The following is a 57,671-nucleotide window of genomic DNA, read 5'->3' on the forward strand; positions in this document are numbered from 1 at the left end:
GTCATCGTCAAGATTAAATTCCGAAACCCCTGATTGCTTATGCAGTCAGGGGTTTTGTTTTGGGCGGTCGGAAAACGGGGAGAGAGCTGTTGGCCGTAAAAAGATCCAGCCTGGTTAAAAGCCTTGCTCCCTGATCAACTCAATCAGTGCCCTTAACCCGGCCGGCACATGGCGCCTACCTGGGTAATAGAGGCGCAAGCAGTCAAAAGACGGCGTCCATTCCTCCAGCACGCGCACTAACGTCCCGTTCGCTAAATCGGCAGCGGCATTCCATTCCGTAAGATAGGTCAAGCCTAGTCCCGCCCTGGCAGCCTCAAGCATCAGAGTCGGATTATCCAGGGTCAAAATCCCTTGCACCTCTACAGCAAGCGCTTCGCCATGTCGCTCAAACTCCCAATGATAGATCGCCCCGCTGGGCATCCGGCTGCGAATACACTGATGGGCCCGCAGATCCATGGGACTGACGGGAACTGGGTTGAGAGCAAAATAGTCCGGGCTGCCCAATACCGAAAAACGCTGGGCCGGACTGATATCGACTGCGATCATGTCTTGAGGAACCGTATCCCCGAGCCGAATCCCCGCATCAAACCCCTGCGCGACGATATCCACCAGCCGCCCCTCAGTGACGATATCCAATTTCATCCGTGGATAACGCCGCAGGTACTCCAGCAGCAACGGCATCACCTGCTTTGCCGCCCCCGCCGAAGTATTCAGGCGCAAGGTACCGCTGGGTTCCGCGCTGCGATTTCCTGCCTGTTCCAAGGCCGTGCGAATGCTCAACAGTGCAGGGGTAATGGTTTCAACAAACTCCGCGCCCACTTCAGATAACGACACGCTGCGCGTGGTGCGATTGAACAGCCTCACCCCCATCCGCGCTTCAAGCCCTGCGATGGAGTGGCTCAACGCCGATGTCGACACATTCAACTCGGTTGCCGCTGCACGAAAACTGCGATGCCGAGCCACTGCCAGCACCGCTTCCAACTCATTCAGCCCGGATGTATTCATTGTCCTGAATCGCTCATCAACTCATGCCGATTTGTACGGCTTATCAGCTTAATCATAGTGACTTACCGTAGGACGCACTAGCTCAGCGTCCCGGAGGACCTATGCAATACATCAACCAGATTTACATCAACGGCGCCTTTGTGACGCCCCATGGCGAAGAGCTTTTTGACCTGTTCAACCCTGCAACAGGCCAGCGTATCGGCCAGGTTCGATTGGCAAATGAACAAGACGCCCTGGATGCCATCGCTGCCGCCAAGGGAGCTTTTACCGAGTTCTCCCACAGCTCTAAAGATGTGCGCATCGACTATCTCAAACGCCTTCACGCCGCAGTTGAATCCATTGAAGACGCACTTACCGACGCGATTATCGAGGAGTACGGCGCCCCAATATCCCGTGCGCGGTGGATGGCCAGGCATGCAGCCAGCGTCCTGCAAGATGCCGCTTCAGTACTGGAGAACTACAACTTCTCCCGACGCATTGGCATCGCCGAGGTGGTCATGCAGCCGCTGGGTGTGGCCGGCTTGATCACACCCTGGAACAGCAACGCCGGTTTTATCTGCGGCAAGCTCGCTGCGGCGTTGGCCGCCGGCTGTACCGCCGTGATCAAACCCAGTGAAATGAGCGCAATCCAGACCTCGCTAGTCACCCGCGCGCTTCATGAAGCTGGCTTGCCTCCCGGTGTATTCAACATCGTCACTGGCCGTGGCGAAACCGTAGGCGCCGTGTTGAGCGCCCATCCCGACATCGCAAAAGTGTCCTTCACCGGTTCAACCGCTGTCGGCAAAACAATCCTGCGGACCGGCGCCGAGACCCTGAAGCGCGTGACCCTAGAGCTGGGCGGCAAATCACCGGTGCTGATTCTCGATGATGCGGACCTCAAGACGGCCGTGCCCATGGCCCTTCAGGCCGGTTTCATGAACAGCGGCCAGGCCTGTATCGCCGGCACTCGAATCCTGGTACCCGAAAGTCGTTTGGAAGAAATCGAAGCACTGATGATCGACGAGGTGGGCAACGTGCAAGCCGGCGACCCTCGTGACCCAGCCACTGCGGTCGGCCCCATGGTCAGCCAAAAACAGTGGGAGCGCGTACAGCACTACATTCAGATCGGGATTGAGGGGGGCGCCCACCTATTGGCAGGAGGTCGCGGTTTGCCTGAGGGCATCAAAGCCGGGTGGTTCGTAAAACCAACCGTATTCAGCCGGGTGACCAACCAAATGGCCATCGCCCGCGAGGAGATTTTCGGCCCAGTGCTCTCGATCATTACCTACGCAACCGAGGAAGAGGCCCTGACCATCGCCAACGACACACCCTACGGCCTCCAGGCATACATCCTGTCTTCAAATCCCGAACGCGCCCGCAGGCTGGCCAGCCGTATAGACGCTGGCCGAGTGCTGATCAATACCCTGGCCCATGAACCTCTTGCGCCGTTTGGTGGCTTCAAGCAATCGGGTATCGGCCGCGAGTACGGCACATTCGGCCTCGAAGCCTTCCTGGAGCCCAAGTCGATCCTGAGCTGATCGTCAGCATAAAAACGCATGAATAAGGTCAACGGCTCAAACCAAAGTGCATGAACAGGCTCCATTAGCACACCGTTCAGGGAAATCGATGCAAAGTGTTTCTGCATTTTTGGTATGGTGCAGCACATTTTCACAAGGACTGATTTTTCCTCCGCAGGAAGCGGCGTCGACCTTATTCAACGAGATGCTGTAGAAATGCCTGAACCAATACCGATCAAGGATCACGAAAAAGAAAACCGCCTGGTCAACAAGCGGCTGCTGGCCTGCGCGCTGCTGGTAATCGGCATTACCTGCGCCCTGGTAGGTCGGATGTACTTCCTGCAGGTGGTGCAGTACGACTACCACTCCACCATTTCCGAAAACAATCGCGTCCACGTCCTGCCGATCACACCGACCCGCGGCCTGATCTATGACCGCAACGGCGTAGTACTTGCCGACAACCGTCCCAGCTACAACCTGACCATCACCCGCGAGCGCACCACCGACCTCAAAGGAGAGCTGGACGCTATCGTCAGCCTCCTGCATCTGCCCGCCGAGGATCGCGGCGTATTTGATAAAGCGCTCAAGCAAGCCCGTCATCCCTTCGTGCCCGTCACCCTGTTCTACGAGCTGACCGAAGAGCAGATCGCCGTGCTGGCCGTCAACGAATTCCGCCTGCCGGGCGTGGATGTCGAGCCGCAATTCGTCCGCCATTACCCGCTGGGTGCGCACTTTGCCCACTCCATTGGCTACGTAGGCCGGATCAACGAAAAAGAATCCAAAGCCCTCGACTCAGTGGAGTACCGGGGCACGCAGTCCATTGGTAAAACCGGGATCGAGCGTTTCTACGAGTCCGAGTTGCATGGCCATGTCGGCTATGAAGAAGTTGAAACCAACGCCCAGGGCCGCGTCCTGCGGGTGCTCAAGCACACCGACCCGATCCCCGGCAAAAACATCGTGCTGAGCCTGGACGTCAAACTCCAGGAAGCCGCCGAAGAAGCCCTCGGCGACCGCCGTGGTTCGGTGGTTGCTCTCGACCCGGCAACCGGCGAAGTGCTGGCGATGGTCAGCAAGCCAAGCTTCGACCCGAACCTGTTTGTCACCGGCATCAGCTTCAAGGAATACGCCGCGCTGCACGACTCCCTCGACCGTCCGCTGTTCAACCGCGTGCTGCGCGGGCTCTACGCGCCGGGTTCGACGATCAAGCCGGAAGTCGCCATCGCTGGCCTCGACAGCGGCGTGGTTACCGCCCAGACCCGGGTGTTCGACCCGGGCTATTACCAACTCCCGGATTTCGACCACAAATACCGCAACTGGAACCACAGCGGCGATGGTTGGGTGGACATGGACGCAGCGATCATGCGCTCCAACGACACCTACTTCTACGACCTGGCCCACAAGCTGGGTATCGACCGCCTGCACGACTACCTGGCCGAGTTCGGCCTTGGCCAGAAAGTCTCCCTCGACATGTTCGAAGAGTCAGCCGGCCTGATGCCGTCCCAAGCCTGGAAGCGCGCTACCCGGCGCCAGCCGTGGTTCCCGGGTGAAACCGTGATCCTCGGCATCGGCCAGGGTTACATGCAGGTCACCCCGTTGCAGCTGGCCCAGGCCACTGCGCTGATCGCCAACAAGGGTGTGTGGAACCGACCTCACCTGGCCAAGACCATCAATGGCGTGCCGCCGGTGGATGAAAACCCGATGCCCAACGTGGTGCTCAAAGACCCGCGCGACTGGGAGCAGGTCAACCACGGCATGCAATTGGTAATGCACGATCCACGCGGTATCGCCCGGGCGGCTGCAGCCGGTGCGCAGTACCGGATTGCTGGCAAGTCTGGTACTGCGCAGGTAGTGGCGATCAAGCAGGGCGAGCGTTACAACCGTCTCAAGACCCTGGAGCGCAACCGCGACAACGCCTTGTTCGTCGGCTTTGCCCCGGCGGAGCACCCGCGGATCGTGATTTCGGTGATGATCGAAAACGGTGAGGCCGGTGGCCGAGTGGCGGGGCCGGTGGTGCGCCAGATCATGGACGCCTGGCTGCTCGATCAGGAAGGCCACTTGAAGCCGCAATACGCGACCCCTGCCAAGGCGCCGGGTGATCCCCACGTCTAAAGCCACAAATACACACAGGTGATTGCCCTTACTCCTACATTCGTCTAAATTGCGATTCGTTCTCATTAGCGCTAATCGCCATCATGCCCGAATCGATCCGCCACGCTCACCAGCCTGTTGCCACGCTTTACGGTGCCCATCACCGCTGGCTGGTGGGTTGGTTGCGTGCGCGGCTGGGGTGTTCGCATCAGGCGGCTGACCTGGCACAGGACACCTTCATTCGCCTGCTATTGGCCGACCGGGCCAAACCTCTGGCCGCCGACCTGAAAGAGCCGCGGCACTTCCTGGTGACCATCGCCAGGCGCGTGATGATTGACAGCTACCGTCGCAAGGCCCTTGAGCAGGCTTATCTCCAGGCTTTGGCCGAACAGCCCTTGGCCTACGCCCTGTCACCCGAAGAGCGCCTGTTGATCATCGAAACCCTGCAGCGCCTCGATGCGATGCTCGACGGTCTCGGGCGCAAGGTGAAACGCGCGTTCCTGCTCTCGCAGTTGCAGGGCATGCCTTACAAGGAAATCGCTGAGCAGCTACAGGTCTCGGTCAGCTCGGTGACCAAATACATCGCCAAGGCCACCGAGCATTGCCTGCTTGAAGCGCTGGACCAATGACCCTTGACCCGCAACGCCAGGCGCTGAGTGCCGCGGCCCAATGGGTTGCACGCCTGGCGGAGGTGCCCGGTGATCGCCAGCTTCAGCAGGACTGGAACACGTGGCGCGAAGAATCCCCGTTGAACCAGTGGGCCTGGCAGCGTGTGGAGATGCTCCAGGGCCAACTCCAGTGCCTGCCGGGATCCCTGGCCGTCAATGTGCTGGACAAGGCCACCGATCATTCCCGGCACCTGGGGCGACGCGGCTTGCTCAAGGGCCTGGTGATCGGTGCCGGGGTGAGCGCCATGGGCTGGACCGGCTATCGCCAGGCGCCGATATGGATGGCCGATCAGCGCACAACCACCGGCGAACGTCACACTGTCACCCTCGAGGATGGCACCCGGCTGTCGCTCAATACGGCCAGCGCCGTAGATGTGCGCTACGGCCCGGACCAGCGGCTGCTGATCCTGCGCGCCGGTGAGATCCTGATCGAGACCGCCAAGGATGCACGCCCTTTCATGGTACGCAGCGCCCACGGCGAGATGCGCGCGCTGGGCACGCGTTTCACCGTGCGCCAGTTCGACGGCTACACCGCCATGAGCGTCCTGCAACACGCCGTGGCCGTGCGCCCGGGTGATGAGCTGGCAGAGACGGTGATCACCATCGGCAACGCCGTGACCTTCGATACCAGCCGCCTGCTGACGCTGCGCGCCATTGAGCCCGGCGAGGGCGAATGGGCGGCGGGGCGCCTGGTGGTGGATAACTGGCGGCTGGATCGCCTGCTCGAAGAGTTGCAGCGCTATCGGCCAGGTTACCTGGGGTGTGCTGCCGAGGTCGGCCACCTGCGGGTCTCCGGCGCCTATTCCCTGGATGACCTGGACCTGACCCTCACCGCACTGACCCGTGCGCTACCGGTACGGCGCATCTCCCGCACCGATTACTGGACCCAAATTGTCGCCCGCGGATAAAAACGCAAAATATTTATCCGCCGCCGTTGTCGATTTGCCGCGCCTCGCTCGACTCCTCCTGCAATACCTCTTCATTTCTTTCGGTCACCAGGAGTCAGTAATGCGCGCAGGGCAAACTTCAGTCGCCAACCCACCGCTTCGATCATTTCGCAAAAAGCCCCTGCAGGTGGCGTTGTTCGGCGTGTCGTTGATGGTGCAATACAGCCTTCTGGGCCCGTTGCTGTCCCCAGGCTCCAGCGCTGTGGCGGCCAGCCCGCAAAAGACCTTCAGCATCGCGCCCGGCCCGTTGGGGTCGGTACTGAGCCGCTTTGCCAGTGACGCCGGCGTCGTCTTGTCTTTTGACTCGGGCCTGACTGCGGGCAAGCAGAGCCAGGGCCTCACCGGCACCTACAGTGTCGAGCAGGGTTTCGTGCGTTTGTTGGCGGGCAGCGCCCTGAGCGTGGCGGCCAATGGTGATGGCAGCTACGGCCTGATCCCGCAATCCAGCGGCGCCTTGACCCTGGGCGCCACCAGCATCAATGCCGAAGGGCTGAGCCTGACCACCGAAAACACCGGCTCCTACACCACCGGCGCCACCAGTACCGCGACCAAGCTACCGTTGTCGCTGCGGGAAACGCCGCAATCGGTCAGCGTCGTCACCCGCCAGTTGATGGACGACCAACACCTGTCGACCCTCAACGAAGTGCTGGCCTTCACCCCCGGCATCAGCAGCAACCACCGCGACAGCGAGCGTTACTCGTTCTATTCCCGGGGCTTTGAAATCCAGAATTTCCAGTACGACGGTATTCCGTCGCAGGTGGCCAACGAGTCCCAGCAATACACCGGCGCGATCTCCGACATGGCGATCTACGACCGCGTCGAAGTGGTGCGCGGCGCCACCGGGCTGATGAGCGGCGCCGGCACTCCATCGGCCACCATCAACCTGGTGCGCAAGCGCCCGACCAAGGACTTCCAGGCCTACGTTTCCGGCGAAGCCGGGGCGTGGGACCGTTACCGTTCCGAAGTCGATGTGTCCGGCCCGTTGACCGAAACCGGCAACGTGCGCGGACGTTTCGTCGCGGCTTATCAAAAACAGAATTCGTTCATCGACTGGTATAAGCAGGACAAGCGCGTGATGTATGGCGCCCTGGACATCGACCTGAACGAAAACACCACGCTGCGCACCAGCCTCGACTACCAGAACAACGACGCCAATGGCAGCACCTACGGCCATATCCCGCTGTTCTATAACAATGGCACCCAGACCCACTTCTCCCGCTCCTTCAACCCGGCCTCGCGCTCCAGCTACATGGACAACACCAGCTACACCTTCACGACGATGCTCGATCACAAGCTGGATGACGACTGGAGCCTCAAGACTGCCTACAGCCATCAGTATTCCTACCGCAAAGGACAGGGCGCGTCGGCCAGTGGCGGCTACCCGGACCCCGTGACAGGGCAGGGCGCGGGTGCCTTCATCTATCGCCTGGACAGCTACCAGACCCAGGACACCGTCGATGTGTATGCCACCGGCCCGTTCCAGCTGGGCGGGCGTGAGCATGAACTGGTGATGGGCGCCAGCAGTTCGCGCACGCACCTGAACTTCCCCGACTACAGCAGCGGTTCGGCCGATAACGACTACGGTCAGGTGGACAACATCTTCACCTGGGATGGCCGGCAGTACAGTCGCCGTTCGTACACCGAAATCGGTGGCACCGTCACCACTTTGCAACAGACCGGCGTCTACGCCGCCCTGCGCTTGAAACCGATTGATCCGCTGACGATCATCCTGGGGACGCGGGTCAGTTGGTGGAACCAGGAGAACGCCGACCGGGACTACGCAGCAGGCACGAAAACCATCGATAAAACCAGGAAGACCGGCGTGGTCACGCCCTACGCCGGCGTCATCTATGACCTCAACGATACCTACTCGGTCTACGCCAGCTACACCAACATCTTCCTGCCGCAGACTTTCTACAAGACGTCTTCAAAGGGCTCCCTGGCGCCGCAGCAGGGCGACAACTACGAAATCGGTCTCAAGGGCGAATTCTTCAATGGCGCGCTGAACGCCAGCATTGCCCTGTTCGACATCGAGCAGAAGAACACTCCCGAGCAATCCGGCACCGACTCTTCAGGCGCAGCCGTCTACAAGGCCATCGCCGGCACCAGCACTCGTGGCGTCGAAACCGAAATCTCCGGTGAAGTGGCCGAAGGCTGGAACGTATTCGGCGGCTACACCTACCGCGAATCCCACGACAAGGACGGCGCACGCGTGCAGGCCAACCAGCCGATCAACCTGTTCAAACTCGGCACCTCATACCGCCTGCCCGGCAACCTCGACCGCCTGACCATCGGCGCCAACGTCACCTGGCAAAGCGAGATCTATGCGTCCTCCCAAATCAACTACGAAGGCCCGTACTACAAGGCCAGGCAGGACCCGTACGGTGTGGTCGGCCTGCTCGCCAGCTACCAGGTTGATGAACACCTGTCGGTGGGCCTGAACGTCAACAACCTGTTCGACCAGAAGTACTACGACGGCCTGGGCACGTTCAACTCCGGCTCCTACGGCGAACCGCGCAACGCGATGGTCAACGCCAAGTGGCAATTCTGACTCGCTGAAACCGGGAATGCGCAACCCCAGGGTTGCGCATTGGTCGATGTCGCCTACTGTCAATACAGGAGGTGTCTCATGCACGAATCAAATGAAATCAAACGTAAAGTCCTGCTCAACGCTCCACGCCAACGAGTCTGGGAAGCACTGACCGACGCCGAGCAATTCGGCAGCTGGTTTGGCATCGCCCTCAAGGGCAAACAGTTCGCCCAGGGGCGGGCCATTGAAGCCCCGATCACCTATCCCGGTTACGAGCACGTGGTGTGGAAGGCAAGGATCGAGCGGCTTGAACCACAGACGCGGTTCTCTTTCAGCTGGCATCCCTACGCCGTAGACAAGGATGTGGATTACGACGCGGAAACCCCCACGCTGGTGGAGTTCACCCTTGAGGATCACGCCGAAGGCATCTTGTTGCGGGTGGTGGAGTCAGGTTTTGACGGGATCCCGGACGTTCGCCGCCAGAAGGCCTACAAGAAGAACTCCCGAGGCTGGGATGATCAGATGAACAACATCGAAGACTATCTGGCGAAATCCCATCAGCCGTGAGCTGATGGGGCGCCGCATTCATCAGCCTTCGTGGGCGGTGCTGATTTCCAGGGTATCGGTGTAGGTCACCAACACGCTTTGGCCGACCTTGAGGTCTTTGAGGCCGGCGCGAATTTCCGGTTTCTCCACGGTCAGCACTTTGCTCTGGCCCGCCGGGTTTTCCAGGGTTACCTGGTTTTTCGCCAGGTCAATGTGGGTGATCTTCAACTGCACCTGTACCTGGCGGAAGGCCGCACCGCCCGGGTTCGGGTTATCCGCGGTGGCGCGCAAGACGCCAGTTTTCTCGGTGGCGTCCGGTGCGCTCTTGTCGATGTCGGTGTCCAGCACGGCGGCGACCGAATGGGTCACCAGCACCTTGACCTGATCACCTGCCTTGAGATTGCCCAGGTCCTTGGCCTGGTCGCTGAGCTGCACGTGCACCTTGCGGCCTTCGGCACCTTCGAGCACCACCTGATGGTTGGCGGCATCCACCTCCAGCACCTTGGTGGTCACCTCATCGGCTTCCAGCGACTTGGACAGCGGGATATCGGCAGCATGTGCCGTCAGGGCACCAGCAGACAGCAGGGTTGCCAGGGCAATTGCCTGGCGAAGAGGGCGCAATACATTCATTGAGTGGACTTCCATGTGAGAGGAGCCTTGAGTCTAGTGGCGCGCTCGCGATTCGCAAATTCGCCACTGAGACGGAACGGCTACTTGATCACCACCGGATTCACCGGTGCGCCACTGCCCCCGACAATCTTCAGCGGGGCGGCGGTGTAGAGGAATTTCCACTGGCCGTCGTCCGCACAATCGGCGGCCAGTTCCTCCAGCAACACGATTTCGGTGAAGGCGATCCCCAGGTTGCGCATCAGCGCGCAATGCAGCGGAATCTGCACCCCGGACACCGGGTCGGTGATCACTTCGTTGGCGATGGTGTCGGTCACCAGGTTGGGGATTTCCATTTCGTGAAACCACTCCACCAGCTCCCGGCTGTAGGTCAGCCCCGGCTCCATCAGGTCCTTGAAGAACTCGGTCTTGCCCAGCTCATAAAACGCACCCATGGAACCGGTGCGGATGATCAGGATGTCACGTTTTTCAATGGTCACGCCCTGGGCTTTGGCGGCGTCGAGCAGGTCCAGGTGGTTGAAGGTTTCGCCCCGGCCCAGGCACTTCTTGCCGCGATGGCGGGCCATGTCGATCAGCACCGCACGGCCCACCACGCCGCGTTCGGCAATCGCCAGCACGCTGGCCTTGGCCATGCCGCCAACGGTGGTCTGGGCGTCGTAGCCGTTCCACAGTTGATTGTCGTACCAGGCGTGGCCGAGGGCGTCGTACTGGGTCGAGCCTTGCAGCTGCATGAAGATCACGTCGTCGGAATACGCCGCACCACCGGTCATGTGCGGCTGTTTGCCGAAGTGGTAATGGCTGTGGTCGAGGGTATTGAAGCGCATCGACGGATTGCGCGCCGGCCACATCGGGTCGCCGTCGGGGTGGCCGATCTGCACTTGCAGGGTAAAGGTCTTGCCCTGGCGCACCGAGGCCACGCCCCGCAGTACTTCGGCTTCAGTCAGGTAATTGAGGGCGCCGACTTCGTCGTCCGGGCCCCATTTACCCCAGTTCTTTGGCAGGCCTTCAAGCAATTCGCGGGTGTTCGGCTCGTTCTTATTATGAAGATCACACATAGCAATTCCGGTCCCTGTGAGAGTGAGTTACACGCAGCGCCCGCCATCGACTTCAAGGCAAGTGCCGGTGATGAACGCCGCTTCGTCCGACGCCAGGTACAGGCAGGCGTTGGCCACATCTTGCGGGGTGGAAAAGCGCCCCAGGGGAATGGTCGCCATGAATTTCTGGCGGTTTTCCGGGGTGTCCGGTACGCCCATGAATTCGCTGAGCAACGCCGTGGCACCCACTACCGGGTTCACGCAGTTGACGCGGATATTGTCCGGCCCCAGCTCCGCCGCCATGGTCTTGCTCATGACCACCACTGCGCCCTTGCTGCCGTTATACCAGACCAGTCCCGGACGCGGGCGGATCGCCGCCGTCGAGGCAATATTGACGAACACGCCGCCGCCCTGGCCGCGAAAATGCGGCACAAAATGCTTGGCGCTCAAGAAGATGCTTTTGACGTTGACCGCAAACACCCGGTCGAATTCGGCTTCGTCGACTTCCAGCATCGGCCGGTTGCGGTGGGTGGTACCGGCGTTGTTGATGACGATATCGAGGCCGCCGAACTGCTCCAAAGTGCCACGCAGCAGGGCGCCCATGCTTTCATCGTTGGCCACGTTGACCTCGATGAAATGCGCATGGCCGCCGCTTTCGGCGATTTCATTGACCACCCGCTGACCGCCGACGGCGTTCATGTCGGCGACGATGACCTTGGCGCCCTGGCGCGCGAAAGTCTTGGCGATGCCCTCGCCAAACCCCGAACCGGCGCCGGTGACGATCGCGACTTTATTGGCTAAACGCATGGTGTGTTCTCCGTTCTTGTTGTTGTGAGGAATCAACCGTGTTTGATCGCAATGGTCTTCAAGGTGGTAAAGCCCAGCAGCGCCTCGAAGCCTTTTTCCCGTCCATACCCGCTGGCCTTCACGCCGCCGAATGGCAATTCAACGCCGCCACCGGCGCCATAGTTATTGATGAACACCTGGCCACAACGCAGGGTGCGCGCCAGGCGCATTTGCCGCGCGCCATCGCGGGTCCACACGCCGGCCACCAGGCCGAACTCGGTGCCGTTGGCCAGGCGAATCGCTTCGGCTTCATCGTCGAAGGGCATCACGGCCAGCACCGGGCCGAACACTTCCTGTTGCGCCAGGCGACTGTCAGGCGGCACATCGCGAAACAGCACCGCCTCCTGGAAATACCCGCCGCTGCCAGCCTCGGCCACCACCGTTCCGCGTGCGGCGACGGTGATCCCTTCCTGTTCGGCTTGACGAATAAACTCGCGCACCAGGCGCAGCTGCTTCTGATTGATCAGCGGGCCCATGTCCAGGTCCAGCGCCGAAGGCCCGGCGCGCAATTCGCTGAAACGTTGGCTGAGGCGTGCGAGCAGGGTTTCGTAAATGCTGCGTTCCACCAGCAAACGGCTGCCGGCGGAGCAGGTTTGCCCGCAGTTCTGAATGATGGCGTTGACCAGCACCGGCAACGCTTCATCCAGGTCGGCATCGGCGAACACCAGTTGCGGCGACTTGCCGCCCAACTCCAGGGTGACCGGGCAGTGGCGTTCGGCAGCGGCTTTCGACACGGCAGTACCGGTGGCGGTGGAGCCGGTGAACGAAATGTGATCGATGCCCGGGTGTGCACACAACGCCGCGCCGGCTTCGTAGCCGTAACCGGTGACTACGTTGATCGCGCCGGCTGGAAAACCAACCTCGGCAGCGATTTCCGCCAGGCGCAGCAACGACAGGCTGGCATCTTCCGCCGGCTTGACCACGCACGCATTGCCCGCCGCCAACGAGGCGCCGACGCTGCGCCCGAAAATCTGCATCGGGTAATTCCACGGGATGATATGCCCGGTCACCCCGTGGGGTTCGCGCACCGTCAACACCGTGTAGCCGGCCTGGTACGGCAGGGTTTCGCCGTGCAGTTTGTCGGCGGCACCCGCGTAGTATTCGAAATAGCGGGCAAGGGCGGTGGCATCGGCGCGGGCGACTTTCAGCGCCTTGCCGGTGTCCCGCGCCTCGATCTGCGCCAGCTCTTCATGATGTTCCAGCACCGCCACGCCGAGCTTGGCCAGCAAACGGCTGCGCTCCACGGCAGACAACCGGCCCCACGGGCCGTCGAAGGTTTCGCCGAGTGCCAGGCGCGCCGCGCTGATCGCCGCCTCGATATCGGCGGCCGTGCCACGGGCGATGCTCGAATAGGTTTCGCCGGTGCTGGGGTCGATCACCGGAATGTCTTCCAGCGAGGTCGACGCCAGCCATTGGTTGGCGATGTAATGTGCGTTGGTCATGTTCAGCTCCTGTTCCCTGCGACGCATTCGGCGATGGCGCGACCCACTTCGACAGTGCTGGCGCTGCCGCCCATTTCCCGGGTGCGCGGGCCTTCGGCAAGCACCGTTTCGATGGCGGACACGATGGCTGCCGCCGCTTCCTGATAAAGCGGATCACCGTCGCCCAGGTGCTCGATCATCAGCGCGGCCGACCAGATCTGCCCGATGGGATTGGCGACACCGAGCCCGGCAATATCCGGCGCGGAACCGTGCACCGGCTCGAACAGCGACGGGTAGCGCCGCTCGGGATTGAGGTTGGCCGACGGCGCGATGCCGATGGTGCCGGTGCACGCCGGGCCGAGGTCGGAAAGGATGTCGCCGAACAGGTTGGAGGCCACCACCACATCGAACCAGTCGGGATGCTGCACGAAGTGCGCGCACAGAATGTCGATGTGGAACTTGGCGGTCTTCACGTCCGGGTAGCGCCGGGCAATTTCGTTGACCCGCTCGTCCCAGAACGGCATGGTGATCGAGATACCATTGGATTTGGTCGCCGCCACCAGGTTTTTCCGCGGCCGCTGTTGCGCCAGTTTGAAGGCGTAGTCCACCACGCGGTCCACGCCTTCGCGGGAGAAGATCGACTCCTGCACCGCGATTTCCCGCGCCGTGCCTTCCCACATGCGGCCGCCAACGCTGGAGTATTCGCCTTCGGTATTTTCCCGCACCACGATAAAGTCGATGTCCCCGGGCACGCGGCCGGCCAGCGGGCAGGGCACGCCGGGCATCAGGCGCACCGGGCGGATATTCACGTATTGATCGAACTGGCGGCGGATCTTCAGCAGCGACTCCCACACCGCAGTGTGGTCGGCAATGATGTCGGGCGCACCCACCGCGCCGAAGAAGATCGCGTCGTGGCTGCCGATCTGTTCGGCCCAGTCGTCGGGCATCATCGTGCCGTGGGCCAGGTAGTGTTCGCTGCACCAGGCAAAGTGGTCGAAGTGAAAGTGAATACCGAAGCGCCGGCTGACAGCGTCCAGTACCCGCAGGCCTTCGGGCACCACTTCGCGGCCGATGCCGTCGCCGGGAATCACGGCGATGCGGTGGGTGGGGCGGGTGTGGGATTGGGACACGCCGTGTCTCCTGTCTTGTTTTTATAGGAAGGTCTGGCGGGGGCATTCTTGGCACAGCTGTGACAACAGGGGAATTGCTAATTGTGGAATCGGCCTTCGCAAAATTCGAAGGCCAAAGGTTTACGCAGGGTTGGCACTCAGGTAGTCGAACAGTGCCAGGCTCGTCAGCGACGGCTGTTCCTTGCGCATGCACAGGTACATCTGCCGGTCGGCCCAGCTGTCGTCGATTTCGATAAAGCGCAAGGCCATCTCCTTGCGGAAGATCTGCACTGCACCCTGCGGCAACACGCCCACACCCTGGCCGGCGGCGATCAAGCGGCACACTGCTTCGAAACTGCGCACCTGCACCCGCAGCCGCAACGGCATGCCGATCGCCGCGGCGGCCTCGGTAATCAACGGGGTGATGGCGGCGTTGTCTTCCAGGCCGACGAAGTCGTAGCCGAGCAAATCCTCGAAGCGCGCATGGCGCATTTTCAGTGGGTGGTCATTGGGCACGAGCAGGCACAGGCGGTCCTGGCAGTAGGGCTCGAACCGCAGCTCTTCGCTGGGGCGGGTGGTGACGATACCGACATCCGCCACGCCCTCGCGCACGGCCTGGAGGATCTCCCGGCTGCGCTCCTCGCGAATATCCAGGCGGATGCCCGGGTGCAAGGTGTTCCACTGGGTCAGTTGGCGCGGCAGTTCCTGGCTCATCGCCGAACTGTTGGCGTACAGGCAAACCCGGCCGGTGGCGCCCTTGGCGTAATCGGCGAGATCGGCGTGCATGCCGTCCACGGCCCGCAGGATCGATTGTGCATGCTGGGCCAATACTTCCCCGGCTGCCGTCGGTGAAACGCCGGTGGAGGTGCGGGTCAGCAGGGCGACCTTGAAGTGCTGCTCCAGCAGCGACAGGCGTCGGCTGGCGGCAGAGAGGGAGAGATGGGATTGCTCGGCCGCCCGGGACAGGTTGCCCAGCTTGACCGCCTTGAGGAACAGCTCGATGGAAGTGAGGTCGGGGGACATGCCGGGGTCCTTGTGCGCAGTGGTTGGGAAACTACGCAGTTGGCGTTCGGCTGTCCAATGTCCGGCAAACAACCCGGGTGCAGGCAGATCTGCTTTCTGTAGGAGCTGGCTTGCCTGCGATAGCATCACCGAGGTGCATCTGACACACCGCGGTGCCCGCATCGCAGGCAAGCCAGCGCCCACATTGACAGGGGTTAGAAGTCGATACTGGCCGACAGCTTGGCCACGCGCGGGTCACCTTGGGTCAGGTAGCCGCCGAGTGCCGATTCCCAGTACTTGGTATTGGCGACGTTCTCCACAGTGGCGCCGAGGGTGACGTCACGCTGTTCCACCTTGAAGGTGTAGCGGGCGCCCACGTCGAAGCGGTTCCAGGCGGGCAGGCTGAGGTTGTTGGCCGCGTCGGCATATTGGCCGCCGGTGCGCAGCATTCGTCCGTTGACTGTCACGCCTTGCAGGCCTGGTACATCCCAGTCCACGCCGGCATTCAGTTGGAAGGTCGGTACGCCGATGGCGCGGTTGCCGTCGTTGGCGCCGTTCTGGGTGCCGTGGACTTCGGTGTGGATGATGGTTGCGCCGCCCAGCAGGCGCAGGCCGGCGATCGGTTCACCGAACACGTTGAGCTCAACGCCTTTGTTGACTTGCTCGCCCTGGCGAACATAGGTGGCGCTCAAGCCGTCGGCGCTGAGTTGTGAGTAACCGTCGGTTGGTTGCTCGATGCGATACACACCCAGGGTTGCGCCATAGGTACCCATGTCGAGCTTGACCCCGGCTTCGGTCTGTTTCGAGCGCGCCGGGGCATAGGCCTGGCCGGCATTGGTGATGGGCGCGGTGCCGGCGTTCTGAGGTGCGGTAGGGCCTTGGGCGAGGCCTTCGATATGGTTGGCATAGAACGACACGTGGTCCCACGGCTTGAACACCAGGCCGTACACCGGTGTGGTGATCGACTTGTCGTAATCGGCGTTACGTGGGCCCGACCCGTAGGCATACCCTTGGACCACCAGTTCCTGGCGGCGCAACCCGGCGGTCACCAGCAAGCGATCATCCATAAAGCCCAGGGTGTCCGAGACCGCTGCACTGCGGGCGAAGGTCTTGGCGGTGATGCCCGGATCGTTCAGGTCGCCGCCGACGAAGCTGCCCTTGACCGGTTCGGCAACGTCCACCGGGTTATAGATATTGCTGGCGTGGCCGTTAAGGTCGAAGTCATAGGCGTTGCGCGTCTGGGCCCAGATTCCGGTCAACCCGAAGTTCAGTTTGTGGCTGACAGCGCCGGTCTGGAACTTGCCATTCAAGCCCGCCATCAGGCTGGTGTTGTCTTCCTGGTGGGCGATGCGCGAGCCGCTGACGGTGGCATTGCCCAGGGTGTCATTCAACGTGACCGAGGAGTAACGGCCAATCTCGTTGGTGTGCTTGGCGCCGCCCGCGATGTAGGCGGTCCAGTTGTCATTCAGGTCGTACTCGGCGCGCAACATGCCGAAAGTGTCTTCCAGGCTGCTGGTGCCCCAGCTCGGCGCGTAGTTGGTGTCGGCCGAAGGCGCGTTGGGGATATGGGTCAGGTTCTGGCCGAGCAACACGGTGTTGCGCCCGCCATTGATCTGCTGTTTCGAGTAGACAAAGTCTCCCGACAAACGCAGCGCATCACCGCGATAGTCCAGGCCAACCGCAAACAGCTTCGAACGCTGGCTCTCGTCATCGATCCCGGTGTCGCCTTCGCGCTGGGAAATATTCACCCGTGCGCCAAAACGATTGTCCTCGCCAAAACGTTGCCCGATATCCAGGTGCTCGCCGACCCGGCCATCGCTGCTGATGTCGGTGCTGAAACGCCGCAACGGCACATCATCGGCGCGCTTGGGTTGCAGGTTCACGCCGCCGCCAATCCCGGAACCGCCGGGCGTCACGCCATTGATAAAGGCGTTGGGGCCCTTGAACACTTCAACCCGCTCCAGGGCGTCGGTGGACATGATCTGGCGCGGCAGGATGCCGTACAGACCGTTGAACGAAATGTCATCGCCGTTCAGCGGCAGGCCACGGATCACAAAGGCCTGGGCCTGGTTCGCGTACCCCGACGCCTGGCGCACGGACGAATCGTTGAGCAGCACATCGCCGACGTTCTCGGCCTGCTGGTCACGGATCAATTTTTCGGTATAGGAAGACATGCTGAAGGGCACGTCCATGATGTCCTGGTTGCCCAGCACCCCCAGTTGCCCGCCGCGGGCGACCTGGCCGCCGGCGTACACCGGGGGCAGGGCGTTGGGCGTGGCCGCGTCGGCGCTGATGGTGGTAGCGCCCAGTTCCAGAGCCTTGCCGTCCTGACTGTTGTTCGCATCCTGCGGGGTTTCTGGAGTGGCGGCGTGAGCGGCGAGGCTCAGGGAGCAGCAAAGGGCGAGCAGGGTAGGGCGAAACGGCACAGCCAAACGGGTGGAAGTGGGCATGGTCGATCCTGACGGCGAACCGTCAATGTGAGGAAAAGGGCAACAACGTTGCGCGTCCTCGCTGCGCGGATACGACTCCGGTGCGAATGATAGTAATTGTTATTAACGTTCTGCAACAAGTTTGTGAGATTACTCTCTCCGTATACGTAGGCTATTTCGGTTAAATCGCCGCGCCGTGGCACAGGCCGAGTAGAATCACGCCCTGAAAGTGATTCTTGAGGTGTGGCAAGGTGGATTTACAGCAGGGGTTTGTCCTGACCCGGCATTGGCGCGACACCCCGGCGGGCACGGAGGTCAGCTTTTGGCTGGCTACCGATCAAGGCCCCAGGTTCGTGCGCTTGCCGGTGCAGACCTCCGTGATGTTCATCCCGCAAGCCCATCGCAAGCCGGCCGAGCTGCAGCTCAAGGGCGAGCGCGGTATCGAGTTGCGCGACCTGGCGCTCTGCGACTTCCACCATCGCCCGGTGCTGGGCCTCTACACCCAACAGCATCGCCAATTGATGGACCTGGAAAAGCGCCTGCGTCGAGCCGGCATCGACGTCTACGAAGGCGATGTGCGCCCGCCCGATCGCTACATGATGGAGCGCTTCATCACCGCGCCGGTGTTGTTCGGCGGCAAAGCGGGCGAGGGCGGCATGCTGGTGGAGGCGCAGATGAAACCCGCGCCGGATTACCGCCCGCCCCTCAAGCTGGTGTCGCTGGACATCGAGACCACCGCCCAGGGCGACCTGTATTCCATCGCCCTGGAAGGTTGCGGCGAGCGCCAGGTGTACATGCTCGGCCCACCCAACAAGACCGATGCGGTGGACTTCAAGCTCGACTACTGCGACACCCGCGCCGAACTCCTCGAACGCCTGAATGTGTGGCTCGCCACCCATGACCCCGACGCGATCATCGGCTGGAACCTGGTGCAGTTCGACCTGCGCGTGCTGCACGAACACGCGCAACGCCTGAACGTGCCGCTGCTGCTGGGCCGTGGTGGCGATGCCATGGGCTGGCGCGAACACGGCAGCCGCAATCACTACTTCGCGGCAGCGGCCGGGCGGTTGATCATCGATGGCATCGAAGCCTTGCGCTCGGCCACCTGGAGTTTCGAATCCTTCAGCCTGGAAAACGTCGCCCAGACCTTGCTCGGTGAAGGTAAATCGATCTCCACGCCGTACCAGCGCATGGACGAAATCAACCGCATGTTCGCCGAGGACAAGCCCGCGCTGGCACGCTACAACCTCAAGGACTGCGAGCTGGTCACGCGGATTTTCGAGAAGACCGAGCTGCTGAAATTCCTCCTCGAACGAGCCAGCGTCACCGGCTTGCCGGCAGACCGCAACGGCGGTTCGGTGGCAGCGTTCACGCACCTGTACATGCCGCTGATGCACCGCCAGGGTTTCGTCGCGCCGAACCTGGGAGACAAACCACCCCAGGCCAGCCCCGGCGGGTTTGTCATGGATTCGCGCCCGGGCCTCTACGAGTCGGTGCTGGTGCTTGACTACAAAAGCCTCTACCCGTCGATCATTCGCAGCTTTCTGATCGACCCGGTGGGCCTGATCGAAGGCCTGCGTCACCCCGAAGACAGCGAGTCGGTGGAAGGCTTTCGCGGTGCGCGGTTTTCCCGCACCCGGCATTGCCTGCCGTCGATTGTCGCGCGGGTTTCCGAGGGCCGCGAAGTGGCCAAGCGCGAACACAACGCGCCGCTGTCACAGGCGCTGAAGATCATCATGAACGCCTTCTACGGCGTACTCGGCTCCAGTGGTTGCCGCTTCTTCGACACGCGACTGGCATCGTCCATCACCCTGCGCGGCCACCAGATCATGCGCCAGACCCGCGAGCTGGTCGAAGCCCGGGGTTATGAGGTGATCTACGGCGATACCGACTCGACTTTTGTCTGGCTCGGCAGCCCCCATTCCCAGGAAGACGCGACGCGCATCGGCCTGGACCTGGTGCAGCACGTCAACACCTGGTGGCGCGAGCGCCTGCAGAATGAGTTCGGCCTGCAAAGCGCCCTGGAACTGCAATACGAAACCCACTTCAGCCGCTTCCTGATGCCGACCATTCGTGGTGCGGAAGAGGGCAGCAAAAAGCGCTACGCCGGGCTGGTCACCCGTGCCGACGGCAGCGAAGAAATGGTCTACAAGGGCCTGGAAACCGTACGCAGCGACTGGTCGCCCCTGGCCCGGCAATTCCAGCAGGAACTCTACCAGCGCATCTTCCACCGCCAGCCCCACCAGGATTATGTGCGCGACTACGTACGTCGCACCTTGAGCGGCGAGCTCGACGACCTGCTGATCTACCGCAAGCGCCTGCGCCGGCAACTGGGCGACTACGAGCGCAACGTACCGCCCCACGTGCGCGCCGCGCGGCTGGCCGACGAATACAACGACCGCCAGGGTCGCCCGCGCCAGTACCAGAACGGTGGCTGGATCAGCTACGTGATCAGCGTCAACGGCCCCGAGCCGCTGGAAGTGCGCCAGGCACCGATCGACTACGACCACTACGTCACCCGGCAACTGCAACCGGTGGCGGACGCGATCCTGCCGTTTGTAAACGATGACTTCGGCACCCTGGTGGGCGGCCAGATGGGCTTGTTCTGAAACGGCTTGCCTTGAGGTGGCGAGAGCCTGCAATCTTGGCCACTGACGACCACCATACAGCGCAGCCCTCCCATGACTGAAATCACCCTGACCGGCACCACGGTCGAACTCCGGCCCCTGCAACGCGAACACGCCACCGCCCTGGTACAGGCTGCTGCCGACGGGCAGTTGTGAAACCTCAAGGTGACCAACGTGCCGGGGCCCGACACCGTCGAAAAGTACGTGGACATTGCCCTGGCCGGGCGTGAGGCAGGCACCGTGATGCCGTTTGTCATCGTGCGCCGCGACACCGGTGAAGTGGTGGGCAGCACCCGATTCTGGAAGATCGACCGGGTCAATCGCAAGCTGGAGATCGGCCACACGTTTATCAGCCAGTCGGTGCAGAAATCCGGGATCAACACCGAGGCCAAGCTGTTGCTGCTGACCCACGCGTTTGAAGTGATGGAGTGCGTGCGGGTGCAGTTCACCACCGATGAACTCAACGAAAAATCCCGGGCCGCGATCCTGCGCCTCGGCGCGGTACAGGAAGGGATCGTGCGCCACGAGCGCATCATGCCCGATGGCCGCAAGCGCAACTCGGTGCGCTTCAGCATCATTGATCCGGAATGGCCACAGGTGAAGGCGGGGTTGCAAGCCAGGCTGGCTCGCTAGGGCTTATGGCTCAGCTCTTCCACCAACTCATCCATCCGGTCGGCAATTTTCGGCGTGGTCGACAACACAAAGCCTTTTTGCGTGCCCACATAGGTCTCGACGATGTACAGCGTGTCGCCCACATCCAGCCCCAGTTCCTGCAAGGCTTCGTCTGGCAGGCGGATGGCGCCGTCGCCGTCCCAGTCTTCGATCGTGACGCGTTTGCTGTGCATGATGGCTTCCCGTTGAACGAATGAACGGCCTAGCCTAACACCTCAATCCCCTGCCAGGAGGCTTGGCACTGTGTACACCCTTTACGGAACCCAAGGCACCGGCTCGTGCATCATCGAAATTGCCCTGCAGCGTTGCGGTGTCGAGTGGTGCCAGGTCGACGCCTGCTCCTGGGAAGACCGCGTGGGCAACGAGGCGTTGGCGCGGATCAACCCGCTCAAGCAAATCCCCACTCTGCAACTGCCCAATGGCAGCGTGTTGACGGAAAGCGCGGCGATCCTGATTCACCTGGGCCTGCAGTTTCCCGCCTCAGGGCTGCTGCCCGAGGAGCCCGCCCAAGTCATTCGCGGCCTGGTGTACATCGCCGCCAACTGTTACTCGGCGATTGGCATCATCGACTATCCGGAACGCTGGACCGACAGCCCCGATGCGCAGCAGCATGAACAGTTGATCAGCGGCACCCGTCGCCGCCTGCATAGGGCCTGGGAAGTGTTTGCCGATCAATTTGCCGAGCAACTGTTCACCCCGGCGCAGGTTCCGAATGCACTGGCGATCATGGCTGCGGCGGTGTCGCGTTGGGCAGGCGGGCGGGACGCGCTGCAACAGTCGCGGCCTGAGTTTGCCCGGGTGCTGGCGCAGGTGGATGCCCACCCAAACGTAGCGCCGGTATTTGCCCGGCATTGGCCGTCGTGAGCATCCGCAATCAAAAGAAACAATGAGGCGTAAGGTGGCTAAACGCCTTGCGTCGCGGGCGTCCTGACCTACGCTTTCTGAAGTTGTTGTAGGAATCATCCTTGAATTTGACTGTCGCAGACATGAAACTCAAGAACCCTGCATGGAATTCAAAGGAGGTGTGCATGCTCATCCGGTCGCTGACCCTGGCTACCCTGATGGCTTTTACGGGGCCGCTGTTGGCCGCGGATGATCTCAATCCGCTCAAGCAGGACCTGGGCAAGTCCCGCCCGTTGGTGGTGGTGGAGCTCGACTCCGGCAACCCGACGTTGGCCACCCTCAAGAAACAGCTGGACGAGCCTGCCAACAAGCAGTCCTTTGAAGAGCGCAACATGGTGCTGTACACCGTGTCCTTTGGCAGCATCGGCGCTGAAGGCGAGAAGTTCGCCAAGGACGCGAAGGACAACAAGAAGCTCGCACCGCCGGAAACCAACGCGCTGATCCGCGCACTCAAGCTGGGTGCCGGCAGTGGCACCAAAGTGATTCTGGTGGGCAAGGACGGCGAGAAAAAACTCGAGAAGACCGTGCCACCTGACACCCTCAGCCTGGCGGATTTCTTCAGCGCGATTGATCAGATGCCCCAGGCTGAAAAGGACCTTGCCGCGCCGGCCGAACCTGAGCCCGCTGCCCCTGCAGCAGGCAAGCCTGGAGCCAAGGCGGGCAAAAACACCAAGCATCCAGCGCCACAACCGGCACTGGATGATTGAGCGTTTTTCTGTAGGAGCTGGCTTGCCTGCGATAGCATCACCTCGGTAATTCAGGCACACCGCGGTGATGCCATCGCAGCCTCGCTAAAGCTCGACAGCTCCCACACACGCCTCAAGCTCCAGGCTTTTCACCGGCCACCGCTGGTGCCTTGCGCACCGGGAACGGGAAGTAGAAAAACCGCAGGAAGGCCACCCGCTTGATCACCTCGCCGATCATCAACGGCACCACCACCGCCACCACCAGCCCGATAAACGCCGCCGCCACATCCGGCAGGCCCAGGTGCTGCAGGAGGGCAATGGTCTTGTGCTGGATCTCGCCGTGGAAAATCAACAGGATCAGTGTCGACTGGCCGATGTAGGTCATGGCGCGGGTCAGCACCGCAGACGTCATCATCAACCCGGCCAGCGCCCAGCAGATGTACACACCGATCACCGCCAGTGCACTGGTCCACAGCCAATGGTCATAGCGCCGTTGAGCCAGGTCCATGGTGTCCCAGGTCGGGATGAAAATCGCGAAGTACACCACCAGTGCTACCACCATGCTCAGCAGTGAGCTCTGGTGTTTGCGCAGCACGTCCCGCAGCAGATAACCGAGGATGAAATAGGTACTGCTGATCAACGTGACATCCAGGCTGAAGGGCAGCCCCGGCATCGTCCAGGTCTGGCCGCCGACGGTGATCGGTACCTGCCAGAACCAGTCCAGGGTCCAGACCCCCAGCAGCAACTGCACGCCCACCACCACGCAACTCCACACCAGGGACAGGCCCAGGCGTTGCATCAGCCGCAGCATCACCCAGGCAAACAGTATCGCCGCCCAGAAGTGTGGCAAGAACCACAAGGCCTGCCAGGGCAGGGTATCCACCGAGGCGTACAGCACGCCGCCAATGTCGGGCAGCAGCGGTTGGCCGCGCAGGATGTCGCGCACCAATACGTACACCAGCATCGTGGTGAAGAACGGCTTGAGCAGGGCATCGGCCTTGCGCACCGCCATTTCAACGAACGGCTGCTCGGGCTTGAAGAACACCCCGGAGAGGAAAAAGAACAGCGGCAGGATGAAGACCGCGAGTATCGGGTACAGCAGGTTCGGGGAATGCTCCACGAACCAGCCATGCCCGAACACGATGATCAGGATGCCAATGCCCTTGGCAATATCCATTTGAATCCAGCGTTTTTTCACCTGACTGCTCCCACTCTATAAATCTGCCTTGCGCCACGGCCTGAGCCACAGGCCCATGCCCAGCAACACCACGGCTCCGGCCAGGGTGCTCAACCCCAGCTGAAGCCAGATACCTTGGATCCTGAACAACACCAATGCCGCCAGGCCCATCATCAATGCACTCAACACCCAGTGCCGCTTCCAGGGCAGGGCGCCGAGCAAGTCCTGGCGCTGCATCAACAGCAACGCGGTGCACAACACCCCGGCGAGGGCGGCCAGCGGAATGCCCGCCAGGCCAAACACAAACGGCAGCGCAGCCAGCAGCAGCACGTTCACCACGCTCCCCAGCAACTCGCAACGCAGCGGCTGGCGGGTGTCGCCGGCGGCATAGGCATAACGCGCCAGCAGGGCGTTCCAGGCGCCGAACACCAGCGGCACGGCAAACCAGGCCAGCAGCAGCGGCAACGGCGAATCCACCGACTGCTTCGGCAGCAGCAACGCCACCAGGCTCGGCGCCGCCGCCACCAGGCCGACGCCTGCGGGCAGGGTCAGCAGGCTGGCGGTTTCCAGGCCGCGCTTGAGCAGGGCCAGGCGCTCGTCGCCCTGGCGCCGGCTCATCATGCCCAGCAGCACCTGGTTGAGGCTCATCAGGGCAATCAACGGCAAGTTCATCAGCTTGCGGGCCAGGTTGACCCAGGTCACCGCACCTTCACCCAGCAAGGACGCCACCAGCCGTTCAATCAGCGCCAAACCCTGGCTGGCACCGTTGCTTAAAAGCAGCGGGCCTATGCGAGCGCCCAGCTCGCGCAATTCCAATGTCGAAGCCCGCAGCCGCCACGGCCGCCAGCCCAGGCGCAGCATCGACGGCAACAGCGCCAGGGGCATCAGCAGGCTGCCGGTGAGGCAGGCCAGCGCCAGCGAGTGCGGTTGCGTGGCGGTGCCGGCGAGGGCGAGGTAGGTCACCGGCGGCAGGTTGAACAGCAACGAGCCGAGCCCCGCGACCACAAAGCGCTCGCTGGCCTGCAGCGGAATACTGAACAGCGCATGCAGCATCAGCCCCGGCACACTCCAGGCGAGAATCTGCAAGTTGCTGCTGGCGAGGCTGGTGGCCGTCGCCGCCAGCCCCGGGCCGAGCAGTTGCACCAGCCATGGCGCCAGCAACGTCAGCAGCAGGCTGGTCACCAGGGCGATCAGCAACAGCGCCGGGAACAACACCGCCAGCCAGTCCAGGCGCTCGCCGTCCTTGCGTTGCAGGTACAGCGGCAGGGCGGCGGCACTCAGCACACCGCCGGCCAGGGACATGCGCAACGCTTCGGGCAAGAACAGCGCGATCAGGAACGCATCGCTGCGCTCGCCCGCACCCCACGCCGCCACCAGCAACCACTCACGGGCAAACCCGAGGCACAGCCCCAGCAAGGTTGCCAGGGTCAACCAGAACGCCGATCCGAGCATGCCTAGGGCCCGACGCTATTGAACACAGGCTTGCGATGCGCCACGGTCTTGACCTTTGGCAGACGCGCCGGAAACAGCCGCCGCGCCTCCAGCACGTTGATCCCCACCATCAGCCAGAACAGCGCAATCATCACCAGGGCGAAGCTGAAGTAGTGGTCGAAAAAGCCGCTGACCAGCGCCGACAGAATCCCCGCCGTGCTGCCCAGCCAGATCGCATTGTCCTTGGTCAGGCGGATCGGGCCGATTTCCGGACGGGACTCGCGCCACCAGCGCCAGGTCACGGCGATAAACAGCAGCATGCTGATCACCCCGGTCTTGTAGACGAAATTCAGCCACAGGTTGGAAATCCCCAGCAGGTGCGTACCCGGCACCGGCGGGTCAACCTTGAAGCCAATGCCCAGCGGGTAACTGGCCACGGCCTGGGGGAACATGCGGTATTCGTCAAAGCGCACTTCGGTACTCGCGTTCTGCGCCGAAAAGATTGTCGCCAGACGTTCCTGCAACGGTGGGTACGACAGCACCAGCGCCACGGCCAACGCCACGCCGATCATCAGCAAACGCCCGGTGTACGGCACCCGCCGCGACGCCATCCAGATCAGCACCAGCGCCAGGCTGACCATCGCCCCCCGGCTACTGGCCAACAGCAGGGCCGCCGCACCCAGGCAGGCAACGCCCAGGCCGAGACCGCGTTTCCAGCCGGTGTTGGTGATGCCGTAGCAGAACGCCAATGGCAGCAGCAGCGCCATGATCCCGCCGGTGGCATTCGGGTGCATCCATGGCGAACCCATCCGCGAGGCCATGGCACCCAGGCCCAGGGACAGGGTGTCGAGGCTGCCGTAGTTCATCAGGGTCAGGATCGGCAACATGCCCGAGGCCGAGCGCGAGCGGATAAATACGCCGATGGACATCACCAGCATCGCCAGTGTGCCCAGCAACAAGGCGATCACCAGGGCTTCGCGGTTCTTCTGTTCAACCAGCAGCTTGGCGGCGAGGAACAGCACCGACAGGTTCAGCAGCCAACGCAACCAGTTCGCCACGCCGCTGGCCTCGGCGGTGATGCTGACCTGGCCGACGATAAACGGCACCACTGTGAAGATCATCAGCCACATCAACATGCGGTCGGTAGGGCGCCGCGACAGCGGTGGGGCGGCCGGCAGGCGCGAGAGGAAACCGTGCCAGATCACCGCCGCCCAGGTCAGGGCGATCAGCGCCTCACTGACCGTACTGCGAATCCCCAGGTTGAGGGTGGAGTAGGGCATGAACGTCGCCACCAGGGCGAACAGCAGCAGTCCCCAGAACGGGAACCGCAGAATCGTCACGGCAGCGGCCAGGCCGATCACTGCCAGCACGGCCTTGACCGGGGAAAGAAACAGGATCAACCCACCAAACAGCAGGCCGAAGACGATGGCGACGAGGCTACCCAGTGAGATTCTCAATTCAATTCCTCGATCAGTTCGGCCAGGCGCCGACGGTAGGCCTGGTGGTTGAAGCGTTCGGCCCAGCTGCGTAACTGTTCAGGTGGTTGTTCGACGGGTTGGTCGGCCAGGTGCAGCATCAATTGCACCAGCGCCGCGCCGTCCGTGGGTGAAAACCGCGGTGCCAGCGGCGGGGTGATTTCGTCCAGCGAGGTACCGCTGGCCACCGCGACCGGAGTGCCGACGCTCAGGGCTTCGATCACCGGCAAGCCAAAGCCTTCCGCGTAGGAAGGCTGCCACAGGCGCAAGGCCTTGCGGTAGAGCCCGTGCAATTCGGCGTCGGATACACCGCTCAAGGCGCGTATCCCCGGGTAGTTGCGTTGTGCTTCGGGCAAATGTTCCAGGCTGCCCACCAGCACCAGTTCCGGCACGTTCGGCGACTGGCTGCGCGCTTGCTGCCAGGCGTCCACCAGGAACGGCACGTTCTTGCGCAATTCCCGGGTACCCACCAGCAGCCAGTAGCGCTCGGGCAGTTGCCGGGCCGAGAGGTCCGCCGGCAGTCCGACAAAACCGACCACCTGGTTGGGCAATACGCGAATCTTGCCTGCCGCCTTGGGAAACAGCCGCGCGGTTTCGTCGGCACTGTACTGCGAAGGCGTCCACACCCGGTCTGCCGTGTGCACCGCATAGGTGATCGACAGCCGATCACTGGCCTTGTAGATCAGCGCCTTCAGGCGGTTGGCGTGATAGTTGTCCAGGGTGATCTGAAACAGGTCATGCAGCAGCACCACGGTGCGCAGGCCCTGCGGCTTGGGCGGCAGCGGCAGGCCCATATTGAAGGTGCTGATGTACACATCGATGTGCTCATTGCGCAGCGCCTTGGGCAGATAGCCCGCCTCGAAACGCAGGCGCTGGTGCGGCTGGTGCATGGCGGTCTTGGCGCAGCCCCAGTCCGGGCAATGCACGTTCAGGCGCAGCTCATCCCCCAGCGGCGCGACGCTGAAGCGTTCGAGCTCGATGCCGGGCAGGGTGCGCAGGGCATCTTCCAGGGCGTACACCTGGCGACTGATGCCTGATTGCGGCGAGGTGCCGACGGTGCGGTAATCGAGGCCTATGCGCATGCCGGCTCCTTTTGGCTCTGGGGCGACAGTTGCGCGTACACCTGCTCCAGCTGGCTGGCGGCGACGCTCCAGTCATGGGCACGGCGCACATAGGCGCGACCGGCTTCGCCCATGGGAGCAGCGACTTCAGGCTGTTGCAGCAGGCGCACCACGGCGTCGGCCAGGCTTTCAGCGGTCTGGCCGCCGAGGTAATCCAGGCCTTCCACCAGGTCCAGGCCGGACACGCCCTGGTCGGTACTCGCCAGCGGCAGGCCGGCGGCCAGGGCTTCAAGCACCTTGAGCTTGGAGCCGCCGCCATGGCGCAACGGCGCCAGAAACACCGAGCAACTCGATTGCAGGGCCAGCAGGTTGGGGACAAAACCCTGCCATTCGATGCGTCCGTCCTGCCAGCGATCGCGCCAGCTTTCCGGCATGCCGAAACCGCAGACGCTCATGCGTGCGTCGGGGCAGCGGGCCCACACTTTCGGCAGGATCTCATCCAGTGCCCACTCGATGGCATCGACGTTGGGCGCGTATTCGTAGTTGCCCAGAAACAGCACGCGGCGGGTCGTCGGGTCGGGTCGGGCAGCCGCGAAGTGCGCGCAATCCACCCCGTTGACCACCACCGGTACCGGCTTGCCGGCAATCTGCGCCAGGGTCTGGGCGTCGGCGTCGGTCACGGCGACCACTTGCGCGGCCTGGCGCATCACCCGGTGTTCCCAGCGGCCGTAGCGCCATTGATCGTAGCGTATGAACGGCAATGCCCAGCCGGGCAGGCGGTCGTAAGTCGCGGCGCCGAGGGACGATTCGACATTGTGTTCGGTCAGCACAAACGGCTGGGAGCGACGGGCCAATGCAGCTTCGTAAGGCTGGAAGGTGTAGGTATGTTCGATCTGCACCACGTCCCAATGCTCGGTCAGCAAGCGCTCGAAGGTGTCCTGCAGTTCACCCGACAGGCCATTCACACTGGCCAGCAACGGATACGGCGCAAACAGCCCGGCCAGCAGGGTCTTCAGGCTGCGCAGCGGGCGGCGGGGGAGGATGATCACCTGTTCCAGAAAGGCTTCCAGCACGTGGCGATCCGTCAGCGATACCGCATGTTTGTCATGCAGCAGCAAGGTGATCCGGTGCCCGCGCGCAGCCAGGCTGCGCAGCAAATGAAACTGGCGCGTCTTGCCGCCGCTGGTAGCGGGCCAAGGCGAGTAGGGCAGGATCCAGAGGATGCGCATGGGTGGCTTCAATCCCATAACAGAATTTGCAGGTTCGGCTTGACCGGTACGTCCAGTCCATTGGTGCCACTCAAGGGTGTTTCGGTGCCGCGCAACGGGTCATACAAGGTGGCGGTGGTCATGCCCGGCAAGTGCGCGCTGCCGCCACGGGCCGACCAGAAAAACCACACCTTGCGCCCGTCGGCACGGGACCAGCCGATGCTGAACAGGCCATCGGGCAACTGATCGGCGGTGGGTGGGTCGCCGGGGGTCAATTTCGGCCCGCTCACCTGCAGGAAATTCTGCAGCGCGGTGTACGACGGCTTGGGGTTGGCGTCGATGTCGAGCAAGCCATAACTCTGGTCGCGTACGCTGGCGCGCTGGTCCAGGTCGCTCAGGGTGAACAGGAAGATCTTGTCGAAATCCAGCGCGCTCATCAGCGCGACGCGGCGCACGATGTAGTCGGCCTGGCCCTGGGTGGTGATGAAGTCCTGCACCTCTTTCGGGCCTTTGTAGGTCGACCAGCCCCACTCGGTGCTCCACAGGGTATTCACCCCGGCCGCCCGCAGTTTCTGGTTGAGGGCGCTGGTTTTTTCGACAAAGTCGAGGTTCGACGGCGTGTTGCCTTCGGGCAATTGGGTGTAGGGATGATAGGACATGACGGTGTTCAGGCTCGGCACGCCCAGTTGCAGCAGCCCGTCGAGCATGTTCTGGCCGTTGGGCATTTCGCTGAAGAATGCCATGCCGGCGGCTACCACCGGTTTGTTCGGGTTCACCACCCGCAGCGCGGCGGCGGTGACTTGCAACAGGTTCGCATAGCCGGCCGGGTCGGCGACGGGGCGCCAGAACCCCAGCAGGTTCGGTTCGTTCCACACCTGCCACGCGTCCACGCTGGGGTAACGCTGTTCCAGCAACGCCATGCGGTTGGCGAAGATACTCGGGTCCTTGGGCGGGAACTGGTCCTGGTACGGCGAGGAGGCCGGTGCGGTGGTGGCGAACTTCGCCGAGCCCACCAGGTAGAACACCGACTTGATCTGGTTCTGCTGCAGCTTGTTCACCAGTTCGTCGAGGGTCGCGACGTTGTACTGGTTCTCGGCGGTTTCCAACTGGTCCCAGTGCAGGTCCAGGCGCACCCACTCCAGGCCCAGGGCCTTGAGGCGGTCGATCTGCTTCTGATAACGCTCGGGGCTGAACCACAGGAACTGCGCGTTCACCCCCAGGAAGTCCTTCCACACGACCTCTTTGCTGCCCTTGAGCACATGGCTCTCGGCATCGGCCGGGCGGCCCCAGAGAAAGGCGGTCAGGCCCAGTGCGGCGACGACCACGAGGGTCGCCAGGTAAGTCCGTTTACGTGCCATGGTTGCCTCCTGCAATGGCTTCACTAAACAGTGTCGCGAACTTCTGCGCCGTCAACGGCCACAGCCGTTCACGACCAATCGCGGCGGCGCGTTCGGCCCAGTCCCTGGCCATTTGCGGATTGCGTGCGAGCCGCAGCAGTTGCTCGCTCAAGGCGGGTACATCGCCCTGTGGATAGATGGCGCCATTGCCGCTGGCGACTTCCTCGGCGAATGCCCGGGCATCGGAGGTGATCGCGCCGCGCCCGCAGGCGGCAGCCCAGGACAATGCGCCGCTGGTGCCGCGCTGGCGGCCCAGCAGGCCGAGCTTTTTCGATTCGCGATACGGCAGCACCATCACATGGTGCGCCTGGATCGTCTGCGGGATCTCGCTGGCCGGCAAATTCAGCCGCCAGTCGATGGAGCCTGCCAGGCCGAGTTCGGCAATCTGGCTGTTCAACTGCTCCAGGTAATTGCCGCCTGTGCCAAACGCCATTTCGGCGGCAGTGCCACCGGCCAGGGTCAGGCGCACACGGTCACGCAATTCGGGGGCTTTTTCGAAGGCGGCGGCCAGGGCCAGCAACAGGTCTTCGATGCCTTTGCCACGGTAGATAAAACCGAAATACAACAGGTGCAGCGTGTCCAGCGGCGGCAAGGCCACCGGCGGGATATCCAGGTTGGCGTGGTTGATCACCGCCACCTTGCCGGCGGGCAATTGCATGCGCGCCGTCAGGCAGTCGGCGCCCAGGCGGGTGAGGGTCACCAGCCGGGTCAGGCCCTGGGCGACGTGACGTTCTTCGCGCAGGGTCAAGGGATCGGCCAGCACCACTGCCGCCTGGGGCAATGGGCTGGGCAAGGATTCCAGCAGGTTCAGCGGAAAGGGCAATTGCTCGCGCCGCCAGACCATGCGTTCCGGGTCATGCACCGTGGCGGTCAACGGCAGGGCGGGGTAGGCCTTGCGCAATTCGCGCAGGGCCAGGAACTCCCCCAGCCGCCCACCGCCCAGCTCGGCGTGGACCAGGTCAACACCCTGCCAGTCGAAACCGGCAATGGCTTGCTTGATCGCCGCCGTGCTGCCGACCACGCCCGTCAAGGGCGTAGCCACCTCGACGCCCAGTTGCTCCAGTGCCGTCTTGAAGTGGTTCGCGTAGTCGGCGATCCCGTTCTTTTCCGGCGGCAGGGGAGCGAGCAGGGCGATGCGCATCAGAACGAACCCCGGTACTTGGCGATGGTTTTCAGCACCTTGACCGGTACCTCGAACTTGCGGCGGTTGATGATAATGCCATCGACCTTGCCGAACGCCGTGGTGAGGATCGACAGTGCGTGTTCCACCACCGGTACCGTGCTTTTTTGCGCTTCCACTACCAGCGCAATCAGGTCGGCACGGCGCAGGTTGATGAACGCATCACGATTGTCCAGCAGCGCCGAAGCATCCAGCAGTACCACCTGGCCCGGAATCGCCGGCTCAACCCCGCCGATCCGCACCCGCACGCCGTTCTCTTCCAGCAACTGGCGCAACTGCTCGACGATAAAGCTCACGCCTTCACCGTGCCGTGCCGAGGTCAGCCCCAGGGTCAGGCCCTGTTCGGCAATACGCTCCAGCGGCAGCAACCCATACAGGCGATAGATGCTCGCGTTGAAGGCGTTGGTGCTTTGCGCGGTGCTGGTGTCCAGCTCCGGCAGCGTGGTCCACAGTGGCAGGCCGAATTTGCCTTCCACCAGGCCGCCGTCGTGGATCCGTTGATCCAGCAGGTAGCACAGGTAGATCACCAGCAGGCCGACCACGATGGAGAACGGGATCGCCAGCAACAGCATCAGCAGGGTTTTCGGGAAGACGCGCCCAGGGTTCAGGGTAGCTTCTTCGATCACCGCGATGTTACTGATCTGGCTCTTGTCCAGTTCGCGGTCGATCCGCGATTTTTCCAGGCTGTCGACATACAGCGCGTAGTTTTTCTCGGTGCCGTTCAACTCACGGGCCAGGCGCGCCAGTTCCGGCTCGATGGCCAGGGCGTCCTTGCGCTGGGCTTCCAGTTCAGTCAGTTGCTTCTGCTGTTGCACCAACTGTGTACGCAGCGACTGGTTGCGGCTGGTCTCATCCAGCAGTACCCGTTGCAGGTGGATTTCCAGGGTGTTCGGCGCGCGGTTCTCGGAGCTTTGCACCGTGTCGCTTTCACCGGCGACCTGGGCCTGCATGGCACGGATCGAAGCGTCCAGGGCTTTGACCGGCGGCGCGTTATCCGTGTAGGTACGCATCATGTCGGCTTTTTCCAGGAGCTTCTGGTTCAGCAGGCGACGCAAGTCTTGTTGCTGCGGGTTCAATGCGATCTGGCGAACCGTGGTCACCTCTTTGGGCTGGCCCTTGAGTTGGTCACGGGTGCTCTGCAACGCCACGTCGGAGGAAGCGATCAGCCGAGTGGAGTTGAACACCTCGCCACGCAGCACGTTGATCCGCTCGGACAAGTCTTCCAGGCGATCGGTGATGCTCGAGGCGCCGATGTCGTTCAAGTGCGCGAGGATCTGCTCCTTGTAGCTCTTGATCTGCGCAGCGCTGGAAGACACCTGGCCTTCATAGAACGCATACAGGCTCTTGCGGCCCAACGCCTGGGTGCGCTCGTCGATGTAGGTCTCGACCCAATCCTTGACCACCGCCTGGGCGATTTGCGGGTCATCCCAGCGGAAGCTGATGTCCATCACCGTAGAGCCGATGGCGTGGGTCACTTCGAAGTTTTTCTCCAGGCTTTTCGCCAGGCGTTCCACCGGGGTGGTTTCTTCGACGATGCCAACGGTTTCCAGCACCACTCGCACACCGTCAAACACGGCACTGATGCCTTTCTTGACGTACCACTTGGTGCGCTTCCACACGCCTTCCGGCGGCTGCATCTTGTCCATCACGTCCAGGTAATGCTCGGCCACTGCACGCACGATAGGGCGGCCGGTCAGCAGGCGCTCTTCGTCGACAATCGGGTCGCGCTGGGTGCTCGGCATGACGATTGGCTGACGGTTGTCGACCTCGATCGGCATCGTCGAGTCACGCCCTGGTTTTACCAGCAATCGCGCGGTGGATTCATACTTGGCCGGCAGCAGGAACGCCCCCAGCAAAATGATCACCAGCGCGGCAATCGCCGCCAGTTTGAACTCGTGCTTGAAGATGAAGAACAGACGCAGAAGATCACGAAAAGAACGGATCTCGATCATGGGATGTCGCTCCTTTAGTGGTTCGTGGTGTAGCTGTAGCCCACACCAATGGATTTGGTGAAGGGAATCAGCTGGTTCAGGTAAGTGTCCACGCCCTGGATCCGTTCGCCGACGTTGGACTTGGGTACAAACACCACGTCACCGCGTTGCAGCGCCACGGGCTTGCGGCCCAGTGCGCCGTTCTTCAGGTACTGGCTGAAATCGAGGAAGTAGGCGTGGTAGACGCCTTGGCCATCTTCACGCAGCAGGGCGACCATACTCGCGTTGCCCACCGAGCTCACGCCGCCGGCACCGAGAATCGCCTGCTCCATGGTCGGGGCCGTGGCGATGGAGATAGCCGACGGGTTTAATACCGCGCCGCCGACGATCACCGTGTTGCCCGGCGCCTGGTTGATGTTCACCGTCACCCGAGGCTCGCGATACACCGGTGCGAGTTTCTGGCTCAGCTCGGCGGCGACTTCCGCCGGCGTGCGCCGCGCCACCTGGATCGGCCCCAGGAAGGGATAGTTGATCTTGCCGTCGTTCTGCACGGTGTACAGCGTCAGCTCGTAAATCGTGCTGACGTTGAACGCCGACAGGGTTGGCATTTCCCCGGCATCGCGGACAATCCGCAACTGGTCGCCGATGCGGATCCGCTCCACCGCCGGCGGCAGTTGGGCCATGCGATCGAGGGCCTGCTTGCCCTCGTCCACCGTCTTGCCATCGGGCGCGACGATCCGCGCGGGCGTATTGCAGGCGGCCAATGCCATCATGGCCAGGACGAGCAAGGTTCGTTTCATCAAAGGGGTCTTCCTGTAGGTCATGATGCTCACCTCCAATAACCGGGGAACATGCTGATGCGCCGCTTGAGGGCGAGGGGGAGCTGGCGCTCCAGATGGCCCAGCCGGTAGCCGAGCAATTTGAACGCGCTGCGCACCAGTACTTCGGGTACGCGGTGCAATGCACCGGCTTCGCGTAACGCTCGAAGCTCGGCCAGTACATAGCGTTTACCTTCACCGCCGGCATCGCCAAAAGCCTGGCGGATCCACGGCTCGCGGCCGTAGAAAACGCCAATGTCGAAGTAGCGGTGAAACTCATCCATGAGACGGTAATCGTGGGAGTGATAGACCAGGGCGGTGGCGGCGTAGCGCACCTTGTAGCCTTCCAGCAGCATGCGGGCGGCGACGTAGGCGTCCTCGCTGCCGATCACATCCGCGGGGAAGCCACCGACGGCTTGCAGGGCGCTGCGCCGGTACACCGAAAACGAATCCGAGCTGAAGCAGGTCTTGATCCCCAGCTCCGGCGCATCAGCCAGGCTTTTGCTGCGGCTTTGCGGCGGGTAATTGAAGTGGCGTGACTGGGCGCCCAGCACCCCGGCATCCGGGTGCGGCAACTGGCGGCCGTAAGCGACGCCGTTGAGCGGGTCCAGTTCCAGTTCGGCCACCAGGTTGGCGAACGTCTCGGGTTCGGCGGGGATCGCGTCCTGGGTCATGACGATCAGCGCGTCGCCGTCGACTTGCTCGCTGGCCCAGCGGCGGGTGCCGCCATGGTTGAAGTCCTTGGCATCGATCACTTCGACCCGTACGCCGAACTCGCGAAAACGCGCCACGGTGTCATCGCTGGAAGCGCTGTCGACCACCAGGGTTTCGTCCGGTTGCAGGGTTTGCATGCGCAGCGCCGGCAGCAGCCGGTCGAGGTGGCTGGAAGCGTTGCGGGTCGGGATGATCAGGGCGGTACGCATCACTTCTTCACTTCGGCCGGAGCCCGGCCGTAGATGTCGTCAAAACGCACAATGTCGTCTTCGCCCAGGTACTCGCCGCTCTGCACCTCGATCATCACCAGGTCGATGATGCCAGGGTTGGTCAGGCGGTGCTTGTGCCCGGCCGGAATGTAGGTGGACTCGTTGGCGTTGATCAGGAATTCACGGTCGCCGTTGGTAATCATCGCCGCGCCGCTGACCACCACCCAGTGCTCGCTGCGGTGATGGTGCATTTGCAATGACAGCGAGGCGCGGGGCTTGACCACGATGCGCTTGATCTTGAAGCGGCTGCTTTCTTCCAGCACGGTGTAGGTGCCCCACGGCCGAGTGACGGTGCGGTGCAGGCTGAATGCCGGATGGTCCTGGCGCTTGAGCTCGGCGACGATGTAGCGCACGTCCTGGCTGCGCTTGGCGTCGGCAATCAGGATCGCGTCCGGGGTGTCGACGATGATCAGGTCGCTCACGCCCACTGCGCCCAACACGCGCTTGGGCGAGTCGATGTAGCAGTTATGCACGTCGTGCAGGACTGCTTCGCCATTGACCTGGTTGCCATTGGCGTCGCTCGGGGTGAGTTGGCGCACCGCGTCCCAGGAGCCGATATCACTCCAGCCGATGTCGCAGGGCACCACGGCCACTTGCGCGGATTTTTCCATCAGTGCCACATCGATCGAGATATCGGGCGCAGACCCGAAGCCTTCAGCGTTCAATTCGCGCTGGCGGCAGTTGTTGTTATTCAGGTTGTGGCTGTGGTCGAGGGCGGCTTTAGCGGCGTCCAGTACGGCAGGGGCGTGCAGCGCAAGCTCGTCGAGCAATGTGCTCGCTTTGAAGCAGAACATCCCGGCATTCCACAGGTGCTTGCCGCCGTCCAGATAGCCCTGGGCGGTGACCAGGTCGGGCTTCTCGACGAAGCGCTTGACCCGGAACCCCTGGCCCAGTGCCTCGCCTTGTTCGATATAGCCGAAGCCGGTTTCCGGGCGGTCGGGCTGGATGCCGAAGGTCACCAGGTAGCCGGCTTCCGCCAGGTCACGGGCTTGCGCGACGGCATCGGCGAAGGCGCTTTCATCAAGAATCAGATGGTCGGCGGGCAGGATCAGCAACTGCGCCTCGCTGCCGAAGTTTTCCTGTACATGCAGGGCGGCCACGGCGATGGCGGCGGCGGTGTTGCGCCCGAACGGCTCCAGCAAAAGGTCAAGGGCCAGATGAGCCTTGTTGACCACGCGGTAGTCATCGAGGGTGCGAAACAGCATCTCGCGGTTGGTCACCGTCAGCACACTTTCCACGTCTGGCAGGTGACTGGCTCGCAGGAACGTCTTCTGCAGCAGGCTCTGGTCGTCACGCATGCGCATGAAAGGCTTGGGCATGTTCTGCCGTGACACCGGCCACAGCCGGGTGCCCGAACCACCGGAAATGATGCAGGGAATCAAGCCGTTGAGGGTGTTCATCAATAGACTTCCTTGGTCGAAAGGACGGCCGGGACCGTCATGAAAACGATGTACAAGTCGAACCACACCGACCACTTCGAGATGTACTCCAGGTCGTACTCAACGCGTTTCTGGATCTTGAACAGGGTGTCGGTTTCACCACGATAGCCGTTGATTTGCGCCCAGCCAGTGATGCCCGGTTTCACCCGGTGCCGCGAGCTGTACTCGCTCACGGCAACTTCGTAGGGCACGCCGGCGGCCTTGGTCGCGGTGGCATGCGGGCGCGGGCCGACCATCGACATGTTGCCCAGCAGCACGTTGAACAGCTGCGGCAGCTCATCGATGCTGGTCTTGCGAATGATCCGGCCCACGCGGGTGATGCGCGGGTCGCCGCGGGTGGTCTGGCGGTCGGCGTTGAAGTCGCTCATCTCGGCGTACATCGAACGGAACTTGAACACCCGGATCACGTTGTCGTTGTAGCCAAAACGGTTCTGGCGAAACAGCACCGGGCCCTTGGAGTCGAGCTTGATGGCAATCGCCGTGATCAGCATGATCGGCGACAGTGCCACCAGGCCCAGGGTTGCCAGGATCAGGTCTTCACAGCGCTTGATAAACGGCGACCAGCCTCGCAGCGGCACATGGGAGGTGTTGAACATCAGGATGCCGCCCACATCGGTGATGCGGCTGTGGCCATAGCGCAGGGCCGCCATGTCGGGCACTAGCATGACGTTGACCGACATCTGCCGCAGGCGCTTCACCAGCCCGTTGATCCGCTGTTCGGCGGCCCAGGGCAGGGTGATCATCACCTGGTTGACCTGCTCGGAGCGGATCAGCTTTTCCAGGTCGCGGGTGTTGCCCAGCAGCGGCAGGTTGCTCAGTTCCTTGGGGATGCGCTCGGTGCGGTCGTCGATAAAACCGATCAGTCCGGAACGGATATCGCCGTTGCGCTGCAAGTGGTCGGCCACGTGCACGGCGGTGTCGGTGAAGCCGAGGATCACCGTGCGTTGCAGGTATTTGCCGCTGGCCATCAGGTTGCGGAACAGGCGCAGCATCACGATCCGCTCCAGCCCGAACAACGCAAGGCTGGTGATAAACCAGAACGCCAGGTTGCGCGGGCTCAACTGCGGGAACATCAGCAGAATCTGGTACATGAACAGCAGGATGCAAAAGGCCGCGGACCAGGCCACCAGCATGGTGCGAAACCGCAGGCGGTTGCTGAACAGCTCCTCGGAGTAAACCCCCATGGCCTGGAACAGAATGATCGTCAGGATCGCGAAAAACAGCAGCAAGCCGAGAAAGTGCGCGCGCAGTTCGGGGGCCATCGGGTCTGGATAAAACAGCAGGATCAGTGCTGGAAAAACGGCGGTGAGGCCGTGCATCAATTTTACGAAAACAACAAAGAACTCAATGAAACCGGCCCGGGTCAAAAACAGGCTGTCGACTGACGACTTCTCGCGCATAAAAACATCCCTCATTGCACACCAGGGCTTCCTTGTTCGGCTGCTCATCCATAAAGGCAGGGCTTGCTTTATAAGTGGCGCCAGACGAACGGTTACTTCGCTGGGTAATACGCAATTACCTATCTATCTGCAGGGAATTTGCGGGGTAATGGCTAAATGATGGTTCTCTTTTCTCTGCTCGTCAAGGTTTTGACTTTTTTATAAGGGTATCGATCTAGACACATTATCTAATTATCTACGTGACAAATTGTTGACTGTCCAGGTCGGGTTCTCGGGTTCTTCGAGAACAAAATGCTGGCGTTTTGGAGTGTAGGAACAAATTTGGGAAATTTCCTGCGGCTGAGGAAAACCTTTTTTTGACGGAGGTCGGATGCGGGGTTTTTCGGGGACAAGCGATGAGTGGTGAGGACGTGAGTCCGTCACCACATTGAGGCGGTACTAACCTTAAAAATTGCCTTTCAAACTGACGGTGAAGTTGCGCGGTTCGCCGTAGAAATTACCCCAGTCGGCCGTTCCCACCGTCTGATAGTAATTTTTGTCGAAGAGATTGTTACCATTCAGTGCCACCGTCCATGTGTCATCAACCCGGTACGCCAACCGCGCATTCCATACCGCATAACCGGCTTGTTCCAGTTTGATGCCTTGAATTCGGTAGTTGCTGCTCTGGGCGTTGACGCCGGTGCCGACGCTCCATTTCGACAGTGTGCCGTCCAACTGATAATCGCCCCACAAGCGCAGCATGTGTCGCGGCACGTAGCTGTTTGCAACCGCGCCAATGGCGGCGCTGTTGATGTTGTTGAGGTTCTTGGTCTGGGTGTAGGTGTAGCCGCCCGCCACTTGCAAGCGTTCCAGCAACTCGCCACTCAACTCGGCTTCGACACCTTGTGCGCGAACCTTGCCCGTGTCGGTGTAGCAATAGCCGTCTGCCGAGGTACCGCATTGGGTGGTGTAGTCGGTTTCGGCGGCGTTTTTCTCGATAGCGCGGAACAATGCCAGCGAGCTGTTGAGGCGCCCCTCAAACCATTCTCCCTTGATACCCAGCTCGTAGTTTTCGCCGATTTTGGGCTTGAGGGCGGCGCCGGTCACCGTGGCGTTGGAGCTTTGTGGCTGGAAGATATCGGCGTAGCTGGCGTACACCGAAAGGTTGTCGTCGAGGTCATAGATCACCGCGGCGAATGGCGTGACTTCACCGGTTTCCTTGGTGCGTGCATCCTGCAGGGCCCATTCGCCCCAGGCGAGGTTATTCGACTGGCGGCGGTTTTCGAACCAACTGACGCGACTGCCGAGCACCACCATCAATGGCTCGGCCAGCCTCAGGCGCAAAGTGGCGTAGGTACCGTACTGGGTGGCGGTTTCCTTGACGGTGCCGCCCCGGTACATGTTGGGCCAGAAGGTATCGTTGGCGGGCTGCGGGAAGTGGTGGTTGGGCAGGAAGATACTTTGCCGGTCGGGCAGGCTCCGGATCGCGTAGACATCGTCCTGGGTGCCACGGCTGCCATTGGCGCCGATGATGAGTTCATGCTGCAAACCGAACGCTTCGAACTTACCGTCCAGGTAGGCATCCAGTCCGAAATCCCGGTGGTCGTAGTCAAACAGCGCGGCGTACATCTCGGCGGTTGGCGCCGGATCACCGTACTTCACGGTGCCTTGGCTGGCGGCGTATTTGATGTCTTGCAGGTTGCGGCTGTTCACCGCCGTGACCTTGAGTTGCCAGTCGTCGTTGAAGTGGTGGGTGAGGTCGGCAAACAGCGTAGTGCGTTGGCTCTGCCAGTCGTTCCAGGCCTGGCCCAGGCAGGTGGATCGGCTCAGGCCGATGCTCTTGCCGTCGCTGTAGCGCGGCACACCGCCCCAGCAGGGCGTTGCATCGACATCTTCGTAGCTGGCACCGATGCCCAGGGTGGTGTCAGGCGAGAGGTCAACATCCAGTGCGAGGTAGACAGCTTGGTCCTGGCGCTTGGAGACGTCCATGTACGAGCCACGGTTCTGTTGGCTGACCACGGCGCGGCCGCGTACGGTGCCGCTGTCATTGAGCGGGCCGCCGGTATCGACGTCGGCGCGGTAGTTGTCCCAGGTGCCGGCAGACAGCGACAGGCTGGTGGTGGGTTTGTCTTGTGGCCGCTTGCGCACGAAGTTCACCGCACCACTGGCGGTGCCGGCGCCCTTGAGCATGCCGGCCGCGCCCTTGAGCACTTCCACCCGGTCATAGATCGCCATGTTGGCGGTGAAGCTGTCGGCCTGTACGTAGTCTTTGCCGATGTCCAACGGCACACCGTCGAACTGGTATTGGCCGAGCATCTTGAAACCACGGGAATAGAAATACTTGCCACCCATAGGTGAGTCGTAGGTGGTGATGCCCGGGGTGTGTTCCAGTAATTGATCGATGGTGGTGATGTTCTGGTCGTCGATCAGCTTGCGGGTCATGACGCTGACCGATTGCGGTGTTTCCCGCAGGCTGTGGGCGCCCTTGCCGATGGTCACCGCGCCGGTGGTGTAGGAACCGCTGCCGTCAGTGGTGACGCCGAGGTGTTCGCCGGTCACGGTGGTGGCACCCAGGCTCAGCGCGCCGGTGTCCGCGACTTGCGGCAACAGCAGCCAGGTGTTGTTGCTCTGGCGTTGGGCTTGCAAGCCCTGGCCCTGGATCAATTGGCTCAAGGCCTGTTGGCTGTCCAGCGCGCCGTTGAGGCCGGGGCTGGTCTTGCCGGCGACGCTGGTGGCGTCATAGGACAGGCTGATACTCGCCTGGCGCGCAAACTGGTCGAGCACCGTGGCCAATGGGCCGGGTGCGATGTTCCAGTCACGGGCCTGGGTGTCGCTGGCAGGCGTTTGCGCCATGACCGCCAGGGGCAGGGCGCTGCCGTTCAGGCAGGCACCGAGCAGGGCGGCGTGCACCGCATGCTTGAGGGGAGAACGCTTGGAGGGGAACGCTTGCATGACCGCGGAATGCTCCTGAAGGAAGTGGACAGAATCGGCCTGTTGATCGGCCTTTCCTTACAGGTCGAGCGAAGATGAGAATTCACCTCATTTATTTTCGGAAGGTCATGCACGAGCGGCGACGGTCACCCAATAACGGCTGCGATAGGTGATGTTCACCGACAGTGCCTGTGCCACCAGGGTCAGGACCTGATCGGTATCGTCCAACTGGTAAGTCCCGGACACACGCAGGCCGGCGACCGCTTCGCTGCAGCGCACCAGCCCAGTGCGGTAACGGCTCAGCTCCGCGAGGAAATCGTCCAGACGCATGTTGTGAGCGCTGATCACACCGTCGCTCCAGGCCCAGGGATCCAGGCCCGTGGTGGCGGGTGGACGCAAGCCGTTTCGATCAAACAGCATCTGCTCGCCGGGCTGTATCACGCCACGTGCGCTGGCCTGATGGCTGTCGGCGAATACCGCGACGGTGCCTTTTTGCACGGCGAGCAAGGTGCCGTGGGGCTCCTCGCGCACCATGAACCGGGTGCCCAAGGCGCGCAGATAACCGTCGCGGGTTTGCACCCAGAAGGGCCGTGGCGCGCTACCGTCGGCGCCCATGTCGATCAGGATTTCACCCTGGCGCAACTGCACCAGACGCCTTTCGGTGTTGAAGACTGTGTCGATGGCGCTGGCACTGTTGAGCTGGATACGGCTGCCATCGTCGAGGGCGACCCAACGCCGCTCTCCGGTGGCGGTGCGGTAGTCGGCCAGCAGGCCGGGCAATGGCGTGTAGTCGCGGCCGAACCATGTCAGCCCTGCGGCACCGGCGAACAGCCCGAGCAACTTCAACCCTTCACGGCGGCTGATGCGTTGGCGGGCACCTTGCAAGGCATGGCGGCCGACCTGTGCCGGCAACTGCGCAAACTCGTCACTCATCGACGAGACCCGTTGCCAGGCCTGCTGGTGATCGCCACTGGTTTCAAGCCAGCGTTCGAAGGCAGCGGTGGTGGCGTCATCGGCAATATTGAACCGCAGCTTGATCATCCACTGGATCGCCTGGTCCACCAATGGCGGATTAGCCTTCGGCATAACGCAACCGATAACAGGCATGCAGTGCCTTGGCCAGGTCGCGCTCCACGGTGGCCTTGGACACCCCCAGGCGCAGGGCGATCTGTTGGCAGGTCAGGCCGTCCAGTTGCGCCAGCAAAAACGCTTCGCGCACCCGTGGCTTGAGTTGGTCCAGCAGGCGGTCGATGCGCTCCAGGCTGTCGAGGATCAGCAGGCGGGTTTCTTCCGACGGCACCTCGACTTGCGGGAAATGCGCGAGACTCTCCAGATAGGCACGCTCCAGTTCGCGGCGGCGATACTGGTCGATCATCAGGCTGCGGGCGATGCTGCTCAGGTAGGCCCGGGGTTGCAGCAAGGCTTGCTGCTTGCGCGCATTGAGCAGGCGCACGAAGGTTTCCTGCGCCAGGTCGGCGGCGTGCTCACGGCAGCCCGTACGCCGGCTCAACCAGCCGCGCAGCCAGGAATGATGGGCATGGTAGAGCTGGCCGATGGCGGCATGATCCAGTGGGTGGTCGCTCGACATGGGCATCCTGGCGCGGGCGTCTTAATTGATAACGGTTCGCATTCTATGCGTTGGCCAGAGGATTGGGCAATCGTTGCCGTGTGGATTTGGCCGGATGCACAAACCCACACAGGCTTGACGGGGTTGCGGCTAAGCCTTGCGCAGGTGCAAACACTCAATCGAGCGGTCGACGGTGGTTTTGGCAGTTTCCAGCAAATGCCACACCGCCAACAACTTCGCCCGCTCGGGACTTTGCAGCAGTTCGCCGCAGTCGAGGGCGGTGGCCGAGGCGCTGCTGAGCAGGCTGGCGGTGTAGAGCAGGGAGTCTTCGAAGCTCAGGTCTTCGTTGACGGTATGGAAGCCCTGGGAGGGCAGGTAGTGTTCGAGGGCGCGATTGACCGCGGCGCGGTTTTTGAGCAGGTCGATGGGTGGGTCGGGGACGGGTTTATTCATGGTGTAACTCCTTTTCGGTTAAGGAGCCGACCCCTTCGCGACTAAACGTAGGGTGGCGGCTGTACGCAGGTTAGTCGACCGGCCGAAAAGGAAAAACCGGCGCACCCGAAGGTGCCCTGCGCACAGCCACCATAAAACCTCATGATGGGACATGCGCCTTTTCGGATCCGGGCGACTAAACCCGATCACTGATGAGCAGTGACGGGGCGAAGACTAGCCAGCGGTTCCGGCAGGCACAAGGCCGAAAGATTGTCTCGGAAACGTCCCGCAAGTTAAAGGGATTTACCTTGCTGGCCCTTTATTCCTATCTGAAAAAACTCGCGAATTTTCCCCGACCTTGCAAGGCCCCAAGGGCCACTGCAAAGCGTATCCAGCACAATTTTTTGTGCGCCTCAGGCGGGCTGACTAATCTGCAAGCTTTCCCGGCGGATGGCTTGAGTATGATCGACTTCGCAACCCTGGCTGTTTTCTCTGGCGCAGTTCTGCTGCTGTTGCTATCCCCAGGGCCGAACATGGCCTTTGTCATCAGCCACGGCGTGACCTACGGCTGGCGTGGCGGGGTGGCGTCCGGGTTGGGTATCAGTGTGGCGGACCTGTTGCTCACGGCACTGACCGCGACCGGCGTGACTGCACTGGTCGCCAGTTGGCCGCCGGCCTTCGATCTGATTCGCTACGCCGGGGTGTTGTACCTGCTGTGGCTGGCGTTCAAGACCTTGCAAAAAACACCCGCTTTGGACACGGCCCACGTCGTCCGGGTGCCGCTGGGCCGGGTGTTCGTGCGGGCGATGCTCAACAGTTTGCTCAACCCCAAGGCGTTGCTGTTTTTCATGGTGTTCCTGCCGCAATTCGTCAAACCCGAGGCGGGGGCCATCGCACTGCAACTGGTGCAACTGGGGATCATCCTGACGCTGATCAGTGGTGTGTTTCATGCCGTGCTGGGGATCTTCGGCGGGGCGCTCAGCCGGTTTTTTGCCGGTAAATCCAAGAGTGCAGGCCTACAGAAATGGGGCCTGGCGACGGTGCTGATGGTACTGGCCGTACGGTTGGCGTTGATGTCTCGCCCAACGTGAACCCGTCTTGTGAAAGAACGATTGTTACGTGGTGAGTTCCGCAGTGGAGGCGGTGTAGGGGGGAGGTGTTAGTTACATATTTTATGTATCACTTACTCGTTTGAAGATTAGTGAGGCGTACTTAATGATGCACTTCCATCGTTCAAGGAAGCCGCCATGAAAAAAAATGATTACCACTTGTTTGACTCTTTGGTACTTATTGACAGCGCCCTGCTGTTCCGCCGTTCCAGCTTGAAGAATTGCCAATGAGTTCGCCGATAGTTGATATCGTCGTTGTGGGGGCGGGCCCTGTAGGACTTGCCTGCGCCTATCTTGCGCGGCTGTGTAACCTGCAGGTATTGATTGTCGACAAGTCTGCGGCACCACTTCAGGTTGGACGAGCCGACGCGCTCAATGCCCGAACCTTGCAACTGCTCGAGATCGTTAATCTATTTGACGGTCTTCATTCCAAGGGGAAACCGTGCAACACCAGTTCGGTGTGGGCCGACGGTGAGTTTGTGTCGCGCCAGTCCACGTGGTGGGAGTCTTTGGAAGGCTGTTTTCACAAACACTTCCTCATGCTTGGGCAATCATTCGTCGAACAGTCGCTGGACGAGAAACTCAAGGACATGGAAAGCGCGGTACGACGCAATACTTCCGTCAGTGATATCAATGTCACCGATGATCTATGTACGACGACATTGTCGACCGGCGAGGTTATCACCTCCAGATTCGTGATTGGTGCGGACGGTTCGCGCTCGTTCGTGCGCAATCTTTTCAATGTCCCGTTCGAAGTGACGCATCCACAAATGATCTGGGCGGTCCTGGATGGCGTGATCGAGACTGATTTCGTGAAGGTTCCCGAAATCATCGTCTTTCAGGCCGAAACCTCTGATGTGGCGTGGATCCCGCGAGAGGGAGACCTGGATCGATTCTATGTGCGCATGGACATCAAGGATTTTACTGCCGAGCAGGCAATCGCGAAGATCAACCGTGCCATATTTCCGCACACGTTGCGCTTCAAGGAACTCGTCTGGTTCTCGCAGTTCTCCGTCAAGGAGTCGGTGGCCGAGCACTATTCAATTGCTGACAAGGTCTTTCTGGCGGGGGATGCATGCCATATCCATTCCGTAAATGGCGGCCAGGGTTTAAATACGGGTTTGGCAGACGCCTTCAACCTTATGTGGAAGATGAACATGGTGCTGAACTGCGGCGCACCGAGGGAGCTTCTGCGTACCTACGAGCAAGAGCGGAAGCCAGTTGCCATGGGGGTTATCGAGACCTCCGGTGAACTCGTGCGTACCACCAAATATTCAAATAGCGGGACGCACGCAAAGGACTACATCAAAGTCGTCGAGCGAAGGGCCGGCTACATCACCGGCATGGGCATTCACTACGGTGAACACGAACTTCATGGAACGCGTTTGCTCGACTTCATGATCCATCACAATGCGGGGCAGGTGGACACACGTGTCTATTCGCTTCTCGACTATCGTTTTTTCACGCTTCTGATCTTTGGCGATTGCCAGGTTGAATTGGACTTGCCGCCGTTTGTAAAGGTTATTCGGATTAACGAAGAGGCAAGTCCCTATACAAATCAAATAATTCTGGTACGTCCTGACTCGTACATCGCCATGTCTTCCTCTCTTACGGATGTATCCGCGATTACGGCTTATCTCACTTCACCATTATGCCAACCAACGACCTAAAGCCGAGCGTGGGAGCGCTCAGCTCTCAGGTGTTATCCCAACCGCGCGGCGGCTCTCGCCACGATCTCGCCGCGTGTCTTGCGTGACTGTGCTGTGCGTTTGTTGGCCTCTTCCAGAACGTGCGCAGGCGCTGTATCTGGTCGCCCTGCGTTGAAAGGTGGCGCAGGCGCGTATTCAATTTGCAGTTGCACCAGTTGCGCAGCCGCTTCGCTGTACAGTTCAGCCGCCAGGGTCAGGGCAAAATCAATCCCCGCCGTAATTCCGCCCCCGGTAATTAAATTGCCGTCACGGACCACGCGGGCCTGAACCGCAATCGCGCCCAATGGTGCCAGCATGTCATGGTAGGCCCAGTGAGTCGTGGCTTGACGCCCTTGCAACAAGCCCGCTGCACCCAGTACCAGCGAACCAGTGCACACCGATGTTATGTAGCGTGCGGCTTTGGCCTGCAACTTGAGAAAGTCCAGCGTAGGCGGGTCTTCCATCAACGCACCAACCCCTGCACCCCCAGGTACGCACAACACGTCGAGCGCCGGACAATCGTCATAGGTCATGGTTGGGGTGAACACCAGTCCCGTGCTGGAGGTGATGGGTGCCAGATCTTTCCACACCAAATGCAGCGTTACATCTGGTAGCGACCCCAGTACGTCGTATGGCCCGGTGAGGTCCAGTTGCTGAATGCCCGGAAACAGCAGGAAGCCGATCTGCAATGTCATTGTGAAACCCCTGATAGAGAAGTGGACGGTTTTACTCTAGTGACATAGGATTTGGCCTACACGCCATTAGGCCCACCAATTACGCCAATCATGTCAAAGATCATCCATGTACTGGCTTTTCCGAACGTTCAAGTGCTCGATGTCACAGGGCCTTTACAGGTTTTTGCGTCCGCCAATGACCTGGCGCGCCAGCGAGGGCTTTCTGCGCCTTATTGCGTCAGCGTAATTGCTTCACAGTCGAGCCCGATAATGACGTCTGCCGGTTTGGCGCTGGTCGGTGAGCCGCTTCCTGCGATCGAAAGCCCCTGTGACACCCTGATCATCGCCGGAGGATGGGGCGTATACGGCGCTGCAGAGGATCACGAGCTGGTTGACTGGGTTCGGCAAAAGGCGTTCCTGTCGCGCCGGGTGACTTCGGTATGCACAGGGGCTTTTTTACTGGCCGCCACTGGCTTGCTGGATGGCCGTCGCGTGGCCACCCACTGGACCCGTTGTGAAGAGCTTGCGTTCAAATATCCGAAACTGAAGGTCGAGGCTAACCCCATCTTTATTCAGCAGGGGGATGTCTGGACATCGGCGGGGGTCACTGCCGGGATTGACTTGTGCCTTGCGTTGGTCGAAGAGGATCTTGGGCAAGCCCGCGCACTGGAAGTTGCGCGCCACCTTGTGGTGTTTCTCAAGCGCCCCGGCGGGCAATCACAATTCAGCGTGACGTTATCCCTGCAAGAGGGCGGCAGTCGGTTCGCCGAGCTGCATGCCTGGATGGCCGAACATCTGACCCTTGACCTGAATATCGCGACCCTGGCGATGCAGGCGGGTATGAGCGAGCGAAGTTTTGTACGCCATTACCGTGCTGAAACCGGGCAGACACCAGCGCGAGCGGTGGAGCTGATACGTGTGGAGACTGCCCGTCGACAACTGTCCGACGGTGCAGCCTCAATAAAACGGATTGCCCAGCAGTGTGGCTTTGGTTGTGAGGAAACCATGCGTCGCAGCTTTTTGCGGACCTTGGCGGTGACTCCCCAGGCCTACCGTGAACGGTTTTCCTGAGCGCAATGAGGCTACCAAGGTCTACCCGTCATCACTGCGCCGGGTCTAGAGGGGCGCCGATGGCGCTGCGTTTGCTTCTGGGCGATGCACATGAGGGTTGCTCAGGGGCGGGTCGCTATGGATATGCACACGGCGTAGATGACGACCACTGTGGCTGGTGAAAGCTTCCCGGCCATGCAGCAGCGTGAAATTGTCCGTCAACACAATATCGCCGGTGCGCCACTGGTGAGAGTAATGCACGCGTGGGTCGTAAAGGATGGTTTTGAGACTGTCGAGCAAGGATGCCTCTTCGCCAGCTTCAATACCGCTGAAGGTGTACCGGGATGGATTGATAAAGCTGCCGTCACCTTTCACAGGTTGCTCGCAAAACCTCAGGACCGGAAACTGGCGCCGCGGGTGGACGTCTATGATCGGCGCATGTGCCGTGTTGCTATAGAGTTCTACCGTACGCTGATAGCTACCGTAGGCCTTGCTCCACAACTCACGCACTTGAGGCGATGCGATACGTAGTGCATGGGCGGTGTTGGAGAACGTGGTTCGGCCGCCTTGATCAGCGTCGACGGCGTTCACGCACTGGAAAATTTGAAATTCAGGCACCGTGTCCAGGTACATGCCGTCCCAATGCAGCGGCACATAGCTGTTTGCGAATATGTGATCGTCCGGATCAGGGTGTTCCTCTAATTCCAACACGGCGCCGAAGGGCCACATCATGATCTGCCCAAAGGTTGAGCAGTAGCGTGCGAAACTATCGGTGCTGTCAAAATTGTCGAAGTCACGGAGCACAACCAGTTGATGGCTGTGCACCAGCATCCGCAACCACGAAACGGGCAGCTCGCCGATATGCCGATGAGTATGAGTAGGCGTCACCATTACGCCGAACTCGGGCGTTTGGCCGGATTGGGCGGGTAGGGCACAAAGATCGATCAGGCGCGGCAGGTCGAGGTCTATCATGCGACCTCCTCGGGCAACGGCGCAGTGCCCATATGAGCGGTGTCCAGGATGTAATGGCTGGCAGATTCGTCCTGTATTACCAATTGTGCGCCACACAACTCGGCTTCGCGGCGATTCATCAGCATGTACTTTTCGCCAACTTTGACTGCAACACCGTGCCAAGGTGTCATCCAGTCATCTTGGGTTGGCATCATGTGAATACCGATTTTCAGGCTGTCCGCAGGTTGCGGGTGAATTGAAAGCCGAATCGCGTTGGGAAATTCATCGGCAAGCAGCGCTCCCCAGGCCCAACTGCGCTGGATAACGCCAACGGCAAGGGTTTTGGATTTTTTCTGCAACGAGCTTTTCGATCCGACATAACCGGGTATCAAGCTGTCCTGAAACATGAAACGTGTGATGGCCCGGTACAGGAGTACCCCTGCCTCGGATTTCAAAAGTGTGCGCTTGACCGCTTCGCAGGGCTCGGAATAGCGGTTGGCCATCAACTGACGCAATTCGTCGAAGTCAGTCGATTGGGTATTGAACTGGTTGCAGTCTTCCAGGTTATAAAGCGCCAGGTGCTCAGGGAATGACTGTGTAATGATTTTAAGAATAGAAGCCTGATAGTTGCTGACGTCGTCGTCATCGACGCCAATCAAATCGCTGAATACGCGACCATCAGAACAAATGGTCAGTTTTGCCCCCGGGGAATAAATCCTTTTAATGTTGGCGCACAGTGTGTTGAGCGCCTGCAAAGAGAGTTTTTCCGCCATGTCGGGTAGCCGGCCCAGTACCTTTCCTGGATTAGGCGACTTGGCAGGAAAAGCGGGTAATACCAATTCGACAGGCTTGCCAGCACTCACAAAGTGTTGAATACGTGGTGTCTGGATTTTTTTAATTGTTTCACTCTCCTCGTTTGAAGTTGCGCCTGACGTATATTCCCGGTCTCGGCGATGAATGTTCAATATCTCTTGTAGGATGCGTGACGATACGTCGTGTGTCTGATTGTTCATATAGTACTCTTTGTTGTTATGAGGTCTTTTTGACGCGCGAAAATAAGGTGTGAGCGTTGTTTGTTTGAGCGTCGGTAGTAGATAAGAAGTGAGATACGTTTCAAGCTGTCTCTATACATTAAAAAGTTTTGCATGTTATGCAGTGCGTGGATAGTGCTTGTAATAATTTTTAATGTGTTCAAAGGTTCGATTTGAACATTATTTCAGTGGTCGTGAGGGCGTGTTTAATGGTGGGTTTTAGGTTCGGATTACTATGTTTATATATTTTATAAGTGGGGGAGGTGCGTTGGGTTGAGAGAGGGGGTTTTTTTGTTGAGAGGGATAGACAGGTGTGTATGAGTAGAATCGAAAAAGTCGGAGCCCATGTATAAATGAAGAAGCGGGCTCCTGAACGTGGGTCAAATGTTAAGGAATGTGAGTTTTGAGTTGCGTGCTTACAATTGCTGATGCTCTCGTAGGAAACTTAACTAATAAGTTGACGGTGCATCCTGCTTTTTACCTGTGTATCTCCTGAAGCTACTTCCTCCTGTCATGGTGGAATGACGTGCGGCGACCACAGCACCGCATCGCCGTCTCGAACACCGGGCTGCGGTATTCCGTAGGGGCTCGGCCTCAGGAGGCGGGCCGGTGGGTGAGGCTCAGCAATTCGAAGATCGCGCCAAGGGTGGCTTGTGGCGCTTCCTGGGGAATGTTGTGGCCCACGCCAGCCAGCACTTCGCGCCGATAAAACCCGCTGAAGTTCTCCAGGTCGTCATCTTCCACCGGGGCCGGACCCACGCCGTCGTCGGCACCGCACAACGAGATACTCGGCACCGAAATCGGCGGCGGTTGCATCAGCGCCTGCTCGATGCATTCCAGCGCCGGGTCGCCCGGTGCGTACATGAAGCGGTGACGGTAGGAGTGCACTACCACCTCGACAAAATCCGGGTTGTCGAACGAGTGGGCGGTGTTGCTGTACAGGCCGGGTCCCTCTGCCCACGAGGGTGACCACAGCGACCACAATAGCTCGCAGAACTCACGGCGATTGGCGGTTAAACCGTCGACGCCGCGTTGGGTGTGAAGGTAAAACTGATACCACAGCCGATGCTCTGTTTCCGGCGCCCGGGGCCGGGTCGAGGCGGCAATATCCTGAATGTTGTAGCCATCGCCGGTCACCAGGCCGTGCACTCGTTCAGGCCACAGTGCTGCGACGATACAGGCGGCGCGCCCGCCCCAGTCATAGCCCACCAGCGTGGCTTTTCCGATGGATAACGCATCCATGAAATCCAGCAAATCCTTGGCCAGTGCCGCTTGTTGGCCGGAGCGCATCACCTGGTCGTTGATAAACCGCGTCGGCCCGTAGCCGCGCAGGTAGGGCACCAGCACCCGGTAGCCACGCGCGGCGACCACCGGGGCGATCTCGTCGTAGCCGCGCGGGTCATAGGGAAAGCCGTGCAGCAGGATCACCACCTCACCGCCTTCCGGGCCATGGGCTTCGTAGGCGATATCGAGCATTGGCGTGCGGATGTTCAGCAGCGGGGCGAGGGTGGCCATGGGGGCTCCGAGGGTGGAGGGAACGTATTGGAACGTTAGACCAAAACGGTTACCGGACGTCGTCCGAAAGGCTGCAGTTGTTTGACTTGTCTAGACCGGCCTGGCGCAAGCCGATGCAGTTCCCCCAAGGGTCGCGCACCTGGCACATCCACTCGCCGCCTTGGATTTTCATCGGGCCGCGATACAAAGTGGCGCCTAACGTGACCAGTCGCTGTACCTCGTGATGCAGGTTAACCACCCGCCAATACACCACCGACCCCGCCGCACCGCTGGCGACCTTGTTGTCGGCGTTCACGATTTCGATGGCTACGCCGCCCACGTCCAAATGACCGAAATCATCGGGCTCGTGGTAGATGCGTGTGGCGGCAGAGAAGGCGGTGGCGTACCACTCAGTGGCGGCACGCCAGTCGGGGACGTGAATCAGGATGGAGATAATGGGCATCAACCGAACAACACCTGCTGCCAAAGGGTTTCACTGATGATAGCGATCGGAATACCGCTATTTCTTAACTCGACGGCTTTTTTGATCTTCGTTCCATATGAGCTATGGAGCCATTGTTCATTACCAACGCTCCCGACCACGAGAAAATGAACCTTCTTGCTCACCGAGTTACCGATAAGGCCGCCGCGTTCTACGACAAGTAACTCACATTCCTTGCGAGGCCCGTACGCCATGACACCGGTAAACAAAAAAGTCCGGTCCTGCCACTCCAGTGTCGGAGCCGGATTGTTCAGCGGCAGGCTGCTGACAGCAGAGGGGCGTTGAGGTGACCCCACCGAGATACCGGAAAACTGATGCAGCATTTCCAACAGTTCTGCGGATTCTTCCGCGTCGAGAACACCGTCACTCAACATGCTGGCAAGGCGCTGATAAAGAATGTTTACCACCGGGTCTTCCAACTGGAGCAGATGGGTTTCTATCCAGGTCTTTAGAAACGCTGCTTCCATCTGATTGATGTTTCCGTCGGCGACCAGGCCGGCAGTGACGCCGAGTAATGCGTCGGCAGAGCGCCGATCAATACGCGCCTTGTGGAAGAGGTGACTGCGTTCGAATTCCTGATGAAGATCGGTCATGCGTCCATGCTCCTTAAGTCTGTGCTTTGCCAGGTCTCGGTCCAGCTCAGCATGGGCCGAAGGTTTCGCGTTGATGGTGAAACCGATATACACACATGTTGTGATGTTTGCCAAACAACCTGTGGCGAGGGAGCTTGCTCCCGTTGGGCTGCGCAGCAGCCCCAGGTTTTGTTGACTGTGTTCTTTGAGTTAGATGGCGTTGAGCTTTTTGGGGCCGCTTCGCGCCCCAGCGGGAGCAAGCTCCCTCGCCACAGGTATTGCGGTCATATTCCTTCCTTGAATATTTAGCGGTGCCGTAAACGGTGGGCCCGATCTACACATATCTTTTTTTTTGCCAAATACCCTGTGGCGAGGGAGCTTGCTCCCGTTGGGCTGCGCAGCAGCCCCAGGTTTTGTTGACTGTGTTCTTTGAGTTAGATGGCGTTGAGCTTTTTAGGGCCGCTTCGCGCCCCAGCGGGAGCAAGCTCCCTCGCCACAGTGAGGGGCTGACTTAAATCTCTGCGTGGCTGATGACGTGTTTGAAGTGATGCCGCCACAAATCCGCGCCCAGTTTCCCCGAGCGATCCAGCGATGAACCCACAGTCAAATCGCTGATCAGCGTGGGCTGTAATCCGGCATCAAACAACGCAAACCCGGCCGCCAGCACACAGGTGTCAGTCTGGATGCCACACACCAACACCCGGTCTGGCGCGAGGCTTTTCAGGTGGCTGATGGTCTCGGGCGTGGGCGCGTAGCCGTGTTTGATGAAGATATGGTCGGCGGCGATCAGGCTATCGTCGTCGGGCGCCGGCTGCCAGCCGAGTTGGCGGGCGAACGGGGTGATGCTTTCGTCGTGGCGCTCTACGGTGGCCACTGACGGCATGCGACCCAGCAAGGCGTTGATGCCGATTACCAGCCAGTCGGGCGGGGCGAAGGAGGGTTGTACATCGATGATCAGTAAGACTTGGCGCATTGGCATCCTGGTATAGATCGAAGGACCACCCATTGTGCACCGGGTACACCTCGTCTCCAAGTCTGGCGCGGTCTATGTGGGAGCAGGCAAGCCAGCTCCCACAAGGTTACTCAATTGCCTTCAGATTGTGCTCGGGCTCAAGGCTGCCAAACCGTCTTCACCCCGCTCAACTTGCGGTCCAGAAACGTCGCTGCGCTGATCAGCGCCAAATGGCTCAACGCCTGCGGTGTATTGCCCAAATGCCGTGCCTGGTTATCAAACTCTTCGGCATACAACCCCAGCGGGTTGGCATAACGCAGCAACTGTTCAAACTCCAGATGCGCCTTCTCCACTTGCCCGGCCCGGGCCAGGCATTCCACGTACCAGAACGAGCACGCTGCAAACGCGCCCTCGGTGCCCTGTAGCCCATCAATCTGGCTGTCGTCGTTGCGGTAGCGATAAACCATCCCATCGCGCACCAGACTTTTCTGGATCGCTTCCAGTGTCGACAACCAGCGCGGGTCTGTCGCCGCAACGAAGCGCACCAGTGGCATCAACAGCATCGAACCATCCAGCGCGGTGCTGCCGATATGCTGCACGAAGTGGCCGCGTTCTTCGTTCCAGAAGTTGCTCCAGATATCGGCATAAATCGCCTGGCGGGTCTGGTCCCAACGGGCAAACGGCGCCGGCAGCGAGCGCTTGGACGCCAGGCGGATCGCCCGGTCCAGGGCCACCCAGCACATCAGCCTTGAGTGCAGGAAGTGATGCTGCTCACCGCGCATTTCCCAGATGCCGACGTCTTTGTGGTTCCAGGTTTCGCAGACCTGGTCGGCTACTTCCACCGTGTGTTTCCAGCCCTCGTGGGAGATGGCCTCACCGTATTTGTTGACCAGGTATACCGCGTCCATCAACTCGCCGTAGATATCCAGTTGCACCTGGTCGTACGCCTCGTTGCCGATGCGCACCGGTTGCGCGCCGCCGTGGCCGCTGAGGTGGCTCAGCTCGGTTTCCGGCAGTTCCTGGCGGCCGTCGATGCCGTACAGGATGTTGATTTTCATCGGCTGATCGCAGCAGTCACCCACCCGGCCTTTCAACCAGCGCATGTAGCCGTTGGCTTCCTCGATAAACCCCAGGCGCATGAACGCGTAGACGGTGAACGAGGCGTCGCGGATCCAGGTGTAGCGGTAGTCCCAGTTGCGCTCGCCGCCGGGTGTTTCCGGCAGGCCGAAGGTGGCGGCGGCGAGGATTGCACCGTGTTTGCGCGAGGTCAAAAGCTTCAAGGCCAGGGCCGAACGATTGACCATCTCGCGCCAGCGCCCACGGTAGTTGGATTGGGAAATCCAGCCGCGCCAGAACTTCAGGGTGCGCTCCAGGCACAGGTCGGTGCAGTCGTTTTTGACTCGGAGATCGTCCAGCCCGCCGAGGACAAACTCGGCGCCTTCTTCCTGGCCGAGTTCAAAGGATGCTACGGCAGCGTCGCCATCCAACTGCAGGGTGTGGCTGCTGGTCAGGCGCAGGCCGGGTTGGTCTGCGGCCTCAAACAACACGTCGCCGTCATCTTGAGTGGCCCGGGTCTGGGCGCGGGCGTAGTCATGACGCACGGCGCAGCGCATATGGATGCTCGCTTTGCCGCTGACCACCCGCACCCGGCGAATCAGGATCGGCAGGTCGTCGACTTCTTCACTGACGGTCAAGAAGTCGGTAATTTCCACCACCGCATCATTACTCAACCAGCGGGTTTGCAGCACGTTGGTGTCGGGCAGGTAGATCTGCTCGCGGCGGGCGTCGGGCAGGTCCGGCGTGAGCTGGAAGATGCCGGCGGCGGGGGAGTCCAGCAATGAGCAAAAGATGGAGGGGCTGTCGAACTCCGGCCAGCAGAAAAAATCGATGCTGCCTTTGTCGTTCACCAGCGCTGCACTGCGCATGTCGCCGATGATGCCGTGGGCATCAATGGCACTTTGTGGTTCGTTTTTCAGATCAACCATTGCCACGAAACTCCGGATAAAGGCTCATGCCGCCATCAATGAACAGGGTGCTGCCCACCACGTAGTCGGAGGCATCACTGGCCAGCCACACCACCGCGTTGGCCACGTCTTCGACGTCACCCACGCGGCCATAGGGAATCAACTTGAGCAGTTCCACCTCGGCCGCGCCTTCGGTGGCGGCGCGGTTGATGGCCGTGCGGATCGCTCCCGGCGCAACGCCGTTGATGCGGATGCGCTGCTGGCTGACTTCCTGGGCCAGGGTGCGCATCAGCATTTCCACGCCGCCCTTGGACGCGGCGTAGTTCACGTGCCCGGCCCAGGGAATCACCTGGTGCACCGAACTCATGTGGATAATCTTCCCGGCGGCCCGGGAAACACCTTCGCGGATGCCCTGGCGGTTGAAGATGCGCAACGCGGCGCGGGCGCAGAGGAACTGGCCGGTGAGGTTGACGCCGATCACGGTGTTCCAGTCGTCGAGGGTCATGTCCACGGCAGCCGCGTCTTTCTGCATGCCCGAGTTGGCCACCAGGATGTCCAGGTGCCCGAAGGCATCAAGGGTCTGGGCAAACAGGCGCTCCACATCGGCCTCTTTCGACACGTCGGCGCCAATCGCAATGGCCCGGCCGCCGTTGGCGTTGATCTGCGCCGCCAGTGCTTCAGCCGGCGCCGCCTGGGCGTTGTAGTTCAGTACCACGGCGGCTCCGGCCTCGGCCAGGGCCTTGGCGGCCCCCGCGCCGATTCCGGAACTGGCGCCAGTCACCAGCGCCACTTGTTGCTCCAACGAAATGCGCATTGCCCACCCAACCTTTTTCAGAGTGCCCAACTAGCTGACTGACGGGGCGGCCCACAAGTTCACCGGCTGTCTGGAATGCGACGATGGCTGTCTATATCTATCGTTTTTGCCACAGGACTTTTCGCTAGAATCGACGCTTGATTGATGCGAGACCTCAGCCGATGAACAGCCCACCCCGCCCGTGGCTTGAAGCCTACGCCGACAACTACCGCAACGATGACGTGGTGCATCCCCATTGCCACGCCCAGGCGCAATTGATCCACGGCGTGTCCGGGGTGATGGTGGTCAGCACCGCCCAGGGCAGTTGGCTGGTGCCGTCCGGGCATGCGTTGTGGGTGCCGGCCGGCACCCCGCATGAGATCCGCATGGCCGGCGAGGTGCATATGCGCACGCTGTTTCTGATGCCCGAGGCCGAGCCGGGGCTGGGGCGCACCTGTCAGGTGATTGAAGTGTCGGCGTTGCTGCGTGAGCTGATCGTTGCGGCCACCCGGATTGCCGGGCACCACAGCCCGCGTCTGCAGGCCATGATCGAGTTGATCCGCATGGAACTGCTCGCCGCGCCGGTGGTGGCGATGCACGTGCCGGTGCCCGGCGAAGCACGGCTGGCCAGGCTGTGCACGCATTTCATCCGCAACCCTTCTGACGACAGCAGCCTGGAATCCTGGGCCGACAGCCTGAACATGAGCGCCCGCACCCTGAGCCGGGTGTTCCAGCGGGAGTTGGGCATGAGTTTCGGTGAATGGCGCAAGCGTGCGCGGTTGGCCCTGAGCTTGAAGTTGCTGGCCCAGGGCGTGTCGATCCTGGAGGTGGCGCTGGAGCATGGTTACCAGAGCCCGAGTGCGTTCAGCGCGATGTTTCGCAAGTCGCTGGGTTATCCGCCAAGTCATTTTCGGCCCGGAGTTTAGTGTTGCGTCAGGTAACGCTATTGTCCGTTTAGCGACGATACATGGCCCTGACGCGGGCGAATCGGACAGGCCATCTGCCTAATCTGCAAGGCTCCTTCTTGAGCGAGCCTTGTGATGCACAGCCTTTCTTTTCACCCATGGATGCCCATCGCCCTGTTGAGTGTGCTGGCCGGGTGCACTGGTGTGCCCGGTCAACCGTCGACCGTCACGGCGCAGCCTGCACCGCGGCTCTCCGCCGAGTCGGCCGAGGCGTTGCCCGCCCGTTGGTGGCAGCTGTACCGCGACCCGCAACTGGACGCCCTGGTGGCGCGGGCCCTGCACCAGAACAAAGACCTCGAAGCCGCCGCCGCCCATGTCGATGCGTTGCTGGCGCAGCTGGAACAGGCAGACGGCGAGCGCCTGCCGTCGACTTCCCTGGACTATGGCCTGGCCTACGGTCGCAGCCGCGATGACCAGACGCTGGCCCAGGCGACTAACCGTCATGCCGGTGCCGAATGGAGCCACACCCCTGAGTTTTCCCTGAGCTACACCCTCGATTTGTGGGGCGAGGTGCGTTATCGCATCGCTGCGGCACGGGCGGATGCCCAGGTGGCGCGGGCGCTGGAGGATGAGCTGCGGGTGACGGTGGCCGCGCAGACGGCCCGCGCCTATGCCCAGGCCTGCGTCTATGGTGTGCGCGAACAGGTGCAGGCGCACTCGGTGCAGCTGCTGGAGCAGAGCGTCGCGGTCACGCAGAAGCTGCAAAAGGCCGGCGCGGCCACGCAACTCGACCTGGCGCGCCTGCAAGGGTTGCTGGAAGAAACCCGGGCACCGTTGCCGATGTTCACGGCCCGGCGCAGCAGCGCGCTGTATGAGTTGGCCGTGCTCAGCGGGTTGCCGCCGGAGCAGGTCACGCCACGCAGCTGTACCCAGGCCCCGCA

General features: G+C 61.2%; 48 protein-coding genes and 1 pseudogene (1 of these 49 running past the window's edge). 15 read left to right on the top strand and 34 right to left on the bottom strand.

Annotation, left to right across the window (positions count from 1 at the left end; translation table 11 throughout):
- Window positions 1-114: 114 nt before the first annotated feature.
- Window positions 115-1,005: a LysR family transcriptional regulator gene (locus HX811_RS24270; protein WP_177047694.1), complete on the bottom strand. Its 891-nt coding sequence runs from the start codon at window positions 1,003-1,005 to the stop codon at window positions 115-117.
- A 101-nt stretch (window positions 1,006-1,106) separates the two neighbouring features.
- Here HX811_RS24270 and HX811_RS24275 point away from each other — a divergent pair, with 101 nt between their 5' ends.
- The 6 genes from HX811_RS24275 to HX811_RS24300 all read left to right on the top strand — a co-directional run bounded on the left by HX811_RS24275 (window position 1,107) and on the right by HX811_RS24300 (window position 9,301).
- Window positions 1,107-2,522 carry an aldehyde dehydrogenase family protein gene (locus HX811_RS24275; protein ID WP_177047695.1) on the top strand — a complete coding sequence of 472 codons (1,416 nt, stop codon included), beginning with the start codon at window positions 1,107-1,109 and terminating at the stop codon, window positions 2,520-2,522.
- A gap of 195 nt (window positions 2,523-2,717) precedes the next feature.
- Window positions 2,718-4,610: a penicillin-binding protein 2 gene (gene mrdA / locus HX811_RS24280; RefSeq protein WP_003208249.1), complete on the top strand. Its 1,893-nt coding sequence runs from the start codon at window positions 2,718-2,720 to the stop codon at window positions 4,608-4,610.
- Between the two features lie 83 nt (window positions 4,611-4,693).
- Window positions 4,694-5,218, top strand: a complete 525-nt coding sequence (locus HX811_RS24285; RefSeq protein WP_008434587.1) for a sigma-70 family RNA polymerase sigma factor — start codon at window positions 4,694-4,696, stop codon at window positions 5,216-5,218.
- The gene (locus HX811_RS24290; RefSeq protein WP_177047696.1) at window positions 5,215-6,165 is read left to right on the top strand and encodes a FecR domain-containing protein; all 951 of its coding nucleotides are present in this window, start codon (window positions 5,215-5,217) and stop codon (window positions 6,163-6,165) included. The genes HX811_RS24285 and HX811_RS24290 overlap by 4 nt, the downstream gene beginning before the upstream one ends.
- Before the next feature lie 100 nt (window positions 6,166-6,265).
- Window positions 6,266-8,755, top strand: a complete 2,490-nt coding sequence (locus tag HX811_RS24295) for a TonB-dependent receptor (RefSeq protein ID WP_177047697.1) — start codon at window positions 6,266-6,268, stop codon at window positions 8,753-8,755.
- A 78-nt stretch (window positions 8,756-8,833) separates the two neighbouring features.
- A complete protein-coding gene (locus HX811_RS24300) occupies window positions 8,834-9,301 on the top strand; it encodes an SRPBCC family protein (protein WP_003208248.1) in 468 nt (155 codons plus the stop codon).
- Between the two features lie 21 nt (window positions 9,302-9,322).
- On the opposite strand, the gene HX811_RS24305 is transcribed toward HX811_RS24300, so the two are convergent.
- The 7 genes from HX811_RS24305 to HX811_RS24335 all read right to left on the bottom strand — a co-directional run bounded on the left by HX811_RS24305 (window position 9,323) and on the right by HX811_RS24335 (window position 17,769).
- On the bottom strand, window positions 9,323-9,910 hold the full coding sequence (locus tag HX811_RS24305; protein ID WP_102369595.1) for a hypothetical protein: 588 nt from the start codon (window positions 9,908-9,910) through the stop codon (window positions 9,323-9,325).
- Between the two features lie 80 nt (window positions 9,911-9,990).
- Window positions 9,991-10,962, bottom strand: a complete 972-nt coding sequence (locus HX811_RS24310; RefSeq protein ID WP_087695324.1) for a cyclase family protein — start codon at window positions 10,960-10,962, stop codon at window positions 9,991-9,993.
- Between the two features lie 27 nt (window positions 10,963-10,989).
- Complete coding sequence (locus HX811_RS24315) at window positions 10,990-11,748, bottom strand: SDR family oxidoreductase (RefSeq protein WP_008434578.1); 759 nt, start codon at window positions 11,746-11,748, stop codon at window positions 10,990-10,992.
- Window positions 11,749-11,780: 32 nt separating this feature from the next.
- Window positions 11,781-13,229, bottom strand: coding sequence for an aldehyde dehydrogenase family protein (locus tag HX811_RS24320; protein ID WP_102605360.1), 1,449 nt, complete (start codon window positions 13,227-13,229; stop codon window positions 11,781-11,783).
- A 2-nt stretch (window positions 13,230-13,231) separates the two neighbouring features.
- Window positions 13,232-14,338, bottom strand: a complete 1,107-nt coding sequence (locus tag HX811_RS24325) for a tartrate dehydrogenase (RefSeq protein ID WP_003208239.1) — start codon at window positions 14,336-14,338, stop codon at window positions 13,232-13,234.
- A gap of 120 nt (window positions 14,339-14,458) precedes the next feature.
- A complete protein-coding gene (locus HX811_RS24330) occupies window positions 14,459-15,340 on the bottom strand; it encodes a LysR family transcriptional regulator (RefSeq protein WP_003208237.1) in 882 nt (293 codons plus the stop codon).
- A 194-nt stretch (window positions 15,341-15,534) separates the two neighbouring features.
- Window positions 15,535-17,769, bottom strand: a complete 2,235-nt coding sequence (locus HX811_RS24335; protein WP_177009201.1) for a TonB-dependent siderophore receptor — start codon at window positions 17,767-17,769, stop codon at window positions 15,535-15,537.
- Between the two features lie 230 nt (window positions 17,770-17,999).
- On the opposite strand from HX811_RS24335, the gene HX811_RS24340 reads away from it, so the two are divergent.
- Together HX811_RS24340 and HX811_RS24345 are read left to right on the top strand one after the other, a co-directional pair.
- A complete protein-coding gene (locus HX811_RS24340; protein ID WP_177047698.1) occupies window positions 18,000-20,357 on the top strand; it encodes a DNA polymerase II in 2,358 nt (785 codons plus the stop codon).
- 72 nt (window positions 20,358-20,429) lie between these two features.
- Window positions 20,430-21,008 (top strand): annotated as a pseudogene (locus tag HX811_RS24345) (GNAT family N-acetyltransferase).
- On the opposite strand, the gene HX811_RS24350 reads toward HX811_RS24345, so the two are convergent.
- Window positions 21,005-21,220 carry an AbrB/MazE/SpoVT family DNA-binding domain-containing protein gene (locus HX811_RS24350; RefSeq protein ID WP_003208231.1) on the bottom strand — a complete coding sequence of 72 codons (216 nt, stop codon included), beginning with the start codon at window positions 21,218-21,220 and terminating at the stop codon, window positions 21,005-21,007. The pseudogene HX811_RS24345 and the gene HX811_RS24350 overlap by 4 nt on opposite strands.
- Window positions 21,221-21,290: 70 nt before the next feature.
- Here HX811_RS24350 and HX811_RS24355 point away from each other — a divergent pair, with 70 nt between their 5' ends.
- Both HX811_RS24355 and HX811_RS24360 read left to right on the top strand, forming a co-directional pair.
- The gene (locus tag HX811_RS24355; RefSeq protein WP_177009200.1) at window positions 21,291-21,911 is read left to right on the top strand and encodes a glutathione S-transferase; all 621 of its coding nucleotides are present in this window, start codon (window positions 21,291-21,293) and stop codon (window positions 21,909-21,911) included.
- Window positions 21,912-22,075: 164 nt separating this feature from the next.
- A complete protein-coding gene (locus tag HX811_RS24360) occupies window positions 22,076-22,657 on the top strand; it encodes a DUF4174 domain-containing protein (protein ID WP_003208227.1) in 582 nt (193 codons plus the stop codon).
- Between the two features lie 112 nt (window positions 22,658-22,769).
- On the opposite strand, the gene HX811_RS24365 is transcribed toward HX811_RS24360, so the two are convergent.
- The 16 genes from HX811_RS24365 to HX811_RS24440 form a co-directional block, all read right to left on the bottom strand.
- A complete protein-coding gene (locus HX811_RS24365) occupies window positions 22,770-23,813 on the bottom strand; it encodes an acyltransferase family protein (RefSeq protein WP_102605365.1) in 1,044 nt (347 codons plus the stop codon).
- A 36-nt stretch (window positions 23,814-23,849) separates the two neighbouring features.
- Window positions 23,850-25,265, bottom strand: coding sequence for a lipid II flippase MurJ (locus HX811_RS24370; RefSeq protein ID WP_177047699.1), 1,416 nt, complete (start codon window positions 25,263-25,265; stop codon window positions 23,850-23,852).
- A gap of 2 nt (window positions 25,266-25,267) precedes the next feature.
- Complete coding sequence (locus HX811_RS24375) at window positions 25,268-26,695, bottom strand: O-antigen ligase (RefSeq protein WP_043225192.1); 1,428 nt, start codon at window positions 26,693-26,695, stop codon at window positions 25,268-25,270.
- A gap of 2 nt (window positions 26,696-26,697) precedes the next feature.
- Window positions 26,698-27,801, bottom strand: a complete 1,104-nt coding sequence (locus HX811_RS24380; protein WP_177047702.1) for a glycosyltransferase family 1 protein — start codon at window positions 27,799-27,801, stop codon at window positions 26,698-26,700.
- Window positions 27,792-29,009, bottom strand: coding sequence for a glycosyltransferase family 4 protein (locus HX811_RS24385; RefSeq protein WP_177047704.1), 1,218 nt, complete (start codon window positions 29,007-29,009; stop codon window positions 27,792-27,794). The genes HX811_RS24380 and HX811_RS24385 overlap by 10 nt, the downstream gene beginning before the upstream one ends.
- A gap of 8 nt (window positions 29,010-29,017) precedes the next feature.
- Window positions 29,018-30,346, bottom strand: a complete 1,329-nt coding sequence (locus tag HX811_RS24390; protein ID WP_177047706.1) for a cellulase family glycosylhydrolase — start codon at window positions 30,344-30,346, stop codon at window positions 29,018-29,020.
- Window positions 30,336-31,526 carry a glycosyltransferase gene (locus HX811_RS24395; protein ID WP_177047708.1) on the bottom strand — a complete coding sequence of 397 codons (1,191 nt, stop codon included), beginning with the start codon at window positions 31,524-31,526 and terminating at the stop codon, window positions 30,336-30,338. Before HX811_RS24395 ends, HX811_RS24390 begins: the two co-directional genes overlap by 11 nt.
- On the bottom strand, window positions 31,526-33,517 hold the full coding sequence (locus tag HX811_RS24400) for an exopolysaccharide transport family protein (protein WP_003208213.1): 1,992 nt from the start codon (window positions 33,515-33,517) through the stop codon (window positions 31,526-31,528). The genes HX811_RS24395 and HX811_RS24400 overlap by 1 nt, the downstream gene beginning before the upstream one ends.
- Window positions 33,518-33,531: 14 nt before the next feature.
- The gene (locus HX811_RS24405) at window positions 33,532-34,296 is read right to left on the bottom strand and encodes a polysaccharide biosynthesis/export family protein (protein WP_003208211.1); all 765 of its coding nucleotides are present in this window, start codon (window positions 34,294-34,296) and stop codon (window positions 33,532-33,534) included.
- Between the two features lie 29 nt (window positions 34,297-34,325).
- Window positions 34,326-35,237, bottom strand: coding sequence for a glycosyltransferase family 2 protein (locus tag HX811_RS24410; protein ID WP_177047710.1), 912 nt, complete (start codon window positions 35,235-35,237; stop codon window positions 34,326-34,328).
- The gene (locus HX811_RS24415) at window positions 35,237-36,697 is read right to left on the bottom strand and encodes a mannose-1-phosphate guanylyltransferase/mannose-6-phosphate isomerase (RefSeq protein ID WP_177047712.1); all 1,461 of its coding nucleotides are present in this window, start codon (window positions 36,695-36,697) and stop codon (window positions 35,237-35,239) included. The genes HX811_RS24410 and HX811_RS24415 overlap by 1 nt, the downstream gene beginning before the upstream one ends.
- Window positions 36,697-38,136 (bottom strand): undecaprenyl-phosphate glucose phosphotransferase, encoded by a 1,440-nt coding sequence (locus tag HX811_RS24420; RefSeq protein ID WP_003208206.1) that lies wholly within the window; start codon window positions 38,134-38,136, stop codon window positions 36,697-36,699. Before HX811_RS24420 ends, HX811_RS24415 begins: the two co-directional genes overlap by 1 nt.
- Before the next feature lie 444 nt (window positions 38,137-38,580).
- Window positions 38,581-41,067, bottom strand: coding sequence for a TonB-dependent receptor (locus tag HX811_RS24425; protein ID WP_177047714.1), 2,487 nt, complete (start codon window positions 41,065-41,067; stop codon window positions 38,581-38,583).
- 105 nt (window positions 41,068-41,172) lie between these two features.
- The gene (locus HX811_RS24430; RefSeq protein ID WP_177047716.1) at window positions 41,173-42,132 is read right to left on the bottom strand and encodes a FecR domain-containing protein; all 960 of its coding nucleotides are present in this window, start codon (window positions 42,130-42,132) and stop codon (window positions 41,173-41,175) included.
- Complete coding sequence (locus tag HX811_RS24435) at window positions 42,119-42,634, bottom strand: sigma-70 family RNA polymerase sigma factor (RefSeq protein WP_102369583.1); 516 nt, start codon at window positions 42,632-42,634, stop codon at window positions 42,119-42,121. Before HX811_RS24435 ends, HX811_RS24430 begins: the two co-directional genes overlap by 14 nt.
- Window positions 42,635-42,763: 129 nt before the next feature.
- Window positions 42,764-43,066 (bottom strand): DUF6124 family protein, encoded by a 303-nt coding sequence (locus tag HX811_RS24440; RefSeq protein WP_177047718.1) that lies wholly within the window; start codon window positions 43,064-43,066, stop codon window positions 42,764-42,766.
- A 440-nt stretch (window positions 43,067-43,506) separates the two neighbouring features.
- Here HX811_RS24440 and HX811_RS24445 point away from each other — a divergent pair, with 440 nt between their 5' ends.
- Window positions 43,507-44,136 (top strand): LysE family translocator, encoded by a 630-nt coding sequence (locus HX811_RS24445; protein WP_177047720.1) that lies wholly within the window; start codon window positions 43,507-43,509, stop codon window positions 44,134-44,136.
- A gap of 245 nt (window positions 44,137-44,381) precedes the next feature.
- Window positions 44,382-45,824, top strand: a complete 1,443-nt coding sequence (locus HX811_RS24450) for an FAD-binding protein (RefSeq protein WP_177047722.1) — start codon at window positions 44,382-44,384, stop codon at window positions 45,822-45,824.
- Window positions 45,825-45,856: 32 nt separating this feature from the next.
- Here the strand turns inward: HX811_RS24450 and HX811_RS24455 are convergent, their stop codons facing one another.
- Complete coding sequence (locus tag HX811_RS24455) at window positions 45,857-46,537, bottom strand: DJ-1/PfpI family protein (RefSeq protein ID WP_177047724.1); 681 nt, start codon at window positions 46,535-46,537, stop codon at window positions 45,857-45,859.
- 90 nt (window positions 46,538-46,627) lie between these two features.
- Between HX811_RS24455 and HX811_RS24460 the strand changes: the two genes are divergently transcribed.
- Window positions 46,628-47,587, top strand: a complete 960-nt coding sequence (locus tag HX811_RS24460; protein WP_177047726.1) for a GlxA family transcriptional regulator — start codon at window positions 46,628-46,630, stop codon at window positions 47,585-47,587.
- A 45-nt stretch (window positions 47,588-47,632) separates the two neighbouring features.
- On the opposite strand, the gene HX811_RS24465 is transcribed toward HX811_RS24460, so the two are convergent.
- The 8 genes from HX811_RS24465 to HX811_RS24500 all read right to left on the bottom strand — a co-directional run bounded on the left by HX811_RS24465 (window position 47,633) and on the right by HX811_RS24500 (window position 55,846).
- A complete protein-coding gene (locus tag HX811_RS24465) occupies window positions 47,633-48,538 on the bottom strand; it encodes a TauD/TfdA family dioxygenase (protein WP_177047728.1) in 906 nt (301 codons plus the stop codon).
- Window positions 48,535-49,530, bottom strand: a complete 996-nt coding sequence (locus tag HX811_RS24470) for an L-tyrosine/L-tryptophan isonitrile synthase family protein (RefSeq protein ID WP_177047730.1) — start codon at window positions 49,528-49,530, stop codon at window positions 48,535-48,537. Before HX811_RS24470 ends, HX811_RS24465 begins: the two co-directional genes overlap by 4 nt.
- Window positions 49,531-50,142: 612 nt before the next feature.
- Entirely contained in the window at window positions 50,143-51,063 is a 921-nt protein-coding gene (locus tag HX811_RS24475) for an alpha/beta fold hydrolase (RefSeq protein ID WP_177047732.1), read from the bottom strand.
- A 49-nt stretch (window positions 51,064-51,112) separates the two neighbouring features.
- Window positions 51,113-51,505 (bottom strand): VOC family protein, encoded by a 393-nt coding sequence (locus HX811_RS24480; RefSeq protein ID WP_177047734.1) that lies wholly within the window; start codon window positions 51,503-51,505, stop codon window positions 51,113-51,115.
- Window positions 51,505-52,137, bottom strand: coding sequence for a BRCT domain-containing protein (locus tag HX811_RS24485; protein WP_177047736.1), 633 nt, complete (start codon window positions 52,135-52,137; stop codon window positions 51,505-51,507). The genes HX811_RS24480 and HX811_RS24485 overlap by 1 nt, the downstream gene beginning before the upstream one ends.
- 490 nt (window positions 52,138-52,627) lie before the next feature.
- Window positions 52,628-53,089: a cysteine hydrolase family protein gene (locus HX811_RS24490; RefSeq protein WP_177009189.1), complete on the bottom strand. Its 462-nt coding sequence runs from the start codon at window positions 53,087-53,089 to the stop codon at window positions 52,628-52,630.
- A gap of 137 nt (window positions 53,090-53,226) precedes the next feature.
- The gene (locus tag HX811_RS24495) at window positions 53,227-55,053 is read right to left on the bottom strand and encodes a glycoside hydrolase family 15 protein (RefSeq protein ID WP_087695348.1); all 1,827 of its coding nucleotides are present in this window, start codon (window positions 55,051-55,053) and stop codon (window positions 53,227-53,229) included.
- Window positions 55,046-55,846, bottom strand: a complete 801-nt coding sequence (locus HX811_RS24500) for a glucose 1-dehydrogenase (RefSeq protein ID WP_003208175.1) — start codon at window positions 55,844-55,846, stop codon at window positions 55,046-55,048. Before HX811_RS24500 ends, HX811_RS24495 begins: the two co-directional genes overlap by 8 nt.
- Window positions 55,847-56,007: 161 nt before the next feature.
- On the opposite strand from HX811_RS24500, the gene HX811_RS24505 reads away from it, so the two are divergent.
- Both HX811_RS24505 and HX811_RS24510 read left to right on the top strand, forming a co-directional pair.
- On the top strand, window positions 56,008-56,751 hold the full coding sequence (locus HX811_RS24505) for a helix-turn-helix domain-containing protein (protein WP_177047737.1): 744 nt from the start codon (window positions 56,008-56,010) through the stop codon (window positions 56,749-56,751).
- Window positions 56,752-56,865: 114 nt separating this feature from the next.
- A protein-coding gene (locus HX811_RS24510) for an efflux transporter outer membrane subunit (protein ID WP_177047738.1) crosses the window boundary here: on the top strand, window positions 56,866-57,671 show its 5' portion. It continues 643 nt past the right edge of the window; only the first 806 of its 1,449 coding nucleotides appear in the window; it begins with the start codon at window positions 56,866-56,868; the stop codon falls past the right edge of the window.

The organism is Pseudomonas sp. F8002, from assembly GCF_013385495.1.
Lineage (GTDB): Bacteria > Pseudomonadota > Gammaproteobacteria > Pseudomonadales > Pseudomonadaceae > Aquipseudomonas.

Coding starts and splice junctions, on each gene's coding strand:
- HX811_RS24270 (WP_177047694.1), bottom strand. CDS start 1,005: ATGAATACATCCGGGCTGAATGAGTTGGAAGCGGTGCTGGCAGTGGCT.
- HX811_RS24275 (WP_177047695.1), top strand. CDS start 1,107: ATGCAATACATCAACCAGATTTACATCAACGGCGCCTTTGTGACGCCC.
- mrdA (WP_003208249.1), top strand. CDS start 2,718: ATGCCTGAACCAATACCGATCAAGGATCACGAAAAAGAAAACCGCCTG.
- HX811_RS24285 (WP_008434587.1), top strand. CDS start 4,694: ATGCCCGAATCGATCCGCCACGCTCACCAGCCTGTTGCCACGCTTTAC.
- HX811_RS24290 (WP_177047696.1), top strand. CDS start 5,215: ATGACCCTTGACCCGCAACGCCAGGCGCTGAGTGCCGCGGCCCAATGG.
- HX811_RS24295 (WP_177047697.1), top strand. CDS start 6,266: ATGCGCGCAGGGCAAACTTCAGTCGCCAACCCACCGCTTCGATCATTT.
- HX811_RS24300 (WP_003208248.1), top strand. CDS start 8,834: ATGCACGAATCAAATGAAATCAAACGTAAAGTCCTGCTCAACGCTCCA.
- HX811_RS24305 (WP_102369595.1), bottom strand. CDS start 9,910: ATGAATGTATTGCGCCCTCTTCGCCAGGCAATTGCCCTGGCAACCCTG.
- HX811_RS24310 (WP_087695324.1), bottom strand. CDS start 10,962: ATGTGTGATCTTCATAATAAGAACGAGCCGAACACCCGCGAATTGCTT.
- HX811_RS24315 (WP_008434578.1), bottom strand. CDS start 11,748: ATGCGTTTAGCCAATAAAGTCGCGATCGTCACCGGCGCCGGTTCGGGG.
- HX811_RS24320 (WP_102605360.1), bottom strand. CDS start 13,229: ATGACCAACGCACATTACATCGCCAACCAATGGCTGGCGTCGACCTCG.
- HX811_RS24330 (WP_003208237.1), bottom strand. CDS start 15,340: ATGTCCCCCGACCTCACTTCCATCGAGCTGTTCCTCAAGGCGGTCAAG.
- HX811_RS24335 (WP_177009201.1), bottom strand. CDS start 17,769: ATGCCCACTTCCACCCGTTTGGCTGTGCCGTTTCGCCCTACCCTGCTC.
- HX811_RS24350 (WP_003208231.1), bottom strand. CDS start 21,220: ATGCACAGCAAACGCGTCACGATCGAAGACTGGGACGGCGACGGCGCC.
- HX811_RS24360 (WP_003208227.1), top strand. CDS start 22,076: ATGCTCATCCGGTCGCTGACCCTGGCTACCCTGATGGCTTTTACGGGG.
- HX811_RS24365 (WP_102605365.1), bottom strand. CDS start 23,813: ATGGATATTGCCAAGGGCATTGGCATCCTGATCATCGTGTTCGGGCAT.
- HX811_RS24370 (WP_177047699.1), bottom strand. CDS start 25,265: ATGCTCGGATCGGCGTTCTGGTTGACCCTGGCAACCTTGCTGGGGCTG.
- HX811_RS24380 (WP_177047702.1), bottom strand. CDS start 27,801: ATGCGCATAGGCCTCGATTACCGCACCGTCGGCACCTCGCCGCAATCA.
- HX811_RS24385 (WP_177047704.1), bottom strand. CDS start 29,009: ATGCGCATCCTCTGGATCCTGCCCTACTCGCCTTGGCCCGCTACCAGC.
- HX811_RS24390 (WP_177047706.1), bottom strand. CDS start 30,346: ATGGCACGTAAACGGACTTACCTGGCGACCCTCGTGGTCGTCGCCGCA.
- HX811_RS24395 (WP_177047708.1), bottom strand. CDS start 31,526: ATGCGCATCGCCCTGCTCGCTCCCCTGCCGCCGGAAAAGAACGGGATC.
- HX811_RS24400 (WP_003208213.1), bottom strand. CDS start 33,517: ATGATCGAGATCCGTTCTTTTCGTGATCTTCTGCGTCTGTTCTTCATC.
- HX811_RS24405 (WP_003208211.1), bottom strand. CDS start 34,296: ATGAAACGAACCTTGCTCGTCCTGGCCATGATGGCATTGGCCGCCTGC.
- HX811_RS24410 (WP_177047710.1), bottom strand. CDS start 35,237: ATGCGTACCGCCCTGATCATCCCGACCCGCAACGCTTCCAGCCACCTC.
- HX811_RS24415 (WP_177047712.1), bottom strand. CDS start 36,697: ATGAACACCCTCAACGGCTTGATTCCCTGCATCATTTCCGGTGGTTCG.
- HX811_RS24420 (WP_003208206.1), bottom strand. CDS start 38,136: ATGCGCGAGAAGTCGTCAGTCGACAGCCTGTTTTTGACCCGGGCCGGT.
- HX811_RS24425 (WP_177047714.1), bottom strand. CDS start 41,067: ATGCAAGCGTTCCCCTCCAAGCGTTCTCCCCTCAAGCATGCGGTGCAC.
- HX811_RS24430 (WP_177047716.1), bottom strand. CDS start 42,132: ATGCCGAAGGCTAATCCGCCATTGGTGGACCAGGCGATCCAGTGGATG.
- HX811_RS24435 (WP_102369583.1), bottom strand. CDS start 42,634: ATGTCGAGCGACCACCCACTGGATCATGCCGCCATCGGCCAGCTCTAC.
- HX811_RS24440 (WP_177047718.1), bottom strand. CDS start 43,066: ATGAATAAACCCGTCCCCGACCCACCCATCGACCTGCTCAAAAACCGC.
- HX811_RS24445 (WP_177047720.1), top strand. CDS start 43,507: ATGATCGACTTCGCAACCCTGGCTGTTTTCTCTGGCGCAGTTCTGCTG.
- HX811_RS24450 (WP_177047722.1), top strand. CDS start 44,382: ATGAGTTCGCCGATAGTTGATATCGTCGTTGTGGGGGCGGGCCCTGTA.
- HX811_RS24455 (WP_177047724.1), bottom strand. CDS start 46,537: ATGACATTGCAGATCGGCTTCCTGCTGTTTCCGGGCATTCAGCAACTG.
- HX811_RS24460 (WP_177047726.1), top strand. CDS start 46,628: ATGTCAAAGATCATCCATGTACTGGCTTTTCCGAACGTTCAAGTGCTC.
- HX811_RS24465 (WP_177047728.1), bottom strand. CDS start 48,538: ATGATAGACCTCGACCTGCCGCGCCTGATCGATCTTTGTGCCCTACCC.
- HX811_RS24470 (WP_177047730.1), bottom strand. CDS start 49,530: ATGAACAATCAGACACACGACGTATCGTCACGCATCCTACAAGAGATA.
- HX811_RS24475 (WP_177047732.1), bottom strand. CDS start 51,063: ATGGCCACCCTCGCCCCGCTGCTGAACATCCGCACGCCAATGCTCGAT.
- HX811_RS24480 (WP_177047734.1), bottom strand. CDS start 51,505: ATGCCCATTATCTCCATCCTGATTCACGTCCCCGACTGGCGTGCCGCC.
- HX811_RS24485 (WP_177047736.1), bottom strand. CDS start 52,137: ATGACCGATCTTCATCAGGAATTCGAACGCAGTCACCTCTTCCACAAG.
- HX811_RS24490 (WP_177009189.1), bottom strand. CDS start 53,089: ATGCGCCAAGTCTTACTGATCATCGATGTACAACCCTCCTTCGCCCCG.
- HX811_RS24495 (WP_087695348.1), bottom strand. CDS start 55,053: ATGGTTGATCTGAAAAACGAACCACAAAGTGCCATTGATGCCCACGGC.
- HX811_RS24500 (WP_003208175.1), bottom strand. CDS start 55,846: ATGCGCATTTCGTTGGAGCAACAAGTGGCGCTGGTGACTGGCGCCAGT.
- HX811_RS24505 (WP_177047737.1), top strand. CDS start 56,008: ATGAACAGCCCACCCCGCCCGTGGCTTGAAGCCTACGCCGACAACTAC.